Below are 57,671 nucleotides of genomic sequence, written 5' to 3'. Positions count from 1 at the left end.
TAGAAGTAGAACAGGATTATACGATTTATGGTGATGAGTGTAAGTTTGGTGGTGGCAAAGTCCTTCGTGATGGAATGGGGCAAAGCGGCGTCCATTCCCGTGATGAAGGTGTTCTTGATTTGATTATTACAAATGCAACGATCATTGATTACACGGGGATAATTAAAGCTGATATCGGTATAAAAGATGGACGAATCATCGGGATTGGTAAAGGTGGTAATCCATTAGTCATGGATGGTGTCAATGAAAATATGATTGTCGGTCCGAGTACGGAAGCGATTGCTGCAGAAGGATTAATCGTTACTGCCGGAGGAATTGATGCCCATATCCACTTTATTAGCCCGCAGCAAATTGAAACAGCCATTTCTTCTGGTGTGACAACCATGATTGGTGGTGGCACAGGACCTGCAACGGGGACAAACGCCACGACTTGTACACCAGGTTCTTGGAATATTCACCGCATGCTAGAAGCAGCTGATTCTTTTCCTGTTAATATAGGCTTTCTCGGTAAGGGCAATGGCGCAACTCATGCTCCACTGCGAGAACAAATTGATGCTGGTGCCATTGGCTTAAAGCTACATGAAGACTGGGGAACGACTCCTGCTACCATTCGTACATGTCTAGATGTCGCGGATGAAATGGACGTTCAAGTTGCCATTCACACAGATACCTTAAACGAGGCTGGGTTTCTAGAAGATACAGTAGCAGCCATCGGGGGCCGAGTGATACATACATATCATACCGAGGGCGCAGGAGGCGGACATGCTCCAGATATTATTAAGATTGCAGGATTAGCAAATATATTACCATCTTCAACAAACCCAACTCGTCCTTTTACGATAAACACAATTGATGAACATCTTGACATGTTAATGGTTTGTCATCATCTTGATCCGAAAGTACCCGAAGATGTTGCTTTTGCTGATTCTCGCATTCGTCCTGAGACGATTGCTGCAGAAGATCGCTTTCATGATCTAGGTATTATAAGCATGATTTCATCAGATTCTCAAGCCATGGGTCGAGTTGGTGAAGTGATTATGCGAACATGGCAAACAGCAGATAAGATGAAAAAACAATTTGGACCACTTAACGAGGACGCGGCAGGAGAACATGATAATCATCGTATTAAAAGATACATTGCAAAATACACGATCAATCCTGCGATTACACATGGGATTAGTCATGAAGTCGGATCGATTGAAGTTGGCAAATTAGCCGATATTGTGCTTTGGGACCCGCGTTTTTTTGGAGTAAAGCCAGAAATTATCCTTAAGGGTGGACTTATTGCACACGCACAAATGGGAGATCCGAATGCGTCTATACCAACTCCTCAGCCTGTATTGCAGCGCCCAATGTTTGCTAGTTTCGGAAAGGCAAAGCATTCAACAAGTTTAACCTTTTTATCTCAATCAGCCTTTGACAAAAAGGTCCATGAGCAACTAGGGTTACAGAAGCAAATCGGAATAGTAAAAGATTGCCGAACGATTAGTAAAGCATCGATGAAATTAAACGATGCAACGCCTGAGATAGATGTTCATCCTGAAACATATGAAGTGAAGGTAGACGGAGAGCTAGTAACGTGTGAACCTTTTGATACAGTCGCAATGGCGCAGCGCTATTTTTTATTTTAAAGGAGGCAGGAAATTATGCATATAAAACAAGTAATTGGTCATTTAGAGTCTTTTAAACACGAGGTAACAATGATTGAGTGGGTCGAATTGGATTGGGAGGAACTAAATAAACGAATTCTCCGTAAAAAGACGGATAAAGGACGCGAGATCGCGATTGTATTAGACGAACAAGGTCTAACATCTGGAGACATTCTCTTTCATGAACCAGGATGTACGATCGCCATTCGAACAAAATTAGAACCTGCTTATGTGATTCAACCAAAATCGATGCACGATATGGGCAAAGTGGCATTTGAGCTTGGAAATCGCCACACCCCTTGTATTCTAGAAAACAATGAAATCATCGTCCGCTATGACAAAACGCTTGAAGTTATTTTTCACGAAACGGGGGTTCCTTATGTACAAACAGAAAAACGCTTCAACCAACCATTCAAATACAAAGGACACCACCATCACGATAAAGATGAGCCAGCTTCTGCAGCTCATGCACATTCATGATTCTGCTTTTCCAATTGGTGCCTACACCCACTCATTTGGGATGGAAACCTATATTCAAAAGGAGAAAGTGTTTAACAAAGAAACCCTTCTTACTTATTGCCGAACATACCTTCATGAAAACATCGGATTCGGAGATGGTATTTTCGTAAAGGAAGCGTGGCAGTCGTTAGCTCACTCCTCTTCTCTTTTGGATTTATATGAGCTCGATTCATTTTGCCACGCTCAGAAGCTAGCAAAAGAGTCCCGTCAAGGTAGCCTCAAAATGGGTAGGCAGTTTCTTGAAACGGTCGAACCACTCTGCTCCTCTGCTCTTCTAACTGAATGGAAAAAGGCTGTAAAAGAACAAAAAGCTTATGGGCATCATGCTATTTCGTACGGGATTTATGCCTATACTCAGGGGCTGTCTCTCGATGTAGCACTTAGTAGTTTCCTGTATTCATCAATCGCTAGCCTGATTCATAATGCTGTCCGTGCTGTTCCTCTTGGACAAACGACTGGCGTTCATGCTATTAAAGAGATCCTCAGCGATTGCGAGCAGGTAGCCGCTCTCATTATCGATCGAACTCTTGATGATGTATCGAACCAAGCCATAGGGATTGAACTTGCTTCAATGGAACATGAATTTTTATTTTCTCGTCTTTTTATTTCATAGAGCTCTATAACTAGAAAGGGGTATTTAAGATGAAACCTGTACGTATCGGAATTGGAGGACCTGTTGGATCAGGCAAAACAGCTTTAATCGAGCGGTTAACTAGAGCCTTACATAAGGATTATGAGCTTGCCGTTATAACGAATGATATTTACACAAAGGAAGATGCGCAATTTTTAACCACTCACGGGGTACTTGAGCCAGATCGGATTATCGGAGTTGAAACGGGCGGATGTCCGCATACAGCCATTCGTGAAGATGCCTCGATGAACTTTGAAGCGATCAATGAGCTTAAACAACGTTTTTCCAACTTAGATATCATCTTCGTTGAAAGTGGCGGCGACAATTTATCCGCAACATTTAGCCCAGAGCTAGTAGATGGATTTATTTACGTGATTGATGTGGCAGAAGGACAAGATATCCCACGTAAAGGTGGACCAGGTGTCACTCGCTCAGACCTCCTTGTCATTAACAAAATTGACCTGGCTCCGTATGTGGGAGTTGATCTAGATTTAATGAAATCTGATGCTAGCCAAGCTAGAGGAGAACGCCCATTTGTTTTTACAAATCAAAAAAAAGAAATAGGTATTGACCAAGTAATTAAATGGATTCAAACACAGCTGCTTTTAGAGGATTTCGAGCATGTGGAGTCGAATGTTTAATGAAAACAGCTCTTTATCAAACACTTCAAGGAAAACTTGAACTCTCCTTTACAAAACAGCGAGGGAAAACGAGAATGATTAGCTGTTACCAACAGCCTCCATTAAAATCAAGTCGAGTTCTCTATACACATGGTGATGATGTAGCTACTGTCTATCTTGTTGATACATCTGGCGGAATTGCAAGCGGTGATCGGAATGATATTTCCATTACCGCCTCCTCTTCTTCCACTGTTAACTTAATTCCACAATCCTCTACAAAAATCTATCCAGCACGACTTGATGGTGAATTAAGTCTGCAAACCATTGATCTTACTATTAGCGATAATAGCAGCCTTTATTGGCACCCAGAAACGACGATCCCTTTCGCCAATTCACGCTTTAAGCAAATTATTAACATTTCAGTCGACGCTAGTTCCACTTTTTATTATGCTGATATTCTCTCTCCAGGACGAGAAAAGCATAACGAAAAGTTTCAATATGAATCAATTGATTCAAAAATGTCGATTGTTTATGCAGGCAAACAACTGGCTTATGATCGTCTTAAACTACAGCCGTTAACAATTCCAATCCGTTCTCTTGGAATACTAGATGATTTTGCTTACTACGGGAGCTGTTGGTTTATCTCACCAACACTTGGTCAACCCTTGCATGAAATTCAAAAAAAGATGCAATCAAACCGTGAGATTCGCTCTGCTGTTACCTCTCTTGACCCAATTGGTCTTCATGCTCGCTGGTTAAGCAATGATCTGTGCCTGTTAAAAGAAGAAATGAATACCTTTTTTAACCTAATGACATCTTGAGCTAAATAGAACAGGAGATTGAACATAATGAATACTAAGCTATTATTATTAATAATCGGGACACTCCTTATAGTAACGGCTTGTGGTACTTCTTCAGACCAAAATGAATCTACAAATGAACAAGCCTCGACAACACAAGTTGCCGTTGAAAGCGTGGAGGAGCCTCTACATATTTATACGACGGTCTTTGCCCTACAAGATTTCATCGAAAAAATAGGTGGCCCCCATGTTCAAGTAACGAATATGATTCCAGTCGGCGTAGATGCCCACACATATGAACCAACCATTAGAGAAATGATTGAAGTCGCCGAAAGCGATGCCTTTGTTTATAGCGGTAGTGGTATGGAAGGGTTTGTTGATTCCCTAAAGAACAGCCTTCGTGATGAAGAGATTTTTATGATAGAGGCTTCACAAGGTGTCGCTTTTATTGAAGGAGATGACGACCATGCGCTTGAGCACAGTCATAGTCACAGCCACGAAGAGGAACATAGCCATACCCATGGTGATCAAGATCCACATGTCTGGATTGATCCAATTCGCTCGATTCAACTTGCGGAAAACATTAAAAATGGACTAACCGAGCTTTATCCAGAAGAACAAGAGTTTTTCCAAAATAACTTTGAACAGCTCCAAGCTGATTTAGAGACACTCGATGCTGAATTTACAGAAGCGACGTCAGATACGAAGCGTAATCAAATTCTCGTTGCCCATGCAGGATACACATATTGGGCTGAACGCTATGATCTCAAACAAGTATCAATCACTGGATTTACCCCGACAAATGAGCCTTCTCAAAAGCAGATACAGGAATTAATGACATTTACAAAAGCTCACGATATTCAGCACATTCTCTTTGAACGTAACTATTCCATTCAGACAGCCGAAATGTTTAAAGAAGAGATCGGTGCAGAAGCTCTTTATCTTTATAATCTTGAAAATCTGCGTGATGAAGAGATTGCAGCTGGTGAGGACTATTTTAGTTTAATGAGAAAAAACATTGAAACATTGAAAACCGTACTTAATTAAATGAGAAAAAGGATCCTCATACTCTGAATGGGGGTCCTTTTTACTGTGTTTTTAAAACAGATAAAATGATGCCATTCGCATAAAGTAAGACAAGTTAGATTATAATTAGCTGAATATACTTATCGCCATAATCTTCATAAAATTGTTCCTTTCCAACAACTAAACTGATTCGTTATAATAGGAAAGTTCGAATATCTTTTTTTGAAGTCCAAGCGTAAACACACGTACAGTATAAATAAAACAGAGTGTTATGGGAGGTATGACAAATGGAGCAATTTATACTCCTCTTAATTGAATCGTTTAAACAACTATCTTACCTAGGTGTCGTCCTAGCTCTTACTTTAGAATTTGTTCCTGCTGAACTAGTTCTTCCCCTCGTCGGCTACTGGGTTTATCAAGGGGATATGAGACTAACCCTTGCAATACTTGCAGGAACAATCGGAGGTACTTTTGGCCCCCTTACTCTTTATGCTTTAGGACGTTACGGCGGCCGACCGATGATTGTTAAATATGGAAAGTTCTTTTTGATCAAAGAAAAACATATTGAGGCATCCGATCGATTTTTTGAAAAACATGGGGCAAGCGTTGCTTTCTTCGCTCGATTTTTACCTGGAGTACGAACGGCTATTTCAATTCCATGCGGGATAGCAAAAATGAATGTATGGAAGTTTTCCATCTACACCTTTCTTGCTATGCTCCCTATAACGTCTATCTATATTTACTTAGGCTATATGTTTGGCCCACACTGGGAGCAAGTCGGACCGTTAGTAAAGACTTACATGCTTCCGATTTCGATTATCCTTATCATCCTGATCCTGTTCTATTTCCTATTTAAAAAATATATAGCGAAGAATTCAGTATCTACTGTTCGGAAAAAGTAAAAAATGATTGTTTTATCGGCTCAATCACGTAATAGGAGCTCTTCTAATCGTCTTAGAAGAGCTCCTATTTTTTCATATTCGATCACATCGTCTTAAATCTTAAAAGAAAACTTGAACAGTTCTGCTTCCATAGCTGATTTAAAAGCAATAATAACGAACGGTCCAAGAATTAATCCCATTATTCCGAGAAAGTATAATCCAAAATACATTGAGAGTACGGTAGCGAGTGCAGAGAGTCCCATTTGATCTCCCATCACCTTTGGCTCTAGTATTCTTCGAATGATAAGGAGAACCGCTGCTAAGACGAGTAACCAAAGACCTATTGCTGCCTCCCCTACAATAAAGACATAAATGGCCCAAGGGACAAGCACCAAGGCAGGCCCAACATATAATGGAATAATATCAACGACCCAAATGACAACAGACATGAGCAGTGCATGTTCAGGAACAATAAATAGTAATCCGATGTAGGAAAGCACTAAGATTAAAATGCTTAAAAAAAACTGTGCCTTCCAATAGCCCAAAAAGACTTTTCCTAAACGTTTCGTGACATACTGAATTTTTACCGCTGTTTCTTCCTTAAAGAAACCATAAAACATCTTAGTCAAACGAGGTAAATCAAGACTGATCAGAAACAACGTAATCAAGAAAATCAATGTAACGACAATCAAATCAGGAATCGACTGTATCCAAGAAGCCAAAATTGGAATCACATTCTGCGCTGCATCTGATGCCTGGTCCGTTAGCATCTGGCTCTGATTTTCCAGCTCTTGAACAAGCAAATGCTTCTGCGGAATATCACTAATCAACACATTAAAATCATCAATAAACTGATTGACAAATAATTGAATCTCAATTACATAGTGTGGTAGCTGATAAATAAAATTCACAAATTGATTGATAAGTGTCGTCATCGTCACATAAATTGTATAGCCTGTCACAATAACAAACGACGTGAAAACAATTATTACAGCACCTAACCGTTTCTCCGTTTTCATGTACTTTTGCAGGAGCTTTACAAATGGTTCAAACATAAGGGCCGTAAACAATGCCAATAAAATAGGCATAAAGAGAGCGGAATATATGTAAAGAATGATCCCTATTACCAGAAAGGCAAGAGCAATCATTCCTTTTCTTAGTACAGTATGTTTAGACAATCGCGGTCCCCCTCTTTTGAAAAGCCGATTAAGACATTTCTTAGACTATTACATCCGCTTACTTACATATTTTATTAAAAATAGCCTTACACTGCAAATGTGTATCCCTATTTTAAAAGAATTACACTTACATAGAAACCTCTTCTCTATTATATCGTTCTCTTCTTCTTTTTAGGTCATGAATTATTGATTAAATTATGTGAAATTTACTGATCACTTTAATGACGATAGTATTTTCTATTATTAGAAAAATTTAGAAATAATTCGCCTTTTTCTATTTCTAATTTTAATTGAAACATAACCATAAATACTTCCAAATCATTTCCTTCACTCAACTGTCACATTTTATATGTAAACGTTTTATTTGTTTTTTAGTCAAACTAATACGAAAAAAAGCATTCAGTATTGTTGCTAAATTTATACTATTTTAATTTGCGAATATTGTCGCATTCATGTACTCTCAATTAAGTCAAATAGTTACAATGATATATAGAAGGAGTGCGACAAAAGTAGAGGTGAGCATATCGAATCACAATAATAGCATTCCTTAACGTTAGATGGATATTTTTAGGAGGTCCAATCAGTGAAATCTGTGAAACAAAAATTTCTTTTTACTTTTTTACCGCTTATTTTAGTCACATTACTTGTTGGTTTTGGAATTGTTTATAACACATCTAAAAATTTACTGACAGACTCGTTCCAAGATGAAGCACTATTAATGCTTGATATGTCCACAAACGAAATTGACCATTACTTCATGACTCATGTCGAGCGTCTACAAAACATGGTCACATCCTCAGACTTAAGAAGCATGGATGAGGACACTCAAATGAGTTTCCTACAAGAAAAAATGACAGAATATCCTGAATATCTTGCCCTATTTGTTGCGGATACGAATGGAGATGGCTTTTCGACGACAGGAGCAACATTCAATATATCAGATCGAGAGTATTTCCAAGAAATTATGAACGGTGCCTCTATAAGTATTTCCGATATGATCTTCAGTCGTTCCACTGGTGAAAGCTCATTCGTCGTTGCTGTTCCTCTTCACGATCAAAATGGAAACCTAATAGGCTTAGGAGCAAGTACATTTACGACTGATACCTTTAATGAAATCGTTACTGGAATTGAGATTGGAGAGACTGGCTATGCCTTTGTTACTCAAGATGACGGGCTTATCATTAGTCACCCAAACAGCGAATACGTTGCCGAGCAAAATATTGAAGCTTTCGGAGTGAGTGAATTAACAGAAGCTCAAAATAACGCTGAAACGTCCAATGCTCAGATGCTTGAATTTGTGTTAGAAGGTGAAGGCGAGCTATTTACTTTCTACGAGAAAATTCCTTCTACAGATTGGAACCTTTTTATTACCGTTCCAAGTGAAGAAGCAACTACACAGCTCAATAGCTTAACGTATATTGTTATAATTGTTGTAGCCGCTGCTGCTATTCTAACGATCGTTGTCATTGTTTTGTTCGCACAAAGTATTACAAAGCGCTTAAAGGATTTACGCAATGTAACGGAACAAATCGAGCAAGGCGATCTCACCGTTCGCGCTAGATTAAAAGGAAAAGACGAGATTGCTTTACTCGGTAAGGATATTAATAAAATGACTGATACGATGAATGAGATGATCAACAATATTCAACATACATCGGCTCAGCTAGCGACATCCTCAGATTATTTAGTTCAGGCAAGTGATGAAACACGTGAGGCATCTGAACAAGTTGCCGAAAGTATTTCGCAGGTAGCTTCAGGAAGCTCAGAAGTCGCTTCTTCCGTTACCACGGTGAGTGAAGAAGTAAATGAAATCGCTCTTCAAATTGAAACGATTGCTTCAAATACTCATGAAGTGAAAGAATTAACAGAGGCTAGCAAACAAGCCTCGATAAATGGCGATCAGCATGTGAATAAGGCCGTAGCCAAAATGGGCGAAATGAATCAAAACGTACATGATTTATCAGAACTCATTAAAAAAGTTGATCAAAAATCATCGGAGATAGGCAAAGTAGTTGACATTATTTCACAGATTGCTGAGCAAACAAATCTTCTTGCATTAAATGCCTCGATTGAAGCAGCGCGAGCAGGGGAATCAGGAAAAGGCTTTGCCGTTGTTGCGGATGAGGTTCGCAAATTAGCGAATGAAACGACTCAATCTGTTGAACAAATTAGCCAGCTTATCTCAGAAACTCAAGAAGAAAGCAACCGAGCTGTTATCGCTGTTCAAGATGGTGTGACAACGGTTGAAGATAGCACAAAGACATTTAAAGTTGTCGCACAAGTGTTCAAAGATATTGCAAAAGATGTGAATCAAATTAATCAGAAAAATAAAGGCGTCGATGACTCCGTCCATCACTTAAAGCAAGTCGCCCAAAAAATCAGCGAACAAATGGAATCCATTTCAGCTGTCACAGAAGAAATTTCTGCAAGTAGCGAAGAAGTGAGTGCAACAAGCGAGGAGCAATCAGCAAGCGCTGAACATATTTCTCAAGATGCAGTCAAGCTTCAAACTCTAGCAGAAGACTTAAAAGAACTTCTGAAGCACTTTAAAGCTTAATATAGTAAAAAACAGCAGCCAAGGGACTACTCTTAGGCTGCTGTTTTTTATCATTAAGTAGGCGAGAAAACCCCCATCTTCAAGGAATGTGAAGGGAGAAGCCCAATGAGTAAGTGGGGGATGAATCGCCTTTTTTGCCTAGCAAAACACTTATTTGCATGGTAAAATAGTCTTGTACAGATTGCTCTTTGAAAACTGGATATATGAGGTTGTGACGAGAAACGCTTTGTCACGTAAAATATCCAAGCAACAATCGCCCCGCATATACCGAAGTAGCGAAAACCAAGCAGAGTAGGACGTGTGGAGAGTCCAACGTACAAGATAGGTAAGATTTCACCGTAGGGACTACGGGTAGAGCCTACTCTATAACTGGTGGGTACACTGGTGTTCGTAGGAATCCCCCACTTCAAGCTTTAGCTAAGTGGTGGGTAGTTCAACAAGTGATCGTAATCGAATAACTAGCTTGAAACACATCGCCTTGCTCTAAACGGTTAATACCAAGCTTCGTTTTAAAATCCCCAATCGTATCATATGTATCTGCAACCCCGTACCAAGGTTCAATGCACAAAAACGGCGCAATGCTCTTATCATCTTCATTATATTTTGACCAAATACCAACAAACGGAAAGCCTTTGAAATCAACCTGAATTTGATGAGGATTCTTTTTCGAAGCAATCGTCATTTGATCAATATTGCTGTAAATTAACGCATCATTAGCAAACATCCCTGCTGATAAAGGGAACGTGCTTAGTTCATTTACTGTTCCTTTAACATGTAAAAGAGACTGATCAAGATAATACTCTGTTACCTCTTGTTTTGATGGTTGAATTTTAATAAAGTAATCAGAAATATTTTCCCCATCTTGCAATGGCACCTTAAAAGCAGGATGAGCTCCGATTGAAAAATACATTGTATCCGTATCTTTATTCAAGACCTTCCATCTAACCTCCAGCTTTCTATCTGTTAGCTTATAGTCAATCATCACCTCAAATTCATAAGGATAGACATCAAGAAACCTTCCATCCGATGAAATTTGAAATCGTGCCGCTGTTTCGTGTTTTTCAACCAACTCAAAAGTGCAATCCCTTAAAAAGCCGTGCTGTGTTAATGTATAGTCTTGCCCATCAATCGAATAGTGATCATCCTTTAATCTTCCCACAATCGGAAACAAAACTGGCGAGACCCTTCCCCAATAAGCAGGGTCACCATTCCACATAAAATCCAGCCGGTTTTCCTTATGAAAAAATTCTGTTACTTCCGCTCCCTCCTCCTTTATTTGAACTCGTACTACATCATTTTCTAACACAACCATGCCATCATCTCCCACTCATTCAGCAATCAAAATGATACTTAAACCAATTGACGCAAAACTTTTGTTTTTCACAAAAAGACATGCCTTTACCTTAAATAGTCATATGATGTCTCTTTTTATTGATAAAATACGCCATTTCTTTAAAGCCAATTTCTTTTAATTTCACTTTCACTTGCTCGAATTCATCCCCTACCCTTGAAGGTTTGTGAGCGTCAGAACCAAACGTCACGCCAACTTGATAAAAAAGTGCTCTTTCAAGCATTTCCTCGGAAGGGTACCACCCTCCGCAATCCTTCGTTTTTCCTGACGTATTAATTTCAATAACAAGCTCCTGCTCGCCTATCACTTTTAAGGTCTGATTAACCGCTTCTGTTTCAATCGCTGAGAATTCTGGATAAAATCCCTTCATCGCATCTAAATGACCGAGAATGTGAAATAAACCGCTTCGTGCGGATGCTTCTATCAATTGATAATAGCTTTCCTTTGTTTTCACTTTCTCGGCGTCAGTCAATCCATCCCAGCGCTCCTTTTTAAAGATGCTAATGTCATTGACAAAATGAACCGAGCCAATCATATAATCAAACGGATATTTTAATAATTCTTGACGATAGACGTCGATATGGTTAGGGAAATAATCACTTTCAATTCCGAGTAGAACCGTGATCTTATCTGCATACTTTTCCTTTAGATGGAGGACTTCCTCTACGTATTTTGCAAGCTCACTTTTCGCCATCGCGATTCCTGGACGCAGCTGATCTTGCTCACTATGAAAATACGGGGTGTGATCTGAAATTCCGATAAGGTGCATCCCTTGTTTGATCGCCGATTGAATATAATCCTCTACTTTTCCTTCAGCATGGCCACAACGATCATGATGTGTATGAAAATCAAATACGAACGAATCCTGTTGCATATCCAAATCACCAACCCCCCTGCTAAAAAAGTCAGACTTCTTAAAATACTATCTCATGTTTTTTTATCTAATACAATCTTACTGCTTATCATGCCCATTTTCGATTTTGAGTAAAGGAGATGGTTAACCATTTTGTATACTGGAGATCGTCAATTTTGGTTGCAATTTCTTCGCGAATCGTATCATGCTCTGCAACCGTTTGTGCTCCAGATTTCGTATCTAAAATAAAGTCAATTTCAATATACAGCTTCTCTCCCACTTTCGATGTTCGTATCATGGATTCCTTAAATTTGTACTTTGACTCGATTTGCTTCACCAAATTCGTAATCCGAGATTGTATTGCTGGTGCTGGAGACATCTCGAGCACCTCTCTAAGGCTTGCTCGTAGCATCGTTAACGGCATTTTCAAACAATAGATCGAGACAAGTAAGACCATGGCTGGATCGATATAAACGACTACCCCTGCATAATTCGTATAAGTTAACACTGTAGCTATTAAAAATCCAACCAATACTGCCCCACTTAATAGTGTATCCATCAGCCACTGCTTTTTTTCTGCTTCTACAAAACCAGATTGTTTTTTTCCTGATTGTCTCGATAGGAATATAACAACCACGAAGCAGCCTACAGTTGAAAACACCGCATAGCCTAGAGCATACCCTGGCTGAACATTACTTCCTCCATTAGCAAGATCATAGACTGCTGAGACAATTGCACTTAAGCACAGGAGTAAAATAACAATTGCTTTCACTATGATAATAATGGGCTCGATTACTTCCTTTCCAAATGGAAAACGCTTTTCATCCTGCTTTTGAATATAAGCCGCTCCACTAAGCGATAGTAGTGATAGTCCGACACTAACAAAGGAATATGCACCATCAAATAAAATCATTTTCGATTCAATGGCGACTCCCCAAACAACACCCGTTAACGCAAAAAGAAGCGCACCATAGACGGACAAGGTTAATATTTGCTTTTCACTCATAGGTTACACCTCTTGTTTTTAACAAATGACTGAACGTCAGTCATTTTTATTGTAATGAAGAAGCTAATGCCTTCCCATTAGCTTAGTGCTCTTTTAATAAATTGAAAAAGCTCTTCTTTGTAAATATCTACGTTCTCTTCCTTTGTAGGATCACTTGCTAAATAATATGTTTCAGCAGATTGCTCAATGATACCGATAATGAGCTTAGCTTGATAGGATAGCACAGAGAGAGAGGGAATTTCTTTCTTTTCCATTGCTTCTTGCAGCTTCAATTCCACCCATTCATAATACGGACGATAAATATCTTCCCAGCGTTGGAAAGAATCATAGTAGGCAATTCCAGAATAGCAAAATTTAATCACTTCACGGTGTTTATCCGTCAGGGCAAAGGTTTGATCGATTAAGACGCGGACAATAGACAAAATATCGTCCCCATCCCTCACTTCATTGCGAACCACATCAATCTGTTCACAAAGAATTCGTTCAGCAATCGCTGGAACAATCGCACTTTTAGAATCAAAATATAAATAAAATGTTCCTTGAGCTACACCTGCACGTTTCACAATTTGTGAAACAGATGCTTTTTCAAATCCATTTTCTTTCATCTGTTCAAATGCTGCGTCAAGAATCAACTGATACTTTGTTTCTTGTTTTTCGTTCATTTCCGCCTCCTACAAACCGATTCACCAAATAACTGACTGACTGTCATTCATTAAAAGTGTATAGAAATTATTTACATCTGTCAAATATTATTAATTATTATTTGCTTATCGATTCAAAAGATTGTGGAATAATCCTTTATCTTGCTGTTTCCCATGTCGAAACGCTCTCTCGATTCCTAGCACCCTGCTTATTCTCTCTTCATCTTCCATTATTTTATTAATATCAAATACAATTGGAATCAGAACCGTATCAGGGCCTATAAACTCCTCTCCTTTTTGTTCCACCCGTAAACCAAATGAAATTCGAAGCATCCGATATAATTTCTTTTCAATAAGTGCTAGATAGTATTTAGGCTGGTGCAAAATAGCATGCTCAGCAAATACATGCATAAAAAACGGAAAGTATCCTTGTCGTTGATACTTAGGATGAATACAAAGCTTGTCGATCTCCCATGTCTGACTTTGATAAGCCATGATCTCCTCATGTTTAGAAAACTCCCACCTTGTAGGCCCTTCTACTGTACTATGAGGATTAGTAGGATCATATGGGATAAACTCAATCGTTCCAATTACTTTTCTTTTGCGTAACAAATGCTTTTTGGGCAATAAAAGATTGTATCTGATCCCCATTTCAGCATATGGATCGTTACGCCAACCTTGTTTTTCACAAGAAAATTCCCAAATATTCTCGAAAGCTTTTTGTTGTCTTCGTGTTTTCACTAATTCATACATATTCAATCACCACCTTATTCATACCTATTTTTAAGTCACTTTAATAACCCTTATACCGATTTTGTACAAGGGTTATAGTTTGAAATTAGTACCAAAATAATAATTAACCTCTTAGCTCTCCATAATGACTTCTATCGGATCTTTCTCCTCACCAGGTTGCTTAGACGGCTTTTCCTTTTTGGGATGTTCAAAAAACTTCATTGTCATATTAACATCAAGTATTTCTAGGACTGGTTTCTTCCATTCTTTTTTCACCCTTCTCATCACCTTTCTCATACCCCCTTTTAAGAGGGTTTTATTCTTAATAAAGAACGATTGTATTTTAAAAAATAATTATAACTAGATTAACAGTGTCTAAATAAAGATAATTATAATCATTTATTCTTTATAAAGAACACAATTGTATATTATCACCATTTTTTCAAGTTGTCAATTTCACTTTTGTTTTTATAATAGGTTCGAAAAATTTCTCCTACCATTATTTTGTGAATAAATAGGTACAATTAACATAGTAAAAAAGAAAATATTTTAAAAATTTACTATTATTTCGTTAATATTTCTTATATTATGTCGAAACAAATAGAGAGTGACTTTTTATATAAAAGGAGGAGTGCACAAATTGAAAAGTATTGGAAGAAAACTATTATTATCATTTGGAGCGTTATTACTTTTGGTAAGTGTATCTTTAGGTATTATTACCTATGCAAATTCTTCAACGCTATTAACAGAGGAAGTAGAATACTCCCTTTTAAATAAAGCGAATGATAGCTCTTTTCTCGTAGAGGAGCGTTTAGCAACTAGTTTGGCTGAAATCAATGCAATTGCTTCAAGAAATGCGATAACTAGTATGGATTGGGCTATTCAAAAGCCAGCACTTGAAAGTGATTTCGAACGACTGGATTATTTAGCCTTCGCTGTCGTAACTCCTGATGGAACAGCTACATATTTAGATGAAAACGTACTAGATCTTGGTGATCGTGATTACGTTCAGCAAGCATTTCAAGGCGTATCGAATGTCTCTGATGTCATCATTAGTAGAGCTACGAATGAACCAGTGGTCATGATTACTGCCCCAATTGAAAGTCGTGGTGAAGTAGTAGGTGCTTTAGTTGCTCGAATGGATGCTGGCTTTTTAAGTGCGATGATTGAAGATATCACATACGGTGATACGGGCTATGCATTTATGATTAATTCTAGCGGCGCGATGGTCGCTAACCGTGATCGTGAGCTTGTACAAAACCAGACGAATTATATCGAAATGGCTGAAACTAACACTGGTCTTGCTGATCTTGCAGATACAATGGTTTTAATGACAGAGCAAGAGCAAGGAGTTCATCCATATAACTTTGAGGGTGAGGCTCAATACCTTGGCTTTTCTTCGGTTGCAGGTACAGATTGGACAATTGGCGTAGGAGTAGCTGAAGAGGAAGTTTTAGCACCATTGCAAAGTCTCCAGGCATTTATGATGACAGCTATTGTTATTGTACTAGTAATTGGTTTAACGATTGTCTGGTTCATTGCTCGTAGCATTATTAAGCCTATCATCACAGTTGTTCAGCTTGGCGAATATATGAGTAACAATGATTTTACTCACTCTGTTCCTGAAAACCTTCTAAAGAGAAAAGATGAAGTAGGCACATTAGCACGTGTATTCAATCAAATTTCAGATCGTATGAAGGATATGATTACTCAAGTTGTAAATAGTTCTGAACAAGTATTAAGCTCTGCTGATACGTTAAATGATAGTGCTAAAAGAACATCTGAAATGGCCAATGAAGTAAATGCCGCGATTCGTGAGGTTGCAGGTGGTGCTGCGGTTCAAGTGCAAAGCTCCAGTGAAAGTGCTAGAGCAATGGAAGAACTTTCGCAAGGTGTTCAACAGATTGCCGAATCAGCCGCTGTTATATCTTCATCCTCTACGATGATGAATGAAAACGCGAATGAGGGTTACAAGTCAGTCCAATCAGCTATTGAACAAATGACCTTTATCCAAAATGGAACAAAGGAAACGAAATCGACCATTGAGTTGTTAGATAATGATTCTAAGGAGATTGGCCAAATTATTACCGTTATTACTGATATATCTGAACAAACAAATCTATTAGCATTAAATGCGGCAATTGAAGCAGCAAGAGCGGGTGAAGCAGGAAAAGGATTCTCTGTTGTTGCTGATGAAATCCGTAAGCTTGCTGATCAAACATCGAACTCAGCTAATCAAATTAAAGGGTTAATTGGAAAAATTCAAAGTAATACTGAAAAGTCAGTGACTTCTATAACAGCAAGTTCCGAAGATGTGAATAATGGAATTGAGCGAATAAATGAAGTTGGAGCAAAATTCAATGAAATTTTACGCTCGATTGAAGAAGTGACCGTCAAGATTGAGGATATGTCAGCAGTAGCAGAAGAAATGTCAGCAGGTACTGAGGAAGTCGCAGCATCCGTTCAAGAAATTGCTAGCACGTCACAAGTTGCTGCCGATAGCGCTGAACAAGTAACAATGGCTTCTGAGGAACAGCTCGTCATTATCAATGGGATTAATGAAGCAGCTAGCTCATTGTCTGACATGTCCAATCAGTTAAATGACTTGGTGCGACAATTTAAGGTGTAATAAAGACAATCAAGATTTAATTTTCGTATTTGGGCAGATCCTTTTCAAAAACCAAAACACCACTCATGCTAGGGATGAGTGGTGTTTTTCTATATCTTGATCTATTTAGGTTCTACAACTGCCCCATCAAAAGCAGATTGATAGATTTTTCGAATGTCGTCTTCTAATAAAGGCAATGGACTTCTAGCTAAGATTCTCTTTTGCTTGACTCCATCTTGTGTTAAGCTCTCTAAAGCTGATTCTGGTATATCGAATCCAGCTAAAGTAGACGGAATACCAACATCTTTCACTAGTCTCTCTAGTTCCTCCACACATTTATATGAGGCTTCTTCTTCAGATAAGTAGGTTGAATTTCCACCTAGGGCATTCAACATATCTGCCATTCTCTTTGCGCAGCTCTTACGAATATAGCCCATTACATATGGCAATAGAACCGCGTTTGACTCCCCATGAGAGATATGAAATTGTCCACCTAGTGGGTAGGCTAATGCATGAACACCAGCTACTCCAGCATTAAAGAAAGCTAGTCCAGCTAGATAACTACCATTACTCATATCAATACGAGCTTGCTTGTCACTACCGTCCTCTACTGCCTTTCGAAGTGAACGTCCAATTAAACGAATTGCTTGAAGCGCTAAGCCATCTGTCGTTGGACTAGCATTCACTGAAATGTATGCTTCTACAGCATGAGTCAATGCATCAATTCCCGTTGCCGCCGTTACTTTTGCAGGAACAGAAACGGTTAATTCTGGATCAACAATTGCCACATCAGCTAAAAGATAATCATGTGTGACGACATCTTTTGTTGTCTCTAAGGACAGGACAGAAATATTGGTCACCTCTGAACCCGTTCCAGATGTAGTCGGAATAAGGATTTTAGGTAATCCCTTCTTCTCTACATTTTTCGTACCTGTTAAGTTTAAGTAGTCAACAGCAGGTCCCTCATGCACAGCCAAAACAGCTGCTAGTTTTGCTAAATCAAGAGCGCTTCCACCACCAACACCGATAACCATTTCAAACTGACCTTTACGCGTAAAGGATACAAGCTTCTCACCCGTTTCCAAAGGTGGTTCAGGAACGACATCTGTGTATACAGTAACGGAATAACCTTCCTCTTCAAGCGGACCCGTTACGCGATCCGTTAGTCCAATTTTTGCTAACATCGGATCTGTCACGACAAGAATTTTCTTTGGTGCATATTTTTTAACTTCAGGTAACAATTCCTTTAAAGAGCCCCATCCTGTATAGCTTAACGGGGCGAAAACTAACTTTGACACACTCATAGATTTACCCCCTAACCTTACTCGTAATATCCTTCAGTTGATTTACGGAATGTTTTAAACTGCTCAGCATCATGACCAAACCAGACTTGGGAGTTCGTTTGATTGGCTAATCTACGTATTTTTTCAACAGCATTGGAGTAGCCAAGAGAATCATAGATAATACCAGGTGGCTTAATTGGTGGCCCGAAGCTTTCAGCGGTATAGATCGCATCCGAAGCAAGAATAATTCCACCTGTTTCTGGCATATTAATATGAAGACCTAGCATCCCCCAAGCATGTCCACTTCCGAAATTAAGGACTTTAATGCCTTCTGCTAATTCAAGATTATCTTCACTACGCTTCACTGTTTGCCATTGAAGGTTATTTTTGATCCAAGCATCAATGTCAGCCCAAATGTATGCGCCCTCTTTTTGATTGCGGGCATATGATTGAAGTGCTCCGTTCAATTCATCCTCATGCACAATGATTGTCGCATTTGTAAACATCTCTAAGCATCCAGCGTGGTCAAGGTGAAGATGAGATGCTACAACAAATTTAATGTCTTCTGGTCTTACATTTAACTCTTCTAAACGATTATGAAGATAGCATTCCTCTGGCATATCGATTGGAAACATTTGTTGAGTTGCTTTGCCCCAACGTCCTTCTGGTCCCATAGAGTTAGGATTACAAGCTGTATCAAACAAGATTTTACCTGCTGGATGATCGATCAATACTGTATAAACAGGAAATTTAACGAATTCGGTTTGTGCATTCGGATTATCGATTGTCGCAGGATTATGCATTGCAATCATCCAGTTTTTATCCATACTTAGTTGGCCATTATCCATGACATAAAGCTTCGGATTAGGTTTAATAATATTTGTCATATTGTTATTCCTCCTAAAATGCTGTTTTTATGGTAACGAATTTTAATTCCGTCATTTCTTCAACTGCATATTTGATCCCTTCACGTCCATAACCACTATCTTTGACTCCGCCATAAGGCATGTGATCAAGTCTAAATGTTGGAATATCATTAATGATGACGCCACCTGATTCAAGCTTTTTGGCTGCATTCATGGCATTGATGATATTTTGAGTATAGATTGCTACATTTAGCCCATATATTGAATCGTTAACCATATCGATTGCTTCGTCTAACTCTTTATATGGAACGATCGACACGACTGGAGCAAATGTTTCTTGGCAAGAAACAGCCATATTATTTGTCACATTCAGTAATACAGTAGGCGTGAAGACTGAGCCATCACGTGTGCCGCCTAAGCCAATCGTAGCACCCTGTTCCAATGCTTCCTCGACCCATGACTCAATTCGCTCCATTTCTTTCGGATTAATCATTGCACTAATATCAGTTGTTTCCTCTAGTGGATCACCGATTTTTAGTTGCTTTGCCTGTTCAATAAAAAGCTTACTAAATTCCTCATAAACAGATTCATGAACATAAATTCTTTGTAAGGAAATACACACCTGACCAGCAAAAGCAAAGGCTCCTTCTACGCATCTTGGAATAATTTTTTCCAAGGGAACGTCTGGCTCAACAATTAAGCCTGAGTTCGAACCAAGCTCTAACGTCACTTTTCGCAAGCCAGCCTTTTCTTTAATGATCTTACCTACTCCAGCACTTCCTGTGAACGTTACTTTTTTAACTCTTTCATCTGTGATAAGAGCATCACTGAGCTCTCTTCCACTTCCTGTGATGACTTGAAGTGCGCCATCTGGCAGTCCTGCCTGCTGAAAGATTTCAGCGATTAGATAGGCACTTAAAGGCGTTTGTTCAGCTGGCTTTAAGACAACTGTGTTTCCAGCAGCAAAGGCTGGTCCCAATTTATGAGCGACTAGATTAAACGGAAAATTAAACGGACTAATGGCCACGACAACACCTAATGGTTCTCTCCATGTAAATCCTAGGCGGTTTTCCCCACCAGGAGCGGCATCCATTGGAATGGTTTCCCCGTAAATTCTTTTTGCCTCTTCTGCAGCGAATTGGTAGGTAGCAATCGTACGATCGATTTCTCCTCTTGCTGTGCGAATTGGCTTACCAGCCTCAAGTGCCACAACGCGAGCTAACTCCTCCCTTCTTTCTTGAAGGATTGAGACAACCTTAAGTAAAATGTCTGAGCGTTTGTAGGCAGGCATTTCTTTCATTGTTTTATAGGCTTGTTGTGCACCTTCAATGGCTTTTTTAACATCTGCCTTATCTGCCATACTAATATTAGCGATTACTTCTCCACTATAAGGAGAGTGAAGCGCATAGGTTCTTTGTTTTGTTTCCCCTTTACCATTAATAAATAAACTTTTTGTTTCCATTCCGAACCTCCTTTCACGTTTATACTTGCAAGAACTGTGCCAACTTTGAAAGCGTTATTTTACAAAAGATTTTCATTTGTACAAATTTTATTATGGTGATAAAATTCACCATAAGAGATGCGATTGTTGATACAATAGGTTTTCATTGTCGGTGAAAAATTTCACCAACCATTGAATATTTTCACCATAATTTATAGGAGGCAGGAGTTCTTATGAAATCAATAACGATGAATACGGAAATTTTAGAAAGCGTTTTCTCTTCCATGTCAAATGGAGTGATAGTTGTGGACCATCATAAAAAAGTTTTATTAATGAATGAATCTGCCCAGACATTATTAAAACAAGGTCAGCAAGAATACATCGGCAAAGATATCCGTGAGTTTGTCCCTAATTCACAAATTCCTCATGTTCTTGCTAGTGGTGAAAGTACAATTGGCGTGAAAATGACGATTGCAGGGTTACAGTGCATGGTGAACCGAACCCCTTTATATCAGGATGGTAAGTTGATTGGAGCTGTTAGTGTTATTCAAGATATTTCTCAAATGGAACATTATCGTTCGCTATTGAGACAGATGGAGAAAATTATCGAGTTTTCTACAGACGGCATTTACGTTGTTGATAAAGAAGGAATTACCCTAACTGTCAATTCAGCCTACGAGGAATTGTCTGGGTTCAAAAGAGAAGAACTGATTGGTCATCACATGAGTGATTTAATGAAGCAAGGATATTTTGATCAATCCGTCTCTCTCCTTGTCTTACGAGATAAAAAGCGAATTTCAATTCTTCAACGAATTGGCAAGCAAAAAGATGTCATGGTAACAGGAAATCCTGTTTTCGATGAAGATGGTGACATTCAAATGGTTGTTACTAGTGTCAGAGATATTACTCAATTAAATGATCTAACGAATGAGTTAAAAAAGGCAAAAAGCTTTTCTCAAATGAGCCAAAATCGCTATACATTCTCTACGGATGGTTCCGATGAAAAAGTCATTTTTCAAAGTGTTCAAATGAAGGAAATCATTGATAAAGTTAAACAAATTGCCTCGTTCCCAACGAGTGTTTTACTGTCTGGCCCTTCAGGAGCTGGAAAAGAGGTTATAGCCAATTTAGTTCACCAATTAAGCGACCGCACAGATATGCCGTTTATTAAAGTGAACTGCGGAGCCATCCCCGAACAGCTATTAGAGTCAGAGCTTTTCGGCTATGAAAAAGGTGCGTTTACTGGTGCGAGAAAGGAAGGAAAAGTTGGCTTGCTTGAGCTAGCAGATAAAGGTACAGTCCTGCTGGATGAAATTGGCGAACTGCCACTATCCCTACAAGTCAAATTACTTCGTGTTCTTCAAGAAAAACAAATTCAAAGACTGGGCGGCAACAAAGTAAAGCAATTAGACATTCGAATTATTTCGGCAACAAATAAACATTTGAAGGAGTTAGTCGAAAAAGGCGAATTTCGTGAAGATCTATATTACCGACTACAAGTAATTGAATTATCGATTCCTCCATTAAGTCAGCGCCCAGAAGACATCGAGGTCTTACTTGATCACTTTTTCGCTTATTTTTGTAAATTATTTAATATCGAAAAGCATGTCTCACCCGAAACAAAACATATTTTACAAAGCTATCATTGGCCAGGAAACGTGAGAGAATTACGGAATTTAGTCGAGAGCATGATTGTGTCAGTCCCCTCACTTACAATTGAGCCTGTTGACCTGCCGCCACATTTTAATATTCATAGTTACCCAGAGTCAGCTCAAACATTAAAACAACGAGTGGAACAATTTGAAAAAAGGATCATTTTCGATGCCCTCCAGAAAAAAACGTCGATTAGAAAAGCTGCTGAACATTTAGGAGTTGATCATTCGACCCTTGTGAAAAAAATAAAAAAGTGGAATATGACGATCCCGAGGTTATGATCTAGGAATCAATCTAATATGTTAGTATGTTTTCCACCCATGGAACCCAAAATGGTATCCTCTTTTAAACCACTGATTCCTTTTATCTATTAGAATATCAGATGTATTCAAACTTTTTTCAGGATGTGAATGATTTCATGATATTAAGACTCTTCGATACTGTACAAGATGCTATACCCCTATTTTCATCAACAGGAAAAGATGTACTTGAAGTTCAAAATGAGGCTGGAGAAGCGGTTGGTGTTTTTACAATAAGCGATTTAAATGAAGCTATTCAAAAAGGGAACGTTTATAAACCTATTGAGAGCTTAATGAATAATCGTTGTGTAAAAAGCTCCAAACCCATACTGCACGAAATAAAAGACAATAAGTACTCAAAGCTCATTCAAAGTCATGTTTTCTCAGATATTATTAATTCCTTATACGATGGTGTGTATATTACCGATCAACACGGAGTAACAGTTGAAATCAATCAAGCTTACGAACGCATTACTGGAATTCGTGCTGAGGAAGTGGTCGGCTACCATATGGAGGAACTGGTGAAAGCAGGTCTTATTTCAAAGTCAGCTTCTATAGAAGTTTTAAAAGAAAAACGCCCAATCACAATGATGCAAACCATAAAAAACGAACGAAAAATCATTGTATCAGGAACACCCATTTTTGGAACTGACAATGAGATTTTATATGTCATTAATAGTGTACGGGATATAACCGAGCTATTGCGTTTAAAGCATCAAATAGAAGAACTTCAAGAACTCAAATCCCTCAGGCAAAGTGCGAGATACATGCATTCAGATATATACGATCAAATCCTTCATTCTACTATTATTAGCCAAGAGACAATGGAGTTATATGAACTGGCAGAACGTGTGGCACAAACAGATGTAAAAGTTTTACTTCAAGGTGAAACCGGAGTTGGGAAAACGCTTATAGCCAAATTTATTCATGAAAAAAGCAAACGTTCAAATTATGCTTTTTTCGAATTGAACTGTGGTGCACTATCTTCTAATCTTATTGAAGCAGAGCTGTTTGGATATGTGGCGGGCGCATTTACTGGTGCTTCTTCTAAAGGAAAAAAGGGTTTGATGGAATTAGCCCACCAAGGTACTCTCTTCTTAGATGAGGTAGGAGATCTACCATTAGAACTACAAGTAAAACTGCTTAAAGTAGTAGAAGAAAACAAGTTTATGCCCGTTGGGTCAACGGAAGTGAAGACCGTAGATGTACGTATTATTGCAGCTTCATATAAAGACTTAAAAAAGATGGTTGAGGACGGGACATTTAGAGAAGATCTTTACTATCGATTAAATGTTGTGCCTTTTACAATCCCACCACTTAGGCAAAGAAAAAAAGAAATCCTCCCTCTTATACACTATTATTTAGATCAATTTAATCAAAAGTATGACATGAAAAAGGAGTTTACTCTTGAAGCGTTAGATGCCCTTTTGGAGTACGACTGGCCTGGTAATATCCGAGAATTGATTAATGTGGTTGAACGACTTGTTGTAACCTCTGTCAAATCAGCTATCGAGCTACAGATTGTTCCAAATGAGATTCGATTACGCTCTAAAAAACATTATTTAGATGAAGAAGGAATCGTTCCTTTGAAAAGTGCAATGGAGAAACTTGAACGTGATTTAATCATAAAAGCATTAAAAAGATATAAAACAACCAGAAAAGCAGCTGAAATATTAAAAGTTAGTCAATCTACCATTGTCCAAAAAATGAAAAAGTGGGAGTCATCCGATTAGTATTTTAATCGAAATCACTTTAATGATTACTATCATAATCAAAAAAATGATTTCAATTTAATTATACACCCATCCCAAACCTATATTAACCTACTGTTTTTTTGAAAATTTGAAACGTTGGCACATTCCTTGCATTAATAGAGTTAAGAAGGGAGAGTTGTAAAATGAATATAGCAACATTTAAAAGTGCAAATAAGTTAATTACTGGCGAAGGAGCAACTGATAAGTTATTTAAAGAGGTGAAACGATTAAATATTAACAATCCATTAATTGTTACAGATAAGATCCTCTTAGACATCGGTGTAGTTAAAAACATTCAAGAAAAATTAGAAGATATTTCAAGTAGCATTTACAGTGGGGTAAAGCCTGAACCCGAGATTGCCCTTGTTGAGGAATGCGCATCAATCTTTCAGGAAGGTCAACACGATGGCATTATTGCAGTAGGTGGCGGTAGTGCAATTGATATCGGGAAAAGTGTCTCTGCCTATGCAAATTTTGATGGCAAAATTGAAGAGTTATTTGGTACCGATTTAGTTCCGCAAAAAGGTGTTCCAATCATTGCAATCCCAACAACAGCTGGGACAGGCTCTGAAGTAACCAATATTGCGATTCTCTCAGATAAGGAAGCTCAATTAAAAAAAGGAATTGTAAGCGACTACATACTTCCAGATGTTGCGATCGTCGCTCCAGAGATGACACTCACAATGCCACAGTCTGTAACAGCTGCTAGTGGAATCGATGCCCTTGTTCATGCAATTGAAGCGTATATTTCTGTAAACGCTTCACCTATTACTGATTCGCTCGCAATTGGAGCTATGAAATTAATCGCAAAGAATCTACCAAAAGCATATGCCAATCCAAACCATATTAAAGCACGTGAGAATATGGCAACTGCTAGTTTAATGGCTGGGATGGCTTTTGGAAATGCAGGAGTAGGAGCAGTTCATGCCCTCGCTTATCCACTTGGAGGCAGATACAATATTGCACACGGTGTGAGTAACGCGCTTCTCCTACCTTACGTAATGGAGTGGAATAAAATAAGCTGCGTCGAACGTTTCCGAGATATTGCCGAAGCCTTAGGAGAACATGTAGCAGGGCTAACGGATGAAGAAGCGGCTGATCGTGCTGTAGAAGCGATGCGCCGTTTATGCGAGGTTGTGAACATCCCAAAAGGTATGCGTTCATTTAATGTACCAGAAGAAGATCTTCCTTCCATGGCTGAAGATGCAAGTAAAATTGACAGACTATTAAAGAATAACCCTCGGTTGTTTTCTGTTAATGATATTGAAAAAATTTATCAGTCTGCATTCTGATATTTAGGGGGAAAGAGAGATGTTATGGAAGCAAAGAAAAGATGGTGAAGAAACACCTTACACACCTTTGGGGCCTTTCAAATTAAGATTACCTTTTATTCATTATCGTTTTGAACTACCTGATTATTTTCAAGGTCTTCTCATGTGTGCGGTTGATTTAGCAGCCATACCTTTAATGGTACAGTATCTTGGGATGCCTTTTGAAGTCGCATTAGCAGTCGTTATTTTAAATGGAATTTTATATTTAACCCATCACCTGTTAGGTGATCCCGTAGTTCCAGGCTGGATTACACCAGCAATTCCGTTAATGATTTTATTCGTCTCGCAATTCCCTGAAGGAGACGAAAGGATATACGCGCTCATAGCCTTCCAGCTAACCTTAGGAATATTCTCGATTTTTCTTGGAATAACTGGTTTAGCTAGTAAAGTCGTAGGGCTAGTTCCAAATGCATTAAAAGCAGGTGTTATTTTAGGTGCAGGTTTTGCAGCTATTATTTCAATCTTTGAGGTAGGGGGACGTTTTGAAATGTTCCCGATTACGATTAGTATTGCATGTGGGTTTGCATTTTATCTCATATTCTCAAAACATTTTGCAAAACTCAAAGCAAGAGGTGGAGCTTGGCGTGTCCTTGCTAACTTAGGTATCTTCCCTATTATCATTTTATCCATTATCATTGCACCACTATTTGGTGAAGCACCATGGCCTACGATTGAGTGGGGATTTAGTAATCCCGATTTTGTTACATTATTTACTGAGTTCACTGTTTTCGGGTTAGGCTTCCCACCGTTGATGATGTTTATCTCTTCCATTCCAACAGTACTAGCTACTTACATTGTTTTATTTGGTGATGTATTGCAAAGTAAAGCCCTTGTCAGTGAGGCCGATGAGATTAGAACAGATGAAAAAATTGATTACAACCCAAATCGCGCTCACTTAATCTTTGGTGGACGAAACGCGACAATGGGTATTTTTGGACCAGATATTGTCATGTGTGGACCGTTATGGGCAGCCATGCAAGTCGTTGTAATTGAGCGTTATAAAGATGGTAAAAAGGCGATGCACTCTCTTTTTGGAGGTTCTGGATCTTTCCGTTGGGGAACAAATACAGGATTACTATTATTACCAATCGTTAGTTTAGTAGAACCAATACTTGGTGTTGCTTTAGCGCTTACTCTTCTTATCCAAGGTTATGTAAGTGTTCGTGTTGGTATCATGCAAGCGAAAAGTCAACGTGATTTAGGAATAGCAGGTATCATTGGAGCCGTATTGGCAACGAAAGGGGCAACATGGGCTTTCGTAGTTGGGATCATTCTTTGCTTAATCATTTACGGCAAAGATTTCTTTAAAGGTGATGAGGAAAAAGAAGAGTTTGAATTTGAAAAGATTAAAAACGCTTAAGAATAGTAAAGGAGAATTGATACAATGAAACATTATCAAATGTATATAAATGGTGAATGGGTAGGACAAGAACTTGATTTGATTGAAGTAACCAACCCAGCTACAGCAGAAATAATCGCAACAGTTCCACATGGTGGATATAAAGAAGCCTATCTAGCTGCTGATGCAGCGTATGAAGCGTTTCGTGAGTGGTCACGATATTCAGCTTATGAACGTGCTGAGTTGATTCGTAAATGGCATGATCTAATTGACGAAAACAAAGAAGAAATCGCAAAAATTATGACATCAGAGCAAGGAAAGCCTTTGAAAGAATCAATAGGCGAAATGAATTATGCGAATGGCTTTTTTGCTTGGTATGCTGAAGAGGCTAAGCGGATTTACGGTGAAACGATTCCTGCTACCCAACGTAATAAACGTCTCTTTGTCCATAAACAACCAGTTGGAGTTATTGCTGCGATTACACCATGGAATTTCCCAGCGGCAATGATTACTCGTAAGGTAGGACCAGCTTTAGCTGCAGGTTGTACGGTCGTTATTAAACCAGCTAACCTAACTCCCCTAACTGCGATTAAAATGGTAGAACTCGCTGAAAAGGCTGGAATTCCAAAGGGTGTAGTGAATTTAGTAACTGGTGACTCAAGAGCCATTGGAGAAGCTTGGTCAGAAGATGGTCGTGTTCGTAAACTAACTTTCACAGGGTCAACTGAAGTTGGAAAGACATTGTTAAAAAGTTCTGCGGATACTGTAAAGAAGGTATCGATGGAGCTTGGGGGGCATGCACCAGTAATCGTGATGGATGATGCCGATTTAGATAAAGCGGTAGAAGGCGTTATTAGCTCAAAGTTTCGTAATGCTGGTCAAACATGCGTTTGCTCAAACCGTGTTTATGTACATGAATCGATTTACGATAAGTTTATCGAGAAGCTCGTTCCTAAGGTGAAGGAACTTAAAATTGGCAACGGACTTGAGGAGGGTGTTGATATTGGACCTCTAATTAATCAAGCTGCTGTTGAAAAAGTCCAAAATCATATTGAGGATGCTGTTAAACTTGGAGCAAAGATCGAAGCAGGTGGTAACGTAAAAGAAGGTTTATTTATGGAACCTACTGTATTGTCTAACGTTAATGATGAAATGCTATGTATGACAGATGAAACTTTTGGACCATTAGCACCTATTACTTCTTTTAAAACAGAGGAAGAAGCAATAAAACGTGCAAATGACTCCATTTTCGGCCTAGCAGCATATGTTTTCACAGAAAACATTACTCGCGGAATTCGTATTACTGAAGCACTTGAATATGGAATTATTGGATTAAATGATGGACTGCCATCTACACCACAAGCTCCGTTTGGTGGATTTAAACAAAGTGGTATGGGACGTGAAGGTGGCCATTATGGAATAGAAGATTATTTAGAAGTAAAATATGTTTCATTAGGTCTATAAATAAAGTCTAACATAAATCTATAGACACAAAAGGCAGTGCGTTTGCACTGCTTTTTGTGTTGAGAACCAAGTTCTTATGACAGGAACACATCTAAGAGGCCAGACCTCTCCTTTTACATAGGGGATGTCTGAATAAAATTCACTGGCTGCCAATAAAGAAGAGCTGCATGAAAATTGTGGTGATAATGATACTTGTTACCTTCATAAATGATATACTTTTTTAGCACACCTTCAACGTTATTACAATAAAGGATGGGGCTTTTAGCTATTTCTAAAAGCCCCATCCTTATGTCGTTCGATTATGCTGACATTTTTAAATGACTGTCGATTTTATTTTTCTTGCTACCACTTATACATGCTCCAATTATGCCAACAATGATTAAAACTAATAAAACTGTACCAATATTAAATCCAAATCCATTTAAAAAGACATATCCAATACTACCAGCTAGAACGACATAAAATGTCATTGGAATCAATGTTTTTCGAATGAGATTTCCTTCTTTCCCTATTAGACCAGCTGCTGCAGATGCAGCAACAACATTGTGAACACAGATCATGTTCCCGGCTGCTCCCCCTACTGCTTGAAGCGCAACAATCGTGGCTGGATTTACCCCAATGCTATCGCCAACTCCAAATTGGAACAGTGAAAACATCATATTACTAACGGTATTACTACCCGCAACAAATGCGCCAAGTGCGCCAATGAGCGGTGCAACCAATGGATAATAATCACCAAAACCATTAGAAATCGTTTCGGCAAGCACTAAAGGCATACTCTCATACCCTGAAGCATTCACCCCTGAGTTAATAAAAATTTGAACCATTGGTACTGAAAATAATAAAGCAATCATGGCACTAGCAACCGTTTTTGATGAGTCACTAACAGCTTTTTTATACTCTTTAAATGACATTTTATGTAAAAACACAGCAAAAATGGAGACGACGACAAAAACAGTTCCTGGTACATTTAATGGTGCACTTGAAATGGATATTGACGTTCCAAATACATTTTCAGCGGAAAGCACCCATGACTTAATCCACTCACCAAACGGTAAAAATTGTACACGTGTCAGAACTAGTAACAGCGCCACTACTATATACGGAGACCAAGCTGAAAGTAATGAAATACGTCTCTTCGGTTTCTCGTTTTCGTCTATATGCAAATTCCCTACCCAGTCAGGATCCCAAGTCGATTTGTCTCCAAAGTCCCACGTCTGTTTCGGTACAAAAAGACCTTTTTTCGCTGCTGGAATAATAATCGCTAAACCAATCAGGGCTCCGAGTAAAGACGGAAACTCTGGTCCAAGTAGATTGGCGACAAGAACGTAAGGAACAGCAAACGCAACCCCTGCAAAAAGGGCAAATTTCCATACAGCGAGTCCTTCTTTAATCGATTTGTTCTTGCCGAAGAAAAATGTCAACATTACTACCATAAACAACGGTATAAATGTTCCGATTATCCCATGAAGAACGGCAACTTGTCCACCAATTCCGTATAAAAGTGACGTAAATGTCGTTCCTTGCTCCGCGACATACTGCTCCACAAGCGGAGATCCTGTGAGTCCAGTGTTAACACCAATTAAGATTGGCGTTCCTACTGCACCAAAGGATACGGGTGTTGATTGGAGAATTAAGGCTACCATAACAGCGCCCATCGCTGGAAAACCAATAGCAACTAGAAGTGGCGCAACAACGGCTGCAGGGCTTCCCCAACCAGCTGCTCCTTCTATAAATGAACCGAATAACCAACAAATAATAATCACTTGAATCCTTCTATCTGGTGAAATCGAAGTGAACCCTTGGCGTATTGTATGCACGGCTCCACTTTCTTTTAATGTATTAAGTAATAAGATTGCACCAAAGACAATCAAACCGACTTCAAGTGCTGTGACAACCCCTCTAACACTTGCGGCAGCTACTTGATTTCCTGGAACATCCCAAACAAACAAGGCTAATAAAGCGGTTACAACAAATGCAATTGGCATGGCACGTTTTGCTGGCCAACGTAATATAACGAGAAATAAAAATACGGCGACAATAGGTACAAGAGCTAACAATGAAAGTACAATAAGACCATCCATAACTTTAACCTCCAACTCCGCTGTTAAGCAGGTCATCAGATGACCTGCCATCTGATCTCATTATAGGTTAAAGCGCTTTCTTAATTCAACATAAAAATTGGAATTATAGAAAAATTTTTAATCTTAACATAAAAAAACCTCCATTAAGTAGTTACTGGAGATTTTCTTCATATTTAATTTTCTTCATTATTCTTCCTTAAAACCGACCGCACCGCACGTTCGATTTCCTCATATCCAGTACATCTGCAAATATTAGATGAGAGCCATTCTTTTAGTTGTTTATCGCTCGCATTGGGGTGATGATTAACTAAGGAGTGGCTATTCATAATAAAACCTGGCGTACAATAGCCACACTGAAAAGCAAATTCCTCTACAAAAGCAATTTGTATAGGAGCAGCCTTTAACCCTTCAATTGTCATAATCTCAAGATCTACTGCTTCAATAGCGAGCATCAAACATGATTTCATAGGCGATCCATTAATTGTTATCGTACAAGCTCCGCAATCTCCATTCGAGCACCCAGGCTTAGATCCCGTTAAGCCCAATTTTTCTCGTAGCACATATAAAAGCGTATCAGCCGCTCTGATTGACACCAATCTTTTTTCACCATTTATATCAAGTGTAATAGGCAGTAGATTCATTATTCTACGCTCCTTCTAATCTTGCCAATATATCCGCGAGTGTGTTTTTTAATACAAACAGGCGATAGTCAGCAGATCCTTCTACATCATCTAAAATCGGACTTGGCACGTGCAAAATAGCTTGATTGATTTTTTCCTCATTCGATAACTCACCTTGGTTTAAAAAGACTTCCATTTCCTTAGACCTAAATGGATACGGACATAGGCCGCTTATGGCTACCCTTATTTCCTCATCGACCATTAACGAAGCAACGGTAATGAGTGGATATCCGACATCCCACTGTTTACGCCTTTTAATGCTAACAAATGGAGCTTCGAGATATTTCTGTTCAACTTGTAATTGAATAAGACATTCTTCATTTTTTAGCTGTAACCACTCATGAAATAGCTCATTGATCGGGACCGTTCTCGTTCCTTTTACATCAGCGACCACAATCTGACTATCAGCTAACAAAAAAGGCAAAATAGCTTCCCTGTAAAATAGATTCCCGCAAATATTACCACCGAGTGTTATTTTTGAACGAGAGGTATGATCTGCGACCTCGCTAGCTGTTTGCTTGAGTAAAGGAAATTGATTTGTTTCCTCTATTTCTGTTAACGATAAAGCAGATCCGATATGTAGAAATCCTGAGTTAAAATACTGTTGACGACACTCAGGAATCCCTTTTATATCAATAACAGCGTCTGTATATAATAGATTTAATCGTCCTAGCGTAATAATTTCCGTTCCACCTGAGTAATACACGGGCTGCTTGCCTTCCCTTTTTAGCGAGCTAAATAGAGTTACTGCTTCTTCCATTGTTTTCGGTTTATAGTAGTCAAAATCAAATGGAATCACCTTTCTCTCCCCTCCTTTGACCTCCATATTAGCTCAGGCACAAGAGGTAATTGATTCAGTGGAACGCCAGCCGCTAGAGATAGGCTGTTTCCAAGAGCAGCAGGCATTCCTAAAATGCCATGCTCTCCTAAACCACGAGAGCCATACGGTGCATCTAGCTGCGGTGTCTCGACAAAGTCAACTACATACTCAGGTTGTTCCCCGTAATGTATTGGTCGATATGTTCGTAATTGAGGATTTTGCACTCTTCCAAGTTCATCGAATTGAAACGATTCACGCCCACCAAAAGCCAATCCCATGCTCATGGCACCTGTAATTTGACCTCTGGCTGCTTTTTCATTTAACACTTTCCCAGCATCGATAACGGAAGTTGCTTTCACGATCCTATACGTGTAATCTCTTCGATCAAACTCCACTTCTACAACTTGAGCACCTACCGTCCACTCTGGGCCTGGCTTGCCGGCACCCGTCTCCTTATCTAGTGTCGTCAAATGCCGTAAAATATAATGTCCTCGCCCAATAATTTGGCCACCTATCGCATTACCATTTGGATACGTATAACCGTAAGCAATCTCTTCAAAGCCAAGACCAATGTTTGGATCATCCTTTAAAAACACGCGACTATTTGCCACAATTAAATCATCAGGTGATACTCTTAATACACAGGATGCAATGTCTTTAAGCTGACGGATCACATCATCTGCTGCCCTCAATACAGCTCTTCCTGCCATAAATGTTCCCCTGCTTGCAACAGTCTTCCAATGCTCTGGTGTCGATTGTGTATCGACCTTCATTTTCACATAAATTTTATCAACATCCATTTTTAAATGTTCAGCTAAAATTTGCGCTAAAATCGTCTTTGTACCTGTCCCGATCTCAACAACTCCTGACATGAGATTAATTGATCCATCCTCATTAAAAGTCAGAATAACACCTGAGCTTGCGTCTGTATCAATCGTTGATGTTTTCCATACGCAGCTCGCTCCCTTAACCCGAACAATCCGTTCATTTACTTCAATAACTTGGCCTTCGTTCCAGTTGCTCAATTCCTTTACTCTTTCAATACAGGCACGCAAATCACCGAGATTGCTTTTGTTTAATAGGACCTGTGTCGGAGTAGTTTGGCCTGGTAAAATCGCATTTTTATATCGTAACTCAAACGGATCGATATTCAGTTTTTGTGCTAATAGATCCATTGTTCTTTCAATCGCAAACAACAGCTCTGCATGGCTATATCCACGGTAAGGAGAGGCATAGGGATGATTTGTATACATACATAAAGAGTCACACCATAGGTTTTCAATATGATAGGGACCTGTGCAATCAACGGCTGCTGCTCGACTCAAACTAGCCCCTTTATCAGCATAGGCACCACTATCAAATAAATAGGTGATTTTTGCAGCCTTAAGCATGCCATCCTTGGTACAGCCAAGCTTCACTTTTGCATCTAGCCCAATATGACAGGGAGACGTGATCATATCCTCCTCTCTCATATTCATGATCTTCACTTTCTTCCCCCTGACAGCTTTGGAAGCAAGGTAAGCAATCATTTCTAGCTGCACAGCTGCCTTACCACCATACCCTCCTCCAACTAAAGGTGTTTTTACTATCACTTTTCCCACGTCAATATTAAAGTACATACTCATTAATCGCTTAATCATAAAAGGAGCCTGAGAGGAGGACCAAATGACAATATTTCCATGTGGATGGATTTCGGCAATTACACATCTTGTTTCCATAGCGGCATGATCTGATGGAGTAAACGAGAAGCTTTCTTCCACTGACACTTCACTCTCACGCCAGCCTTTCTCGATATTGCCTTTACGAATTTTATAGTGACTTGCAATATTCGTTCCTGGAACGGGGTAACTACTTTTTGACCTTTGATATTCACCTAAACGTTCGTGAACAAGAGGAGCATCTGGCTTTATTGCTTGAGTGGGCGAATGGACAACAGGAAGGAGCTCATAGTCGATTTTGATGAGATCTGCAGCCCTTTTTGCCAATACTGGTTGATCAGCAACAACAACGGCAACCACCTCACCGTGGTACCTCACTTTATCAAAAGCAATCGGTGGTCGATCGCGGATCTCTTCTCCAGTTAGCGGATTGTTTTTCCCTAAAAGAATCGCACGTACACCTGGAACCTCACGAGCTTCTTTTGTTTGAATGGACTTAATTTTTGCATGGGCATACGGACTAGTAATCATTTTGGCATGTAGCATATCCGGTGATTGATAATCAGCCGTATATTCAGCTACCCCTGTCACCTTATCCAGAGCTTCTTTACGGATTACACTTTTTCCAATTATCTTCACCAAAGCCCCTCCTGACTATTTATTAGCAATCATCATGAGTGCCACGAACAATATTTATAGCGTTTTATATTTAGAGGTTCAAAATATTCTCAGCCTATCGTTGTCGTATTGATTATATTCACTTATATTCACCATACTTCTACATCTAGAACAGATGCCTATATCAAAAAAGGACTAAATTTTTTGGCCCTATTGTTCAGTAATGCCTTTCATTTTTCTCAGGTCGAAACGACATTACGACTTAACTCAACTGACCTACTAACTACCTCACCGTTTTACAGAGAAAAAAGAAAAAAGCGTACCAACTTATAGTGGATACGCTTTTGCCTGCACTTTATCAAATTATTGAGCTTTTTTCATTTGTTTACTTCTTAATTGCCCACAAGCGGCATCAATATCTGTGCCATGTTCAATACGAATTCCACAGTTAATGCCATTCTTCTTTAAGACATCATAGAACGCCAGTATTGATTCTTCTTCACTTCGTTGATATTGACTATGTTCATCGACAGGATTATATGGAATCAAATTAACATACGCGCGCGTATCACCAATCAGCTCAGCAAGCTGTTTTGCATGTTCAATCTGATCGTTTACATCCTTCAAAAGAATATATTCCAATGTAATTCTCCGGTTCGACTTTTCCACATAGTAATGAATTGCTGGCATTAATTTTTCTAATGGAATCGCACGATTTATTTTCATGATACGTGTTCTAAGTTCATTATTTGGTGCATGCAGAGAAATCGCTAGGTTAACCTGCAATTTTAAATCAGTAAATTTATAAATTTTATCGGCAAGTCCACTCGTTGATACCGTAATATGTCTTGGAGCAATTGCCAATCCTTTTTGATCTTTAACCACTTCTAAGAAATTCACCATGTTTTCGAAGTTATCAAACGGCTCGCCAATTCCCATCACAACAATATGACTGACTTTCTCGTCTTGTCCTGCTTTATCGAGATGGAGCTGCACATTCATAATCTGCTCAACAATCTCACCACTTGATAGGTCACGGCTTTTCTTTATTAATCCACTGGCACAAAAACTACAACCAATGTTACAGCCTACTTGCGTGGTCACACAAACCGATAACCCATATTTATGCCTCATTAAAACCGTTTCGATCAAATTTCCATCCATTAACTTAAACAAAAACTTAATCGTTCCGTCCGCTGATTCTTGCTTTACATGCTCAGATAATGTTTGGATGACATAATGATCCGCTAGTAATTGAACACACTCTTTATTCACATCAATCATCTCAGAGAAGTCCGTTACTCGCTTCTGATATAGCCAATCCCAGACCTTTTCAGCACGCCCTTTTTTATGTCCATGCTCGAGTAGCCATGACGATAGCTGCTCGAATGTTAAACCATAAATCGATTCTTTCATCTTTCGTTACCCTCCTTTCTACATTTTAAAATTTACTCCCATTCTACCGAAAGAAGCCCAAACAAGCAATTCTCTTTCACTCGTTCGGACACTTCGGATTGTGTTTTGTGTATATAAAACTTACTAATTGAGATGGTTCACCTCATACATACTACCAAATGGTTGGCTTTCAAGCAAAATTGAAAGCATGGGAAAATGCCCATGCTTTTATTGATCACACCATTATTTTGCAAATGTCATTTGTGAACTCTACTGGATCTTGGATTGGCAGTCCTTCAATGAGAAGAGCTTGATTGTACAATAGCTTCGTATATAAATCTACTTTCTCTTTATCTTGTGCAAAGGCCTCTTTTAAGGAGTTGAATACATCATGATTGATATTAATTTCTAACACCTTATCAGCTTTGATATTTTGATTATCTGGCATCGCACTCAGTATCTTTTCCATTTCAATTGTCACATCACCATCAGTAGATAAGCATACTGGGTGAGATCTCAACCTTTTAGATACTCTAACATCCTTTACTTTGTCTGACAAAATGGTTTTCATATAATCAAAGAGCTCTTTATTCTCCTTCTCTTCTGACTCCGTGTTCTTTTGATCTTCTTCAGCTTCAATTCCTAAATCACCACTTGAAACAGACTTGAATTCTTTCTCTTTATAATTCATAAGCATTTTGATCGCGAACTCATCGATATCCTCAGTAAAGTATAAAATTTCGTAGCCTTTATCCGCTACCATTTCTGTTTGTGGTAATTTTTCAATTCGTTCATACGAATCACCTGATGCATAATAAATATATTTTTGGTCTTCAGGCATTCTTGATACATATTCATCTAATGTGACTAGCTTTTTCTCTTTAGAAGAATAGAACATCAATAAGTCCTGTAAGACTTCCTTATTCGCTCCGAAATCACCATACACGCCGTATTTTAACTGTCTACCAAAGGATTGATAAAATGCTTCATACTTTTGTCGATCATCCTTTAGTAAGCTTTGCAATTCGCTCTTTATTTTCTTGTTAATGTTTTTTGCAATTAACTTCAGCTGCTTGTCCTGCTGTAAAATCTCGCGCGAAATATTAAGTGACAAGTCTTCTGAGTCGACCATTCCTTTTACAAAGCTAAAATAGTCAGGAAGTAAGTCAGCGCATTTATCCATGATTAAGACACCATTAGAGTAGAGCTCTAACCCTTTTTCGAATTCCTTTGAATAGTAGTCAAAAGGGATGTTCTCAGGGATAAATAAAATGGCATTATATCTAACAGCACCATCGACATTAATGTGAATATGCTTTAGCGGCTTGTCAAAACCGTAATGTTTTTCATTATAAAAGTTCTCGTAATCTTCAGCCGTAAGCTCACTTTTATTCTTACGCCAAATTGGAACCATGCTATTGATTACTTGTTCTTCTTTTACATCTTCATATTCACTTTCGCTGCCTTCTTTACGTTTCCTCTCTGTCACATCCATTTTAATTGGGTAGCGGATGAAATCAGAGTATTTCTTAATAATGGCTTTTAAGCGATACTCTTCTAAATACTCATCATATGTCTCATCTTCTGTGTTCTCTTTGATTTTCAAAATAATCTCTGTACCGACTTCTTCTTTTTCGTATGGCTCAATCGTATAGCCATCTGTACCCTCAGATTCCCACTTATACGCAGTATCTTCACCTAATGCCTTGGACATCACTGTCACCGAGTCTGCCACCATAAAAGCAGAATAAAAACCAACGCCAAATTGACCAATGATATCATGGCCATCCTTTGATTCATTTTCCTTTTTAAATGCTAAAGAACCACTCTTAGCAATCGTACCAAGATTCTGTTCAAGCTCTTCCTTTGTCATCCCAATCCCAGTATCAGAGATTTTCAATGCTCTATTTTCCTTATCAGCAACCACTTTTATATAATAATGATCTTTGTCGAAGCTTAACGTTTCATCTGTTAAAGCCTTGTAATAAATTTTATCAATTGCATCACTTGCATTCGAAATTAACTCTCTTAAGAAAATTTCTTTTTGCAAGTAAATCGAGTTAATCATCATTTCTAATAATCGTTTAGATTCTGCTTTAAATTGCATTTTTTCCATTAAAGATTCCCCTTTCATACGTTTAATCTTCATTAGAATGGCTGTCATACTCTTTTTTAGATGATTAGCACTCTATACATCCGAGTGCTAATCACTATTTAATTATCATATACTGCTGTCTGTGTCAACATGTTGTTTATAGAGGGACGGCCAAACCATTATCTAAGTAAAACAACTGTATAATGGTAAATAATCAGATTATTTACAACAGTATTCATTATAGCAGAAGCTTTAATGGAACATTTAAAATTCTAATTTCTATTTTTCTTTCGGAATACGATACAATAAATAAGAAGAAAATGTTTGCAGAATTTGCGGGTGATGACAAGAATCCAAAAAAGGGGAGCTTTCCATGTTGGAATTATTGATTACAATGGTGGAACGGATTGGTATCATTGTAACGATTGCCTTTATTTTAACGAGATTTAAATTTTTTAGGGACATGGTGTATCAGGACCAGCTTAATCACCAACAGCAATTGAAAGCCATTGTCTTCTTTGGTTTTTTCGGTATTATTGGTACGTATACTGGTTTGAGTCTTAATATAGAAAGCCTAGAATTTGATCGTTGGACAGCCGACCTTGCAACGGATGAGGCGATTGTCAATTCGCGGGTAATCGGTGTCGTACTCGGTGGTCTTCTTGGTGGCTATAAAGTCGGAATTGGTGCTGGACTAATCGCTGGTTTTCATCGTTTTTCGCTAGGTGGATTTACTGCTATTTCCTGTGGATTAGCTGCCATTATAGCAGGTGTGCTTTCTGGATGGTTTCATAGAAGAAAAGGGCGTGTAAAACTGCAGTCTGCTTTACTAATTGGCGTATTAGCGGAAACGATTCAAATGCTTGTCATTTTACTTATTTCCCGTCCGTTTGAAAAAGCTTGGGCATTAGTCGAAATCATTGGATTACCAATGATTTTAGCTAACGGCATTGGCTGTGCTCTCTTCCTTTTAATTATTAAAAGTGTGATCAATGAAGAGGAAAAGGCTGGTGCAATGCAGGCGCAGAAAACACTGCGCATTGCAGGCCAGACCCTGGCCTACCTAAGGAATGGACTCACTGCTCATTCCGCTAAAGAGGTCTGTCATATTATCCATCATGAAATTCCAACAAGTGCCGTCGCAATAACAAGCACGACAGAAATTCTCGCTCATGTCGGACTTGGCTCTGACCATCATCGCCCTGAAAGCCCCATTCAAACCCAAATTACGATGGACGCTATTAAGAAAGGGGAAATCCTTGTTGCCAATCAGCGAGCGATTCATTGTCGAATAGAGGGATGTCCTCTCGGTGCCTCAGTTATAGCCCCGTTAAAACAGCGCGGGAAAACAATTGGTACGTTAAAATTTTATTTCCGCTCTGAAAAAGAGATTACCGACGTCGTTATGGAGCTAATTTCTGGACTCAGTTCAATGATGAGCAATCAGCTTGAAATTGCTGATGCTGACAAGGCGCATCAACTGGCAAAAGAAGCAGAAATCAAAGCTCTTCAAGCACAAATTAGCCCGCATTTTTTGTTTAATACATTAAATACAATTGTTTCACTTATTCGTATTAATCCTGCAAAAGCCCGGAAGCTTCTTATATCATTGTCACATTATTTACGGCAGAATCTAACCGTAACCACACATAGCATGACCATACTGGAGCAGGAATTAAAGCATGTGAAAGCTTATTTATCAATCGAAGAGGCGAGATTTGTTAATAAATTAGAAGTTGCATATGATATTGACGAGGGTGCTCTCCTGCAAAACATTCCTCCCCTTACCTTGCAGCCACTCGTTGAAAATGCGATTAAACATGGCTTTAAAGATAAAGAAAATAATTGCATAATAAATATTATTGTTAAAAAGAAAAATAACTCAACTTATATACTTGTGGCTGACAATGGGCATGGAATAAGCAAGGAACGAATCAAACAAATCGGTAAACCCCTGGTCCATTCAGAGAGCGGAACAGGCCTCGCTATGTATAATGTTAACCGCAGACTGACAATGATGTTCGGAGATGATGCAGCGTTAAAAATAAAAAGTGAACCTAATAAAGGCACAGAAATTGCCTTCACCATCCCATGCGTAGAGGAAGCGAAAACATGGAAACACCCATCAAAACCTTAATTGTCGATGATGAATTATATAGCCGAGATGAGCTAAAACATCTATTAACTTCTTTTCCATCAATCCTAATCGCTGGAGAAGCAGAGTCTGGAGAAGCAGCTATTATGAAAGCCCTTCAGCTCCAGCCCGACGTTGTTTTTTTAGATGTTGAGATGCCGCGAATGAATGGGATGGAAGCAGCCAAAGCTTTAATGGAACTTAAAAAAGCACCTCTAGTGGTCTTCACGACAGCCTATCCCCAATTTGCCGTTGAGGCATTCCGTTACGATGCGGTTGATTATTTACTTAAACCATATGATGAAGATCAACTGAAGGAAACCATTGAACGGATTGAAAGAAAGTTTAACAGCTCTAAGGAAAAAGACACAGAGAAACCTACGGGGAAGCTTGCTGTTGAAGCGGAAGGAGAAATTTATTATTTTGAACCAAAGAATATTCTTTACATATTCAGAGATGATAAGCTGACTAGGGTTATTACAAAATCGAAGGAGTTTACAACCAAAACACCTCTTAAGGATTTAGAAAGCAAACTCAATACATTTAATTTTTTTCGGACTCATAAAAGTTATTTGGTTAACTTGGAATATGTTACTCGTCTAACTCCCTGGTTTAACGGTGCTTATCACCTACAAATTAAAGGACGAGATGAAATGTTGTCCGTTAGTCGAAATTATGTAAAGGCCTTAAGAATGAAATTGGAGATTTAGATGATTCATTGCATCTTAATCTCTTTTTTTTACATGATAACCTGACTTTTCGACTTGTTAATCTCAATTCTCCCCTCTATAACCCCATGTCTATTATACTCATTTTGTAAGCGCATTCATATCGAGGGGGAGAGACATATGTACACATTTCTAGCTGGTATCATCCTTTTAATCATAGGTTATTTCACATATGGCAAGTTCGTTGAAAAAGTTTTTGGCGTAAAGGAGGAACGTGCTACTCCTGCTTACGTCAACAGTGATGGCGTTGACTATGTACCGATGAGCACACCTAAGAATTCATTAATTCAGTTATTAAATATTGCTGGTACAGGTCCTGTTTTCGGTCCTATTATGGGAGCGCTTTACGGACCAGTTGCCTTTATCTGGATTGTAATTGGTTGTATTTTTGCTGGTGCTGTCCACGATTATTTAACTGGAATGATTTCTATTCGCAACCGTGGTGCTCATTTACCTGAGCTTGCAAGTAAGTTTTTAGGAAAAGTGATGAAACATGTTGTTAATGCCTTTGCTATCCTTCTTCTTTTATTAGTAGGTACCGTATTTGTTTCAACTCCAGCAAGTCTGCTTCATGTCTTAATGGATGGTCAAATTGCATTAGGTATTATCATTGCTGTTATTTTTCTTTATTACATCTTAGCTACGCTATTACCAGTTGATAAAATTATCGGACGTCTATATCCATATTTTGGTGCAGTACTGGTGATTAGTGCTCTTGGTGTCGGTATCGGATTAATCGTTAACGGTGCACCGATCCCTGAACTTTCTTTATCGAATTTCCATCCTGATAATGCACCAATTTTACCATTGCTATTTTTCACGATCACTTGTGGGGCCCTTTCAGGATTCCATGCTACACAAACACCAATCATTTCTCGTACAACTCAAAATGAAAAACAAGGCCGCAAAATTTTCTACGGTATGATGATTGCAGAAGGAATTATTGCAATGATCTGGGCAGCTGCGGCAATGAGCTTATTCGATGGCTATAGTGGCTTAGGTGAAATGCTAGCAGCAGGTGGTCCTGGTGCGGTTGTTAGTGAAGTATCGGTATTGATGCTTGGTGCAGTAGGAGGTACGATTGCCGTACTTGGTGTCGTTGTCTTACCAATCACTTCTGGAGATACGGCTTTTAGAAGTGCACGTATGATTATTGCTGAATACCTTAATATTGCCCAAAAGAAATTTTCAAGCCGCTTATGGATCGCACTTCCACTATTTGCGATTTCCGTTGTGCTAACACAAATTGACTTTAACCTGTTATGGAGATATTTCAGCTGGGCGAACCAAGCGACAGCAGTGATAGCCTTGTTTGTCGGCGCCATGTATTTATACATTGCCAAGAAAAACTACTGGATCTCACTTATACCAGGAACGTTCATGTTAGTCATGGTGATTACGTATATTTTAAATGCACCAATCGGATTTGGTTTACCGATGAACATTGCCTGGATTGGTGGTATAATCGGCGCTACAATACTTGTTGTGTTATTCTTTAATGCCGCTAAAAAAGCACGAGCAAACAATCTTCCGCTTGAAGAAGATATTTCCGATTGGAACAGAGTTGCCTAATGGGGTACTGCAGTCCAGAATACCTAAAGGTTGTCAATGAGCAGGAAGAAAAGGTCAACCAAAATGACAATCATACTCTTTCACTTTTGATCAAAATAATTATTATTTTGATCAAAATCGGAGCCATTTCTGTTGCATTCCTCATGTAGATTTAAGTGCACGCAGTCGCGTGCACTTTTATTTTGCCTTATGGTACGTTACATCTTACTAATTCACTCTGTTTCATGATGCCCTTTATTAAGGCAGCATGATTTGTCCAAAGTAAAACATAAGCAGAAAGAGCTGTTTCTAATTTCTATCAAGTACCGCAAAAGGTTCGATAAGGAATTGTAGACTCAGGTACTGCGGAATATTCATCCTGTTCCACGGAATGTGCATAAGGGTTTGAAAGAACATTCAAAAGCCGTTCCATCACGCTATAGTCTCCTTGTTCCACTGCAGCATTGAGTGCTTCTTCCACCCGATGATTTCGCGGGATTAGCGCAGGATTACTATTTTGCATCAAATCATGCGAGGAAGCTTTCGATTCCTGCTGTCTACTAAGTCTCTCCTGCCACAGCTTGTGCCATTGTTTAAATTCTTCGGTGCCAAACAGAACTGCATCGTCTAACTGATCAAAAGTTAATGCGCGGAAGGTATTCGTATAATCAGCATTATACTCCTCCATCATATTGAGAAGATCATGAATAAGAGCGTCATCCTGTTGTTCTTCGTTAAAAATCCCCAGTTTTGCTCTCATTCCTGCAAGCCAATGACGGTTAAACAAATCTGGAAAACCTGAAAGCTCATTCTGGGCCAGTTCAACCGCCTTCTCTTGATCTTCATGAAACAACGGCAATAAGGCTTCAGCCAATCGTGCAAGATTCCATCCAGCAATGTTCGGCTGATTACCATAAGCATAGCGGCCTTGAATATCAATCGAGCTAAATACCGTTGCTGGGTCATAACGATCCATAAAGGCGCAAGGGCCATAATCGATCGTTTCTCCGCTTATCGTCATGTTGTCGGTATTCATCACCCCATGAATAAAGCCTACCAGTTGCCATTTAGCAATAAGCTCAGCCTGACGCTTAATCACTTCTTGAAGTAGTGAAAGATAGCGATTCTCGTCAGCTTCAATGTCTGGAAAATGACGATTTAGCGCATAGTCGGCTAGAATCCGCAGTTGCTCTACTGTGCCCCAGTTTGCAGCGTATTGAAAGGTGCCGACACGCAAATGACTGGCAGCCACACGAGTTAGAATGGCCCCAGGTAGCTCCGTTTCACGAATGATTGACTCTCCAGTTGTCACCACTGCTAAACTACGGGTGGTAGGGATACCAAGCGCATACATAGCCTCACTAATGATGTATTCGCGCAGCATCGGTCCAAGTGCAGCTCGCCCATCGCCTCCACGAGAATAAGGCGTTCTACCTGAACCCTTAAGTTGAATATCGACTTTTTTCTCTTTGGACGTGATCTGCTCGCCTAGCAGCACAGCCCGTCCGTCCCCTAACATATTAAAATGTCCAAATTGATGCCCAGCGTAAGCTTGCGCAAGAGGGGAAGCATCTTCTGGAATATGGTTCCCAGCAAAAACCTCCACTCCCTCTTCGCTTTGCATCTCCTCGACGTGCAGCCCAAGGGATGTTGCCAACTTTTCATTGAGAATGACAAGCTTCGGTGAGAGTACAGGAGTTGGGTTGATGAAGGAAAAAAATGATCTCGGTAGACGTGCATAACTGTTGTCTAAGTTCCATCCTGTTTCTTTACTCTTTGTCATAGTTTCTCCTTTTCTTCTTTTGGCTTTTTCTATATTCGTTTATTCTCTTATATGAAACAAACATCATAAGCATTTTATAATATGTCCTGTTTTTATACTAACACAATGCAGCTCTTTTCTAATGTCTGCTTCTTCCATCTTATTATACCGTTTCTTAGCATTGATAGCGTCTTTTAAGTAAGGTTGATTATTTGTTACTAAGCAGAATTCAATGAAAACATCAGTATGCAGATAGATTTTTCTCTTTGTTCTGTCCATAGATTAGAATTGAAGCAGTTACCTTTAAGAGGTACCCGCTTCTTCTCTTAATCAATCTTTGTGATTTGGTTACCCCTACTTATGAGAAGGTTCACCGTAGTCTCTCTAGCGATGAATTTTGAAAAAAGAACCTTCAATCTAAAGATAGATCAAAGGTTCTATGTTTTATTTTCAATAATTTCCCGTTATTTACTTGATTCTTTATGTACCTATTTGTTTTATCGCTGTTTTTTCACTGTCTTGATCTTAAACTCAATTGTCCAATGATGAAAAGCGTTGCATCATCTTTTCATTAACTACCCTTGTTTCTACATCTAAAGAATTAACTAAAAGCCAGTTCTTTTTCACTTAGACCAAGCGTCTGCTCTGTTAAAGTAAAAATTTCTTGGAAAAGCTCTGGGTTTTCCGTTAGTGACACGCCATAAGAAGGAATCATTTCTTTTATTTTCGGTTCCCACTCTTTCAAATGTTGTGGGAAGCATTTTTCCAATACTTCAAGCATAACGTGAACGGCAGTAGAAGCACCTGGAGAAGCACCGAGCAATGCAGCTACCGAGCCATCAGCCGCACTGATAACTTCCGTACCAAATTGAAGTGTTCCTCTACCAGCCTCAGTATCTTTAATAACTTGTACACGTTGACCCGCTACCACTGTTTCCCAATCCTCGCTTTTAACGTTTGGAATAAACTCGCGTAATTCTTCAATGCGTTTTTCATGCGATAACATAACTTGCTGGATCAAGTATTGTGTCAAGGCCATCTCTTTTACGCCTGCAGCTAGCATTGTCAAGAGATTATTCGGTTTTATAGAACTGATCAAATCAAAATTTGAACCCGTTTTTAAGAACTTTGGTGAGAAGCCAGCAAATGGTCCAAACAGCAAAGTTTTTTTGTTGTCGATATATCTTGTATCAAGATGCGGAACAGACATTGGAGGAGCACCAACCTTAGCTTTACCGTACACTTTTGCATGATGCTGCTTGATAATCTCTGGATTGTTACATGCCAAAAATAGTCCGCTTACTGGGAATCCCCCAATATGCTTCGACTCAGGGATACCCGTTTTTTGTAGTAAATGCAAACTTCCTCCCCCACTGCCGATAAAGACGAATTTTGCCGTATGGTTTTCGATCTTACCATTATCGATATCATGCACTTTCACTTCCCACGAGCCGTCACTAGTACGTTTAATATCCTTAACACTATGCTTGTAGTTCATCTCAACATTTTTACTCTTTAAGTGGTCAAACAACATTCGTGTTAAAGCACCAAAGTTGACATCGGTTCCTGAATCGATTTTTGTCGCAGCTATCGGTTCATTCGATGTACGGCCCTCCATAATAAGCGGAACCCATTCCTTCAGTTTTTCAGGGGTATCGGAATACTCCATCTCTTGAAACAGAGGATTGTTTGAAAGCGCTTCAAATCGTTTTTTTAAAAATGATACATTGTTTTCCCCTTGCACTAAACTTATATGAGGTATTGGCATGATAAAGTCTTGTGGATTACGAATCAAATTGCTATTTACAAGATAAGACCAAAACTGTCTTGAAAGCTGAAACTGTTCATTAATTTTTATAGCTTTGCTAACATCTATAGATCCGTCACCATTTTCGGATGTATAGTTAAGCTCACAAAGTGCAGCATGGCCCGTACCCGCATTATTCCATTCGTTCGAGCTTTCTTCACCTGCATTTGCGAGTTTCTCAAACACTTTGATTTCCCATTCTGGTGCTAACTCTTTCAGTAATGATCCCAAAGTCGCACTCATGACTCCAGCACCAATTAAGATAACGTCTGTTTTTTTCTGCATGTTGCTCATTAAAACCCTCCTTATCCCAAATATTCGCAAAAAGAGTAGGCGCTCGAGCTTATGTCTTACAAAAAACAAGGCGCCAGCTAGGAACATACCTTACTGTCTCAATTATAACCTATCATAGCTATTATAACTTTTTATAGATTAAAATATCTACTATAATTCTGATAATTGTAAACCACTTAAGGTCAAAAAAATTTGGGAAATCCATTCACAAGGCCCTTGAAATATAAAAAAACAAGGCCTTAACTTAACTTAGCTTGTTGCAAAGGGTTAAGACCTTATTTTGTCGTTACTTGTGGTGTGGTTCGCAGTGACGAATATAGATGAGATGTTGGTATGTTTACAAATCTAAAACGCCATTTTCCTGTAGTCTACATATTAGGTTTTACTGATTTCCTTTTAATAGTAATCTCAGGGATATTGCAAGCAGGTATTTATAGATGTATTGTAGTGGTAAAAGAAGTATTAATTAAAGACTCTTTTATCGTATAGAATAAACCTCTTCTATACGATAGTGATTTTTTGCTAATCTCACTATACTAAAGCATGAGGTGTTTTTTCGTTTTTTCCGATACAAAGGCTGAGGTAATAATTCTAGATATAAGGATGTGGTTAACCTGCGTATTAATAAATATATTAGCGACTCTGGAAAAACATCTAGGCGCGGAGCAGATAAACTAATTAATGATGGAAGAGTAACGATTAACGGTTCCATTGCAAAAATAGGTAGCCAAGTTAAACCTGGGGATGATGTACGAGTTAATGGAGATCCTATTAGTGTCGTAAGAAACAATGTTTATATTGCCTTAAATAAACCCGTTGGCATTACTAGCACAACGGAAAAACATGTAAAAGGAAATATTATTGATTTAGTGAATCACCCACTGAGGATTTATAATATTGGGCGACTGGATAAAGATTCAGAAGGTTTAATCCTCCTTACGAACGATGGAGATATTGTCAACGAGATTTTGCGTGCCGAAAATAAGCATGAAAAAGAATACATCGTTTCAGTAGATAAACCAATCACACCTTCGTTCTTGAAGCAGATGGCAGAAGGAGTAAAAATTCTAAATACAAAAACGCTACCATGTGAAGTGATCCAGCTATCAAAGTACGTTTTTCAAATCACTTTGACCCAAGGTTTAAATCGTCAAATTCGTCGCATGTGTGAAGCACTTGGATACGACGTTTATAGACTTCAACGAATTCGAATCATGAATATTCATTTGAACAATCTACCAGTTGGACAATGGAGAGACTTAACAAAGAAAGAACGCAATCGACTATTCGCAGATCTAAACTACGAACCAAAGGAATGGTAATAACGTGAAAGATAAGCTAAAACATGAAAGGCCGTTTTGGCTTATCTTTATTTTTTCACTCTCAACCATATAAAACCAGGAAGAAAATTCGGTCTGGAAAAATCTAAACCTCATTTATTTGTGACACGGTTCACCGTAACACATCTAAATGAGGTTCTTTTGTTTACCTTAATGATTTTCTAGAACCCCATTTGTCTAAGTTAAGTCCTCGCTTGACAGGCTTCTAGAGTTCTATGTATAGCCTAGTTTGCTAGAGTAATTAGTTCTACATTGAATAAATTGCCCAAAGAGTAAAAAAACACTACAGACAAATTACAAAATTATCCAATAAATATTATACAAACATTAATATTGATAGCATTTCCCCTTAATGCACCTGAGATTTCATGTATAATGTTTGTACATTTAATTATACAAATCATTGACAATAAAATATTTCCGATTAATAATCAAATAGAAATTGAATATTTTAATATAATTTAGGAATGGGAGTGACAGTGTGTTTTTAGCCTGGCAGGAAATTAAAAAAAACAAACTCCGTTTCACCTTGATTACTGGGATTTTAATGCTGATTTCTTTTCTTGTATTTTTTCTTTCTGGACTTGCAACAGGTCTCGCTGATCTAAATAGGGAAGCGGTTGATAAATGGGAAGCATCTGCTATTATCCTTACCGAGGAATCCGATAAAAGCTTGTACCAATCATTCATGTCGACCGATCTGCTAAAAGATGTTGAAGCTGAAAAAACAGCTGTACTTGGTCAGCTAAATGCTATTGCTACCAACGGCGACAACAAGGAAAATATATCTCTCTTTGGGATTAACAAAGAAGAATTTCTAATGCCAAATGTGACAGAGGGAAAAGCTTTTGAAAAAGCAAATGAAGTTGTGGCTAACGATTCACTGAAAGACGAAGGATTCGATTTAGGTGATACATTATCCTTATCCTCCAGTGACCAACAGTTAACAATTGTTGGGTTTACAGAACAAGCTCGATTTAATGCTGCACCTGTTCTATATGCCAGCCTCGAAACTTTCCATTTAGTCAAATTTGGTGAAGTAGCCGATCAGAAAAAGGATCAAATTAATGGGATTGTTGTTCAAGATGATTCGATTTCAAATCTCACTCAAAATGAGGAGCTGAAGGCCATTGAAATAGAATCATTCATCGAAAGTCTACCTGGCTATACGGAACAAAAACTTACCTTGAACTTCATGATTTACTTCCTTTTTGGTATTTCATCGATCATTGTAGCCATTTTCTTATATGTGTTGACGGTGCAGAAGATCAGTATGTTCGGGGTTATGAAGGCGCAAGGGATTTCCAGCTCTTATCTATCTAGGTCTGTTGTGGCGCAAACCTTTATTTTATCGTTCATAGGAACAGTGATAGGATTTGCCTTAACACTTATTTCAGGAGCTATTTTACCGGCAGCTATTCCTGTTTCATTTGATCTGACCTCGATGATGCTCTATGGAACCATCCTAATAATTGTGGCAATGGTTGGTGCTGTTTTCTCAGTCTTGACGATTGTTCGAATTGATCCACTGAAAGCGATAGGAGGATAAAATGATGGCAGTGTTAGAATTACATCAAGTAAAGAAGAGTTATGGTAGCGGTCATACGAAAGTGGACGCCTTAAAGGAAACCAATTTTCTTGCCGACCGAGGTGAGCTGATTGCCATCATTGGTCCGTCGGGGTCTGGAAAAAGTACCTTTCTCACGATTGTCGGGGGACTATTATCCCCAACCTCAGGTGATGTCATCATCAATGGACAAACTCTGACGGATTTGAATGAAAAAATGCGCTCACAAATCCGACTCAAAGAAATTGGATTCGTGTTACAAGCGTCGAACCTAGTTCCCTTCCTCACCGTGGCCAATCAATTAAAACTATTGGACAAAGTGAAAAAGGGAAATATATCGAAAAGCGAGCGAAATCAACTAAACGAGGACTTAGGTATTGCTGACTTACTCATGAAATATCCCTCCGACTTATCTGGCGGGCAACGTCAGCGTGTAGCGATCGCTAAGGCTCTGTATAGCAACCCTTCCATTATTTTGGCTGATGAGCCCACAGCCTCCCTTGACTCGGATCGTGCCTATGAAGTGATGGAGCTATTGCAAAAAGTAACGAAGCAGAAAAAAACAACAACTATTGTCGTGACTAACGATATTCGGCTCGTGGACTATTGTGACAAAGTTTACAAAATGACAGATGGTGTCCTTTTAGCATTAGAGAAACAGGATGAGAAGGAAATCGATCATATACCTCAATAAGAGGAGATAAGAATATCATTTATTGAAACATACCGACACTCGTTGTTTCCCTTTTCCTTCTCGACCAACTTAATTCGGAACTAAAAGGTAGCTCTGGCCTGTGCATAGAGCTACCTTTGTTCATGCTTAATCATTACAATTTACCAATAAACAAACGTCCATCAGCATACTAATTTAAAAAACGATAGGAGTTGATGGCTTGAGTACTTTTAATTCAGAAAAACTATCTGTGGAATACATGGAAGGTATTGCTGCTAGGAAACCAGTTATGCCAAGGCGTTACACACTAACCCACTCTGATTTAACGGGAGAACTCTTTTTAACCATCGGAATCAATTATGCTTGGGGAAAAATTAATTCTTTAAGAGATGAAATTTTTGGTGGATGAAAAAAATATGGAAGTTCTTTATATTTTTATGTTTGTGTATACAGATCAAGGACAATATCCCTCGTCTGTTTCAGCAAAACGGACTGAAATATTTAGACGTGAATTACCACTTGCATGAACAGCTATAAGATATGGCGATAGGTTTCTTTTCAACACATTCCCTCATTTAGATCAAGCTCCTATCATTATTCACTTTATGTCCGCTTCCCCAGTTTGCAAGACAGGAGAATTGGGGGACCTTTCAAAAGATTAGAACCTAAATATAATCTCTTTCCTAAAGCAAGCAATTAATGAAAAAGAAGCAGCCTTACAGAACGTCACAATTATTGTGAGTTCAACAGAAGAAAACATGGCGCCAAGATGTTGTCCTAACTCCAACGGCAAGTGCGCCATTTCCTTGCACTTCTTTATAAATGTAGAAAGGTAAGCCTTGTTTATTTGCATACCTTTCTACATTATCCTAATGGTATATAATTTTTGCAGGCTCATTTTTGATTTTGAATTTAAAATTCTTATCAAAAAAACTCATTTACTTATGATACGGTTCACCGTGATGTATCTAAGTGCGGTTTTAAAAAACAAAGTGAGACAAGCATAAAAAGCTTGTCTCATTGAGGACAGTGGATGCAAAATCCGTTTCCTGCATCATTGTTATTATTTATTCCTCTACCGCAATCAGGACAAGTAGTATATACGTCCGTTTCAATAACATCATCTTCGTCTTTTACAAATTGGTCGTCATCACTTCCCCAAATATAATGCTCTTTATCGAGTATGAAATGAGTTATTGTAACAACATCCGGTGTGTTTTCTTTGAAATTCTTAATAAAAGTTAATTCGTTATCTTCTAGTTTTCTTTTTAATTCGACACTTAATGTTAGTTCAGTATATATACCACCATAAGATATTACACTTGAATTGTAAGATGCTGTTGGATATTCGCACTCAGCAGTAACTTTTAAAGAGTAAATAACTTCATTCTCATCAACTCTTATACCATTATTATTAACTGAAATGGTTTCAATCACTGGATGAGATATATCGGATAATGTTTGAATATATTTACGTTCGTATCCATTTGCCTTTTTAAGTGTTTTTTTAAAGATTTCATTTACATCAACTGACTTGAGTTTTTTTTCTACCATTTTTTCAAATAAATCTTGTGGTAACCTTTTGATTAAATTATTTGTGCGTAATTCTAGTAACAGGTCTCTGTCAGAATTGTCTGAGAAATCTGATATTTCTTCGATAAAATCTTCAAACGGTATTATGATTATTTGCTTTTCTGTATGAAGTTGATTAAATTCAGAAAGTAATTCTTCACGAGGATTCATCACTTCATTTTTATTATTCTTTTGAAACCAGTCTGGCTTTACATCACTTGTAACAAGAATAATATACTTATTTTCAATGTTTGATGATTTATTTAATATCTGTTTCCAAAAAATTAAATCACCAAATTTATCTATTCCATCTTTTGTTGCATCTTCGTATCCTGGAGGTAGTTTATATTTATACCTTAATTCTCCTTCCTTCAAGACCTCCAGAAGCTCAATAAAGTTTAACTCTTCACCAACCTTCTCACTGTTCATGAGGGAGCTTAAGAAACTATCCACCTCTTCGATGAAATCCTTATATACCCCTGTTTCTTCTGATATCTCGGTTTTATAACCTTTTACTATTGTATCCATTTCGGAAAACTTAGCTTCTAATTTTCTTTTTAATTCAGTAAATCCAGAGAAACGTTTCTTTTCATATTCAGAAAGCTGAACTAAAAGTTCATCTCTTTTAGTTTCTACGTGTTTACTTAACTTTTTATCTAAATTCTTATAAAGATTAACGCTTCTTACATTTTCTTGGTTGTTGTTAAATTCCTTTTTTACTTGAGCAGGAATCCATAGATTATCTTCATATTTTTGTATATGATTTAAAATCCGTTTACTATTTACAAGTGAATACCTGTAGACGTTCAATAATGCACTAGTATCAAAAACTATTGTGGCATCATCTATAACGTCAACTATGTTTGAGTACCATTTGCTAGTCATAAAATCCCCCCTAAATTCTACAATACTGTTTTAGAGCTTTTTCATAGCATAGTTAAGTTGAATATCTTCATCAATATTTATACCAATCCTGATGATTGTAGCCCCATTTAACTCGAGCTCTTCAACAAACTCAATATCTAAAGTATGGTTTAAGAAATTATTTATCTCATCTTCCTCTTCTAATATTACTATATTTTGATAGTCAGGTAGTAAGAAGTCGATTAACTTTTCTCCATTACTCAGATATTCGTATAGACTGTAAAACTCATCGCTCAGGTAGTCCAAAAATTCATCTGAAATATCACCTGCAAGGTTATTAAGCTCTTTCAAACGTTGAATCCTTTTCATCAACGATAACTCCTTGAAGGACTCTGTGTAAGTTCTGATACTAAACAAGCTACAATTCCAACGAAAGTTCCCATTAAAAAGTATTGCATTACTATTCCCCCTTTATTTTTCAAAATTAGTGTTCTTCTTCACATAAACGTAAATAGATACTCCAAATGCCACGCCTGCTTTGAATAGGTCAATTGGTGTCATGAACTCACCTCCCTTGCCGTAAAATTAAACACGAAAAAAGAGACGAAAACTCTTACAGAGCAAACCTCTCTGACGTGTAAACATAGTTGATTGCGTTACCTTTTCGACTGCCAGTTCTTTACACAAAGCTAATCGGCTTAATAAGTTCTCCATCTTTCAAAAGACCAATACCGATATCCTTCAATCCTTGCTTATCCTGTAACAAGTACACAACGTTCGATGCACCACCATCATAGAAGAATACCCAACATGTTACTTCTGGTCTATTTTCATCTGGAATAGTAGCCTTTACCGCTTCGTTGCTTATATCATCCACTGAAAGAGTTCTAACGTCTGCTTTCCAGTCCTTCCAAGCTAAATTTGGGTGATGCCCTCCATGTAATTCCTGAATACATTAATAATGCTCATAGGTTATTTGCTCCTTTTCGTAGGTCGATTAAAATAGAAAAAGGGGGAGAGAACTCATCCGTAATAGATGAATCCTCTCCCCCTTTCAAGGTGAAGTGATTTGCAGCTTCTTTATTGAGTTGTATTTGTATCGTATCAATCTTTCGGTCCTCATTGATGGTGATTTGACGGATAAGCAGGTACATCAGTCTTTTTCTTTGCTCTCTCGTCAATGATTCTTGGTATGCACTTTTGAAATTTTGCATGACTTGTTTGACCATTGAAAAGTTTATGAGTTACGTACCACCTTGCCCCATCTGCAATTCAATTGGAGAAAGTCTCTCTTCGAGTCGTTCTTTTTCATCATTCAAAGTGGATAGCCGCTGCACAAGGTCTGCTTTTTGAATCAAATCATCTTCGTATAAACCAAGGACCTTTTCTTTCTTTTGCTGATTGGCTGTAACCGTCAAGTAGTTTTGAACACATATTGCTCTATAAGGACCTCATTTGTGGAGATGGTTGCTAACTTTTCAAGTACATGCTTGTCTGCATAGTCTGTTCTTACACCATTTGAGCGACAAAACGCTGTACCTTTGTTTTTCCATGCTCCACATACATAATAATCTAAAACTCTTTTTGTACCGTCTTTGAGCTTATTCGTTGTCCGTCCAATCACCATTCCTGCCCCACATGCAGGACACTTCATGATGCCAGTGAGAGGGAACTCACCATCATGTATGCGGTTGGGCTTACCGCTTCTACTCGCCATAATGTTTTTCGCTTTTTCTCACACTTCATTTGAAATGATGGCTTCGTGCTGCCCCTTTTCAATCACAGGGTGAGGGTTGATATTGTTTCTTCTTTTCTCATTCCAATCTCTACGGACATTGTAGCGTATGAATCCTGCATAGAGGGGATTACATAGAATCGTTCTCACACCATCTATTGAGAAGGCTTTATTCTTTTTTGTACGATGACCTTCATTGTTGAGTTTGTTTGCGATGGATTTGTATCCATTCCCTTCAACGTAAAGGTCAAATATCTTTCGAACCGTTTGAGCCTCTGTTGGATTAATTACAAGGGTAGAAAGCTTTCTCTTACGATTCTCTCCTGGAGCGCTTACGACATCATAACCAAGCACCTGACCGCCATTCCAGCAACCTTCCTTTGCTCGTGCCAACATCCCCATTTCTACGTTTTGAGCGATATTGTCTCGTTCAAATTCAGCAATGACGGCTAACATACGAAACTGCATTTTTCCATCATAAGTAACTTCTGTTTTTATCGTGCTTTTTGTTGTTCTCACTGTTTTTTATTCCTTTCAGATATAGCCCTTTTCCTTTAATGATGTGTAGTTTCCATCGCCTACAATTATATGGTCAAGCACTTCTATTCCTAAAATCTTCCCAGCTTCCAATAACCTCTTAGTTACTTCAACATCTTCCTGAGATTGTGTAACCTCGCCAGAAGGATGATTATGAAAACACATGATTGAACAAGCATTAGCTGCTATTGCCGCTTTAAAAATTTCCCTAGGATGTACTAGAGCGCTATTGAGAGTTCCTATGCTCGATACATTAATATTTGTTGGTTGTTTCTTGGTATCTAGAGATACTACGATGAAATGCTCTCGGTCTTTATCCTCTAAGAAATCTTTCATCAACTCATAGGCATCTTGAGGCGAACGGATAGTTCTTTTTTGGTATAGTATACTAGATTCTTTTACTAACTTTATTGATACAATGTTTACTCTTTTTGCTTTATTCATAATCAACTAACCCCCGATTTTTATTTTTAAATTGCTCAAGTTAATAATATATATGAACTCTTTCTCAATACGGGGAACTAGCCTCTTTTTTAGATACATTTGCATGAGAAAAGCCACCGTTGAGAAAAAACGATGGCTTACTATTATTACTTTACCTCTTCTAGTTGAAGCTCAGTTTGATAATCTTTTTTGCTTGTAGATAAGGTATAATGCACGGCTCTAGCTATGTGCCAAGCCATAACAGGAGGAACAGCATTACCAATCATTTTATAAGCGCTCGAAGCGGAAACTACAAAATTAAAATCGTCAGGAAACGATTGTAACCTTGCGCATTCTCTAATTGATAGCCTTCTCCATCCATTCATATCATTCTCATCAGATAATAGAGTATTATAATGCGCTTCAATATTACCATGGTGTTCTGCTCGAATTGTTCCCGAAGGTCGATTCATTGGTATTCTATTATTGCCTTGCATTTTCTTCCCAGGATAAAACTTTGCTTTAGAATAGTCTCTACTTGTGTGATTTAAAATACTTGGGTCATCGATTTTATCCCATATATCATCTAAAGCATCTTTAGATGTAACCCAAGGTTGCTCAAAACCACCCAACTCTGAATGAGATGGTTTTGGATAATAGATAGCATTGTGTATGTCTTTCCTTACGCCAAATATGATTACTCTTTTTCTTGTTTGTGGGACGCCGAAGTCAGCCGCATTAAGCACTTTATATTGCACGACATATCCATTTTTTTTAAAGTCTTCTAATATAGTATCTAAAGCAGAAGCGTCAATAGTTTTATCAGCTTTATTAGTTCTTATGCCATCAACGTTCTCTGCCACAAATATTTTCGCATTACAATGTTTAACCACTCTTATCATGTGTTCATAAAGCCTTCCTCTTTCCGAGGAAAGACCTTTTCTTTTTCCAGCCAAACTAAAATCTTGGCATGGGAAGCCTCCGATAACTACATCAGCTTGTGGTATTTTATTCAAATCAATATCAGTGATACTTTCATCATCACCTGTATGATTAAAGTTATGCTCGTAAACTTGCATAGCTGCTTTAAAAATATCATTTGCAAAAATGATGTTAAATGGATTTTCTTCATATTTCTTGTTTAAAAATTCAAACCCTCCTCTAAAGCCGAGGTCCATTCCTCCACATCCACTAAAGAGGGATACAACGCTAACCTTTCTTTCTGTTTCTAATTTTAGATTATGAACATCCACTTCAAACGGATTACTTTCATAAAAAGTTGTCATGCTTATATAGTCACCCCACTGTCAGTGTAGTATAATTGTAAAATGATTCCTATTCAAATCGCAAAGGAGGCGTTTCAATGATTAAGGAGTTTTTAAGTACAATAGTCAATAAAATTGAGCAAAATCCGTCGCTTAAAGGCTCCATTAAAGATGGAGATGCTTTCGAAAGCTATGTCTATGAAGAAATGCAGAAGTTCGCCTCGTCATCCATTGACTTTAATATAACAAGTGTAGAACATAATGGTGCTCATTCTTTCCCTGATATTAAAGTCACCTTTTCAAATGATACCATATACGGCGTTGAAATTAAATTTTCAGCATCAGGGAATTGGAAATCAAAAGGAAACAGCGTCTTTGAGAGCCTTTCTAACAAAGAATCTGATGATTACGCTTATAGGGATATTTTTGTTTTGTTCGGAAGAAAGCCAAAGCCTAAAGAAGAAATTCCTCATATAGAAGTTAGATTTGCACCCTACGGTTTAAGTGTTGATAGAATCGAAGTTACACATTCACCTAGATTTTCAATTAATATGAATGAAAAAGAACACAATTTAACAGAGCTATTTGGAACTGCCAATACATATGCAGAGTTTCGTGTGAAAACTAATGAAGAAAAAAACGAATTACTCAGGGCATATTTCAAACAGAGTACTAAGAAAACAGGACCCGATAAATGGTACATGCCTAAATTATCAGAAGAAGATATAGAGAGCGTTGAACCTACACTATTTTCGTCACTGAATATTAATCAAAAACAACAAGTAGTTGCTGAATCATTCATATTATTTCCTTTTGACCTTTTTAAAAAGAAAGCTAACTATGTTAATGTTGCATCAAACATGATTTCAAGACATTTTGTTTACAGCACAGCTTTAAGAGATTCTTTTTCAGCGAGTGGAAAAACAGTAATTTTAGAAAAAGATATTTACTATCCAAGAATTCTAATGACCTTTTTCATTCATGTAGAAAAAATCAAAGAGACCTTAAGGAACCCACCTTACGAGAATTTTGAAGATGATTGTTATAAAGCATGGAAGACTGCTGTGCATGAAATGTCAATTGAACAAATCTCTCTCGATAAAAACGATGAACTTGAAGTATCATTTGAAAAAATCATTAAGAATTTTAACCCTCTGCTAGAAATACAAAATGTAGTAACTGAAAATAAAGAGAATGTAAACATCGACTTATCCAAATTTTATAACTTAGAGTTAATCTAACTTTTAAATAAAACACTCAACTTACTAATTGGGTGTTTTATTTTTCGCACAGATTGTAAATCCACCCTCAAAAAGTTAGCAATTTAAATTTTTTGTTCTATTCGTTTTAATGTTTTTAATATTTCCGTCAGAGTATCCTCTATATATTTTTTAGAGTTTTCTGCAACAGCCGTACTAGAATTAGGGATGTCTGATGTAGTTTTTTCCAATTCTGAGTCATTTTTCAGACCATTTTGAAACGCAAAATCCCAAGTCGTGTGATTTTTATTTTTATATTCACGAACCTCTTCAAACATTTGAACATGTTTTTCAGAAAACTGTTGACGGTTCCCTATGAGCCCTTTTT

50 protein-coding genes (2 of these 50 cut by a window edge) are annotated in these 57,671 nt (G+C 38.2%); 23 read left to right on the top strand and 27 right to left on the bottom strand.

Features of this window, described 5'->3' with window-relative positions; genetic code table 11:
- The 7 genes from ureC to IQ10_RS00510 form a co-directional block, all read left to right on the top strand.
- A protein-coding gene (ureC, locus tag IQ10_RS00540; protein ID WP_144448530.1) for an urease subunit alpha crosses the window boundary here: on the top strand, positions 1-1,631 show its 3' portion. Its footprint begins 85 nt before the window's first position; the window shows 1,631 of its 1,716 coding nt (coding positions 86-1,716); its start codon lies beyond the left edge, outside the window; the stop codon is at positions 1,629-1,631.
- A 15-nt stretch (positions 1,632-1,646) separates the two neighbouring features.
- Positions 1,647-2,129 (top strand): urease accessory protein UreE, encoded by a 483-nt coding sequence (locus IQ10_RS00535; RefSeq protein WP_144448529.1) that lies wholly within the window; start codon positions 1,647-1,649, stop codon positions 2,127-2,129.
- Positions 2,029-2,781 carry an urease accessory protein UreF gene (locus IQ10_RS00530; protein ID WP_199757362.1) on the top strand — a complete coding sequence of 251 codons (753 nt, stop codon included), beginning with the start codon at positions 2,029-2,031 and terminating at the stop codon, positions 2,779-2,781. The genes IQ10_RS00535 and IQ10_RS00530 overlap by 101 nt, the downstream gene beginning before the upstream one ends.
- A 29-nt stretch (positions 2,782-2,810) precedes the next feature.
- The gene (ureG, locus tag IQ10_RS00525) at positions 2,811-3,440 is read left to right on the top strand and encodes an urease accessory protein UreG (protein ID WP_144448527.1); all 630 of its coding nucleotides are present in this window, start codon (positions 2,811-2,813) and stop codon (positions 3,438-3,440) included.
- Positions 3,440-4,240 carry an urease accessory protein UreD gene (locus IQ10_RS00520; RefSeq protein ID WP_158639947.1) on the top strand — a complete coding sequence of 267 codons (801 nt, stop codon included), beginning with the start codon at positions 3,440-3,442 and terminating at the stop codon, positions 4,238-4,240. The genes ureG and IQ10_RS00520 overlap by 1 nt, the downstream gene beginning before the upstream one ends.
- A 27-nt stretch (positions 4,241-4,267) precedes the next feature.
- On the top strand, positions 4,268-5,266 hold the full coding sequence (locus IQ10_RS00515; RefSeq protein WP_144448525.1) for a metal ABC transporter solute-binding protein, Zn/Mn family: 999 nt from the start codon (positions 4,268-4,270) through the stop codon (positions 5,264-5,266).
- A 266-nt stretch (positions 5,267-5,532) separates the two neighbouring features.
- Entirely contained in the window at positions 5,533-6,147 is a 615-nt protein-coding gene (locus tag IQ10_RS00510; RefSeq protein ID WP_144448524.1) for a DedA family protein, read from the top strand.
- A gap of 92 nt (positions 6,148-6,239) precedes the next feature.
- On the opposite strand, the gene ytvI is transcribed toward IQ10_RS00510, so the two are convergent.
- On the bottom strand, positions 6,240-7,304 hold the full coding sequence (gene ytvI, locus IQ10_RS00505; RefSeq protein WP_144448523.1) for a sporulation integral membrane protein YtvI: 1,065 nt from the start codon (positions 7,302-7,304) through the stop codon (positions 6,240-6,242).
- Positions 7,305-7,887: 583 nt separating this feature from the next.
- Here ytvI and IQ10_RS00500 point away from each other — a divergent pair.
- A complete protein-coding gene (locus tag IQ10_RS00500; RefSeq protein ID WP_144448522.1) occupies positions 7,888-9,861 on the top strand; it encodes a methyl-accepting chemotaxis protein in 1,974 nt (657 codons plus the stop codon).
- 433 nt (positions 9,862-10,294) lie between these two features.
- On the opposite strand, the gene IQ10_RS00495 is transcribed toward IQ10_RS00500, so the two are convergent.
- From IQ10_RS00495 to IQ10_RS00470, 6 genes are all read right to left on the bottom strand, one after another.
- The gene (locus IQ10_RS00495; protein WP_144448521.1) at positions 10,295-11,173 is read right to left on the bottom strand and encodes an aldose 1-epimerase family protein; all 879 of its coding nucleotides are present in this window, start codon (positions 11,171-11,173) and stop codon (positions 10,295-10,297) included.
- Between the two features lie 91 nt (positions 11,174-11,264).
- The gene (locus IQ10_RS00490) at positions 11,265-12,086 is read right to left on the bottom strand and encodes a histidinol-phosphatase (protein ID WP_144448923.1); all 822 of its coding nucleotides are present in this window, start codon (positions 12,084-12,086) and stop codon (positions 11,265-11,267) included.
- Positions 12,087-12,174: 88 nt separating this feature from the next.
- Positions 12,175-13,071, bottom strand: coding sequence for a cation diffusion facilitator family transporter (locus IQ10_RS00485; protein WP_144448520.1), 897 nt, complete (start codon positions 13,069-13,071; stop codon positions 12,175-12,177).
- Between the two features lie 77 nt (positions 13,072-13,148).
- On the bottom strand, positions 13,149-13,733 hold the full coding sequence (locus IQ10_RS00480) for a TetR/AcrR family transcriptional regulator (RefSeq protein WP_144448519.1): 585 nt from the start codon (positions 13,731-13,733) through the stop codon (positions 13,149-13,151).
- Between the two features lie 105 nt (positions 13,734-13,838).
- A complete protein-coding gene (locus tag IQ10_RS00475) occupies positions 13,839-14,465 on the bottom strand; it encodes a hypothetical protein (protein WP_144448518.1) in 627 nt (208 codons plus the stop codon).
- A gap of 111 nt (positions 14,466-14,576) precedes the next feature.
- Entirely contained in the window at positions 14,577-14,720 is a 144-nt protein-coding gene (locus IQ10_RS00470) for a paeninodin family lasso peptide (protein WP_158639946.1), read from the bottom strand.
- A 364-nt stretch (positions 14,721-15,084) separates the two neighbouring features.
- Here IQ10_RS00470 and IQ10_RS00465 point away from each other — a divergent pair, with 364 nt between their 5' ends.
- Complete coding sequence (locus tag IQ10_RS00465) at positions 15,085-17,073, top strand: methyl-accepting chemotaxis protein (protein ID WP_158639945.1); 1,989 nt, start codon at positions 15,085-15,087, stop codon at positions 17,071-17,073.
- A gap of 101 nt (positions 17,074-17,174) precedes the next feature.
- Here the strand turns inward: IQ10_RS00465 and IQ10_RS00460 are convergent, their stop codons facing one another.
- From IQ10_RS00460 to IQ10_RS00450, 3 genes are read right to left on the bottom strand one after another with little or no spacing between them, the layout of a single operon-like run.
- Positions 17,175-18,356, bottom strand: coding sequence for an iron-containing alcohol dehydrogenase (locus tag IQ10_RS00460; protein WP_144448515.1), 1,182 nt, complete (start codon positions 18,354-18,356; stop codon positions 17,175-17,177).
- 17 nt (positions 18,357-18,373) lie between these two features.
- Entirely contained in the window at positions 18,374-19,222 is an 849-nt protein-coding gene (ahlS, locus tag IQ10_RS00455) for an AhlS family quorum-quenching N-acyl homoserine lactonase (RefSeq protein WP_144448514.1), read from the bottom strand.
- Between the two features lie 13 nt (positions 19,223-19,235).
- Complete coding sequence (locus tag IQ10_RS00450; protein ID WP_144448513.1) at positions 19,236-20,663, bottom strand: aldehyde dehydrogenase family protein; 1,428 nt, start codon at positions 20,661-20,663, stop codon at positions 19,236-19,238.
- Between the two features lie 212 nt (positions 20,664-20,875).
- Between IQ10_RS00450 and IQ10_RS00445 the strand changes: the two genes are divergently transcribed.
- The 5 genes from IQ10_RS00445 to IQ10_RS00425 all read left to right on the top strand — a co-directional run bounded on the left by IQ10_RS00445 (position 20,876) and on the right by IQ10_RS00425 (position 28,482).
- Complete coding sequence (locus IQ10_RS00445; RefSeq protein WP_144448512.1) at positions 20,876-22,576, top strand: sigma-54 interaction domain-containing protein; 1,701 nt, start codon at positions 20,876-20,878, stop codon at positions 22,574-22,576.
- Between the two features lie 137 nt (positions 22,577-22,713).
- Positions 22,714-24,327, top strand: coding sequence for a sigma-54 interaction domain-containing protein (locus tag IQ10_RS00440; protein WP_144448511.1), 1,614 nt, complete (start codon positions 22,714-22,716; stop codon positions 24,325-24,327).
- 164 nt (positions 24,328-24,491) lie between these two features.
- Positions 24,492-25,640 (top strand): iron-containing alcohol dehydrogenase, encoded by a 1,149-nt coding sequence (locus tag IQ10_RS00435; RefSeq protein WP_144448510.1) that lies wholly within the window; start codon positions 24,492-24,494, stop codon positions 25,638-25,640.
- A 19-nt stretch (positions 25,641-25,659) separates the two neighbouring features.
- Complete coding sequence (locus IQ10_RS00430) at positions 25,660-27,039, top strand: hypothetical protein (protein WP_144448509.1); 1,380 nt, start codon at positions 25,660-25,662, stop codon at positions 27,037-27,039.
- A gap of 24 nt (positions 27,040-27,063) precedes the next feature.
- Positions 27,064-28,482 (top strand): NAD-dependent succinate-semialdehyde dehydrogenase, encoded by a 1,419-nt coding sequence (locus IQ10_RS00425; protein WP_144448508.1) that lies wholly within the window; start codon positions 27,064-27,066, stop codon positions 28,480-28,482.
- A 299-nt stretch (positions 28,483-28,781) separates the two neighbouring features.
- On the opposite strand, the gene IQ10_RS00420 is transcribed toward IQ10_RS00425, so the two are convergent.
- The 6 genes from IQ10_RS00420 to htpG form a co-directional block, all read right to left on the bottom strand.
- On the bottom strand, positions 28,782-30,566 hold the full coding sequence (locus tag IQ10_RS00420) for an L-lactate permease (RefSeq protein WP_144448507.1): 1,785 nt from the start codon (positions 30,564-30,566) through the stop codon (positions 28,782-28,784).
- Positions 30,567-30,739: 173 nt separating this feature from the next.
- Positions 30,740-31,207: a (2Fe-2S)-binding protein gene (locus IQ10_RS00415; RefSeq protein ID WP_144448506.1), complete on the bottom strand. Its 468-nt coding sequence runs from the start codon at positions 31,205-31,207 to the stop codon at positions 30,740-30,742.
- Positions 31,208-31,211: 4 nt separating this feature from the next.
- Entirely contained in the window at positions 31,212-32,045 is an 834-nt protein-coding gene (locus IQ10_RS00410) for an FAD binding domain-containing protein (RefSeq protein WP_144448505.1), read from the bottom strand.
- Positions 32,042-34,363 carry a xanthine dehydrogenase family protein molybdopterin-binding subunit gene (locus IQ10_RS00405; protein WP_144448504.1) on the bottom strand — a complete coding sequence of 774 codons (2,322 nt, stop codon included), beginning with the start codon at positions 34,361-34,363 and terminating at the stop codon, positions 32,042-32,044. The genes IQ10_RS00410 and IQ10_RS00405 overlap by 4 nt, the downstream gene beginning before the upstream one ends.
- 342 nt (positions 34,364-34,705) lie before the next feature.
- Positions 34,706-35,758: a dual-specificity RNA methyltransferase RlmN gene (gene rlmN / locus IQ10_RS00400; protein ID WP_144448503.1), complete on the bottom strand. Its 1,053-nt coding sequence runs from the start codon at positions 35,756-35,758 to the stop codon at positions 34,706-34,708.
- Between the two features lie 214 nt (positions 35,759-35,972).
- A complete protein-coding gene (gene htpG, locus IQ10_RS00395; protein WP_144448502.1) occupies positions 35,973-37,853 on the bottom strand; it encodes a molecular chaperone HtpG in 1,881 nt (626 codons plus the stop codon).
- Positions 37,854-38,205: 352 nt separating this feature from the next.
- Here htpG and IQ10_RS00390 point away from each other — a divergent pair, with 352 nt between their 5' ends.
- The 3 genes from IQ10_RS00390 to IQ10_RS00380 all read left to right on the top strand — a co-directional run bounded on the left by IQ10_RS00390 (position 38,206) and on the right by IQ10_RS00380 (position 42,266).
- A complete protein-coding gene (locus IQ10_RS00390) occupies positions 38,206-39,969 on the top strand; it encodes a sensor histidine kinase (protein WP_144448501.1) in 1,764 nt (587 codons plus the stop codon).
- Positions 39,945-40,676: a LytR/AlgR family response regulator transcription factor gene (locus IQ10_RS00385; RefSeq protein WP_144448500.1), complete on the top strand. Its 732-nt coding sequence runs from the start codon at positions 39,945-39,947 to the stop codon at positions 40,674-40,676. The genes IQ10_RS00390 and IQ10_RS00385 overlap by 25 nt, the downstream gene beginning before the upstream one ends.
- Positions 40,677-40,814: 138 nt before the next feature.
- Positions 40,815-42,266 carry a carbon starvation CstA family protein gene (locus IQ10_RS00380; protein WP_144448499.1) on the top strand — a complete coding sequence of 484 codons (1,452 nt, stop codon included), beginning with the start codon at positions 40,815-40,817 and terminating at the stop codon, positions 42,264-42,266.
- A gap of 298 nt (positions 42,267-42,564) precedes the next feature.
- Here IQ10_RS00380 and IQ10_RS00375 read toward each other — a convergent pair whose 3' ends face one another.
- Positions 42,565-44,028, bottom strand: a complete 1,464-nt coding sequence (locus tag IQ10_RS00375) for a protein adenylyltransferase SelO (protein WP_144448498.1) — start codon at positions 44,026-44,028, stop codon at positions 42,565-42,567.
- Between the two features lie 580 nt (positions 44,029-44,608).
- Positions 44,609-46,195: a malate:quinone oxidoreductase gene (locus tag IQ10_RS00370; protein ID WP_277877913.1), complete on the bottom strand. Its 1,587-nt coding sequence runs from the start codon at positions 46,193-46,195 to the stop codon at positions 44,609-44,611.
- Positions 46,196-46,713: 518 nt separating this feature from the next.
- On the opposite strand from IQ10_RS00370, the gene rluF reads away from it, so the two are divergent.
- The 5 genes from rluF (at position 46,714) to IQ10_RS18655 (ending at position 50,350) form a co-directional block, all read left to right on the top strand.
- Positions 46,714-47,430: a 23S rRNA pseudouridine(2604) synthase RluF gene (gene rluF / locus IQ10_RS00365; RefSeq protein WP_199757361.1), complete on the top strand. Its 717-nt coding sequence runs from the start codon at positions 46,714-46,716 to the stop codon at positions 47,428-47,430.
- A gap of 499 nt (positions 47,431-47,929) precedes the next feature.
- Positions 47,930-48,997, top strand: a complete 1,068-nt coding sequence (locus tag IQ10_RS00360) for an ABC transporter permease (protein WP_144448496.1) — start codon at positions 47,930-47,932, stop codon at positions 48,995-48,997.
- A gap of 4 nt (positions 48,998-49,001) precedes the next feature.
- Complete coding sequence (locus IQ10_RS00355; protein ID WP_144448495.1) at positions 49,002-49,709, top strand: ABC transporter ATP-binding protein; 708 nt, start codon at positions 49,002-49,004, stop codon at positions 49,707-49,709.
- 199 nt (positions 49,710-49,908) lie between these two features.
- Positions 49,909-50,097, top strand: coding sequence for a staygreen family protein (locus tag IQ10_RS18480; protein ID WP_277877912.1), 189 nt, complete (start codon positions 49,909-49,911; stop codon positions 50,095-50,097).
- A gap of 124 nt (positions 50,098-50,221) precedes the next feature.
- Positions 50,222-50,350: a staygreen family protein gene (locus tag IQ10_RS18655; RefSeq protein WP_277877927.1), complete on the top strand. Its 129-nt coding sequence runs from the start codon at positions 50,222-50,224 to the stop codon at positions 50,348-50,350.
- A gap of 355 nt (positions 50,351-50,705) precedes the next feature.
- Here IQ10_RS18655 and IQ10_RS00345 read toward each other — a convergent pair whose 3' ends face one another.
- The 8 genes from IQ10_RS00345 to IQ10_RS00320 all read right to left on the bottom strand — a co-directional run bounded on the left by IQ10_RS00345 (position 50,706) and on the right by IQ10_RS00320 (position 56,105).
- Entirely contained in the window at positions 50,706-52,145 is a 1,440-nt protein-coding gene (locus IQ10_RS00345) for a PIN-like domain-containing protein (RefSeq protein WP_144448494.1), read from the bottom strand.
- 30 nt (positions 52,146-52,175) lie between these two features.
- Positions 52,176-52,493, bottom strand: coding sequence for a hypothetical protein (locus IQ10_RS00340; RefSeq protein ID WP_144448493.1), 318 nt, complete (start codon positions 52,491-52,493; stop codon positions 52,176-52,178).
- Positions 52,494-52,803: 310 nt separating this feature from the next.
- On the bottom strand, positions 52,804-53,001 hold the full coding sequence (locus tag IQ10_RS00335) for a hypothetical protein (protein ID WP_242009653.1): 198 nt from the start codon (positions 52,999-53,001) through the stop codon (positions 52,804-52,806).
- Positions 53,002-53,368: 367 nt separating this feature from the next.
- Positions 53,369-53,542, bottom strand: a complete 174-nt coding sequence (locus tag IQ10_RS18245) for a hypothetical protein (RefSeq protein WP_242009652.1) — start codon at positions 53,540-53,542, stop codon at positions 53,369-53,371.
- Entirely contained in the window at positions 53,539-53,841 is a 303-nt protein-coding gene (locus tag IQ10_RS18240; RefSeq protein ID WP_242009651.1) for a recombinase zinc ribbon domain-containing protein, read from the bottom strand. The genes IQ10_RS18245 and IQ10_RS18240 overlap by 4 nt, the downstream gene beginning before the upstream one ends.
- An 18-nt stretch (positions 53,842-53,859) precedes the next feature.
- Entirely contained in the window at positions 53,860-54,378 is a 519-nt protein-coding gene (locus tag IQ10_RS18235) for a recombinase family protein (RefSeq protein ID WP_242009650.1), read from the bottom strand.
- Between the two features lie 15 nt (positions 54,379-54,393).
- The gene (gene radC / locus IQ10_RS00325) at positions 54,394-54,840 is read right to left on the bottom strand and encodes a RadC family protein (protein WP_199757360.1); all 447 of its coding nucleotides are present in this window, start codon (positions 54,838-54,840) and stop codon (positions 54,394-54,396) included.
- Positions 54,841-54,986: 146 nt separating this feature from the next.
- On the bottom strand, positions 54,987-56,105 hold the full coding sequence (locus IQ10_RS00320; RefSeq protein ID WP_144448492.1) for a DNA cytosine methyltransferase: 1,119 nt from the start codon (positions 56,103-56,105) through the stop codon (positions 54,987-54,989).
- 77 nt (positions 56,106-56,182) lie between these two features.
- Here IQ10_RS00320 and IQ10_RS00315 point away from each other — a divergent pair, with 77 nt between their 5' ends.
- A complete protein-coding gene (locus IQ10_RS00315) occupies positions 56,183-57,325 on the top strand; it encodes a hypothetical protein (RefSeq protein ID WP_144448491.1) in 1,143 nt (380 codons plus the stop codon).
- An 83-nt stretch (positions 57,326-57,408) separates the two neighbouring features.
- Here IQ10_RS00315 and IQ10_RS00310 read toward each other — a convergent pair whose 3' ends face one another.
- Positions 57,409-57,671 carry the 3' portion of a hypothetical protein gene (locus IQ10_RS00310; RefSeq protein WP_144448490.1) on the bottom strand. Its footprint extends 85 nt past the window's final position, so 263 of the gene's 348 nt are visible here — the last part of the coding sequence; its start codon lies off the right edge, out of view; the stop codon is at positions 57,409-57,411.

Origin of the sequence: Halalkalibacter nanhaiisediminis, from assembly GCF_007830185.1 — a bacterium.
Lineage (GTDB): Bacteria > Bacillota > Bacilli > Bacillales > Bacillaceae_D > Halalkalibacter > Halalkalibacter nanhaiisediminis.
The sequence above is the reverse complement of the archived record's forward strand: the minus strand, read 5'-3'. Positions and strand labels throughout refer to the sequence as shown.

Coding starts and splice junctions, on each gene's coding strand:
- IQ10_RS00460 (WP_144448515.1), bottom strand. CDS start 18,356: ATGAGTGTGTCAAAGTTAGTTTTCGCCCCGTTAAGCTATACAGGATGG.
- IQ10_RS00415 (WP_144448506.1), bottom strand. CDS start 31,207: ATGAATCTACTGCCTATTACACTTGATATAAATGGTGAAAAAAGATTG.
- ahlS (WP_144448514.1), bottom strand. CDS start 19,222: ATGACAAATATTATTAAACCTAATCCGAAGCTTTATGTCATGGATAAT.
- IQ10_RS00480 (WP_144448519.1), bottom strand. CDS start 13,733: ATGAACGAAAAACAAGAAACAAAGTATCAGTTGATTCTTGACGCAGCA.
- IQ10_RS00390 (WP_144448501.1), top strand. CDS start 38,206: ATGTTGGAATTATTGATTACAATGGTGGAACGGATTGGTATCATTGTA.
- IQ10_RS00385 (WP_144448500.1), top strand. CDS start 39,945: ATGGAAACACCCATCAAAACCTTAATTGTCGATGATGAATTATATAGC.
- IQ10_RS00340 (WP_144448493.1), bottom strand. CDS start 52,493: ATGAAAAGGATTCAACGTTTGAAAGAGCTTAATAACCTTGCAGGTGAT.
- IQ10_RS00475 (WP_144448518.1), bottom strand. CDS start 14,465: ATGTATGAATTAGTGAAAACACGAAGACAACAAAAAGCTTTCGAGAAT.
- IQ10_RS00495 (WP_144448521.1), bottom strand. CDS start 11,173: ATGGTTGTGTTAGAAAATGATGTAGTACGAGTTCAAATAAAGGAGGAG.
- IQ10_RS00520 (WP_158639947.1), top strand. CDS start 3,440: ATGAAAACAGCTCTTTATCAAACACTTCAAGGAAAACTTGAACTCTCC.
- IQ10_RS00430 (WP_144448509.1), top strand. CDS start 25,660: ATGTTATGGAAGCAAAGAAAAGATGGTGAAGAAACACCTTACACACCT.
- ureG (WP_144448527.1), top strand. CDS start 2,811: ATGAAACCTGTACGTATCGGAATTGGAGGACCTGTTGGATCAGGCAAA.
- IQ10_RS00510 (WP_144448524.1), top strand. CDS start 5,533: ATGGAGCAATTTATACTCCTCTTAATTGAATCGTTTAAACAACTATCT.
- IQ10_RS00315 (WP_144448491.1), top strand. CDS start 56,183: ATGATTAAGGAGTTTTTAAGTACAATAGTCAATAAAATTGAGCAAAAT.
- IQ10_RS00490 (WP_144448923.1), bottom strand. CDS start 12,086: ATGCAACAGGATTCGTTCGTATTTGATTTTCATACACATCATGATCGT.
- htpG (WP_144448502.1), bottom strand. CDS start 37,853: ATGGAAAAAATGCAATTTAAAGCAGAATCTAAACGATTATTAGAAATG.
- radC (WP_199757360.1), bottom strand. CDS start 54,840: ATGAATAAAGCAAAAAGAGTAAACATTGTATCAATAAAGTTAGTAAAA.
- IQ10_RS00450 (WP_144448513.1), bottom strand. CDS start 20,663: ATGGAAACAAAAAGTTTATTTATTAATGGTAAAGGGGAAACAAAACAA.
- IQ10_RS00445 (WP_144448512.1), top strand. CDS start 20,876: ATGAAATCAATAACGATGAATACGGAAATTTTAGAAAGCGTTTTCTCT.
- IQ10_RS00440 (WP_144448511.1), top strand. CDS start 22,714: ATGATATTAAGACTCTTCGATACTGTACAAGATGCTATACCCCTATTT.
- IQ10_RS00420 (WP_144448507.1), bottom strand. CDS start 30,566: ATGGATGGTCTTATTGTACTTTCATTGTTAGCTCTTGTACCTATTGTC.
- IQ10_RS00530 (WP_199757362.1), top strand. CDS start 2,029: ATGTACAAACAGAAAAACGCTTCAACCAACCATTCAAATACAAAGGAC.
- IQ10_RS00370 (WP_277877913.1), bottom strand. CDS start 46,195: ATGTTCCTAGCTGGCGCCTTGTTTTTTGTAAGACATAAGCTCGAGCGC.
- IQ10_RS00355 (WP_144448495.1), top strand. CDS start 49,002: ATGGCAGTGTTAGAATTACATCAAGTAAAGAAGAGTTATGGTAGCGGT.
- IQ10_RS00515 (WP_144448525.1), top strand. CDS start 4,268: ATGAATACTAAGCTATTATTATTAATAATCGGGACACTCCTTATAGTA.
- IQ10_RS18240 (WP_242009651.1), bottom strand. CDS start 53,841: ATGGCGAGTAGAAGCGGTAAGCCCAACCGCATACATGATGGTGAGTTC.
- IQ10_RS00435 (WP_144448510.1), top strand. CDS start 24,492: ATGAATATAGCAACATTTAAAAGTGCAAATAAGTTAATTACTGGCGAA.
- IQ10_RS00535 (WP_144448529.1), top strand. CDS start 1,647: ATGCATATAAAACAAGTAATTGGTCATTTAGAGTCTTTTAAACACGAG.
- IQ10_RS00375 (WP_144448498.1), bottom strand. CDS start 44,028: ATGACAAAGAGTAAAGAAACAGGATGGAACTTAGACAACAGTTATGCA.
- rlmN (WP_144448503.1), bottom strand. CDS start 35,758: ATGAAAGAATCGATTTATGGTTTAACATTCGAGCAGCTATCGTCATGG.
- IQ10_RS00485 (WP_144448520.1), bottom strand. CDS start 13,071: ATGAGTGAAAAGCAAATATTAACCTTGTCCGTCTATGGTGCGCTTCTT.
- IQ10_RS00345 (WP_144448494.1), bottom strand. CDS start 52,145: ATGACTAGCAAATGGTACTCAAACATAGTTGACGTTATAGATGATGCC.
- IQ10_RS00425 (WP_144448508.1), top strand. CDS start 27,064: ATGAAACATTATCAAATGTATATAAATGGTGAATGGGTAGGACAAGAA.
- IQ10_RS00380 (WP_144448499.1), top strand. CDS start 40,815: ATGTACACATTTCTAGCTGGTATCATCCTTTTAATCATAGGTTATTTC.
- IQ10_RS00320 (WP_144448492.1), bottom strand. CDS start 56,105: ATGACAACTTTTTATGAAAGTAATCCGTTTGAAGTGGATGTTCATAAT.